This is a genomic window from Synechococcus sp. A15-44 (assembly GCF_014280115.1).
GTDB lineage: Bacteria > Cyanobacteriota > Cyanobacteriia > PCC-6307 > Cyanobiaceae > Parasynechococcus.
Window position 1 is genome coordinate 657367 of the sequence record NZ_CP047938.1, and the last position, 54036, is coordinate 711402.

Here is a 54036-nt window from a genome sequence, read left to right on the forward strand (position 1 = left end):
CATCCTGATCAATGGTTTGGCCTGGCGCGACCTTCTGATCTGGTTGAGACATCCTCCCCAGGGGGTTGCGGTGGTGCCGCTGTTTGTGCGGAGCAACCTGCTCAAGTACCTGCCGGGAGGGATCTGGCATCTGGTGGAGCGGGTCCGGGTGCTGCGTCCGGCGATTGGCGGCGGCCCTGCCCTGGCTGGGGTGATCCTTGATCCACTCCTGATCGTGGCGGCGTCCGTTCTTGTTGTGGTTGCTGGTGGATGGCAGCAGGGCCTTGCCCTGCTGGCTCCATGGCCCGCGCTGTTGATGATGTCCCGCTGGCGCGAGCCCCTTCTGCGTCGACTGGAGCGTTCCAAGGCAGCTCAATTGCAGTCGGTTGGCAGTGGGGCACTGGAAAGTGAGGGAAGCGGCCGCGGCGGTTATCCCTGGCGTCCCCTCAGCCTTCAGCTGCTGTTTGTGGTCTGCCGCTTTGCCGGGTTCTGGTGCAGCGTGCAGGCCTTCGGCATTCAAAGTCCGGCACCGTTCACCTGGCTTGCGGCCTTTGGTCTGGCCTACGCCGTTGGGCTGGTGGTGCCTGGAGCCCCCGGGGGGCTCGGGGTGTTTGAGGCCACCCTGCTGCTGCGTTTGGGTGCTGCCGTACCAGAGGCACAGTTGCTCGCGGTGGTTCTCAGCTACCGACTCCTCTCCACCCTGGCTGATGTTGTTGCCAGCGGGGTCCTGGTGGCCGATCGGATTCTGGGCCAACGTTTGAAATGCCACCGCTGACCCCCGTGCTGTTGTGTTGCTGAGTCGTCGCCGGATGCTGCAGTTGGTGCTTGGCACCGGTCTTACGGCAGCGGCCCTGCCCTTGAGCGCCGCCAGGGGAGCTGTTCAACGGGTTGGGCTGATCAGCGATCTCAACAGCAGCTATGGCTCCACCCGCTACATCCCTGCCGTGGATCAGGGGCTGGATCAGCTCATTGACCTGCAGCCGGATCTGGTGGTGTGTGCTGGCGACATGGTCGCGGGTCAGATGCGAGGCCTCACGGGTCAGCAGCTGGATGCCATGTGGCGGGGCTTTGAGACGTCGGTTCTGCAGCGGCTTCAGGCGGCGGACATTTCACTGCTGCCAGCGATCGGGAACCATGACGGTTCACCGGGGTTCCCCGCGGATCGTGCCGCTGTGGGTCGGTTCTGGACCCCGATCCGTTCACGGATGGGATTGGCGTTTGTGGATGCCTCGCAGTTCCCGTTTCGCTACTCGGTGCTGCAGGACGAGATCTTCTGGCTGGTCTGGGATGCCAGCTCAGCCCGTGTTCCTGAGGATCAGCTGATCTGGGCACAACAGCAGTTGGCCAGCACCGAAGCACAAAAGGCTCGTGCTCGGTTTGTGGTGGGTCATCTCCCCCTGGCTGGGGTTGGTCTGGGCAAGGATCGCCCCGGTGAGGTGTTGGAACGGGGAGGTGCACTTCAGGCCTTGATGGATGCCGCCGGCGTGCAGGCCTACATCAGTGGTCATCACCACACCTGGTTCTCTAGCCGTCGTGGACAGCTCGATCTGATCCAGCTCGGCGCCTTGGGCAGCGGCCCCCGGCGCCTGTTGCGTGGTGAAGCGCCAGCACAGCAGAGCTTCACCTTGTTGGAGATCGATGGGGGCAGGGGCACCCTGCGGGAGACCACCTACGCCGTGTCCACGGGACGGCCGATCTCCTGGTCCACACTCCCGCTCCGTCTCAACACCCGTGCTGGCTTGCTCCAGCGCAACGCATCAGAGCGTTTGCTGCGGAGGTGACGAGCCCTCTCGACTGGAGGCGTGATCCAGGGTTGGCACCAAGGCCATGGCGGCGACCAGCCCCAGAACGAGGATCATCAGGGCCGGCAACATCGCTTCGGCCAGCCGTTCATCGCCGGCGTACTGGAACACGCGCACCGAGAGCGTGTCGAAGTCAAAAGGCCGCAGGGCGAAGGTGAGAGGAAGCTCTTTCACCGTGTCGACAAACACCAGCAGCAGTCCGACGGTGATCGGTCCGCGCAAGAGGGGGAGATGCACGCGTTGGAGCACGCGCTGCCACGGTGATCCCATCCCCGTCGCCGCCTCATCGAGGCTCGGGCTGATCCGTTCCAGGGCTGCGTCCAGGCCTCCTTTCGCCACCGCCAGAAATCGATCGCTGTAGCCCCACAGCAGCAGGAGCAAGGGGGCGACCTGCCAGGGGGCGCCCGTGAGCAACAGGGCCAGAGCCAGGACGGTGCCGGGGATGGCGTAGCCCGTTCCGGCCAGGAAGGTGAGGCTTTTCAGCCATGGGGCGCTGGACCAGCGTTTGGCGATGGCCAGCACCAGTGCTGCCGTTACCGCCAAAACAGCAGCGACCAGAGCCAGCAAAAGACTGCGGCCGCTCAGGCTGATCAGATCGTCGTTCCAGCTGGTTTGGAGCTGATCCAAGTTGCTGGCGGCCCACAGCAGTGGGGTGCCCAGGCTCACGATCGGAGGGATCACGGCGAGCAGTTGCGCCACCCCAGCGCGGAATCCATGCAGGTGCCAAGCGGTTGCATCCCCGCCGGCCACGCCATCGCTCCAGCGCCGACTGCGCCTGCGCAGGCTGCGTTCACACACCACCAACGTCAACACGATCACCAGCGTGATCAAGGCCAAACTGATGGCGCCTGCGGGATCGCCGTTGGACTGCCAGGTTTCCAGGATGCCCGCGGAGAGACTTGGGATGCCGAGCAGCTGCACGGCACCCAGCTCATTGACCACTTCCATGCCCATGAGAGCGACGCCGGCTCCGATCGCGGGCAGTGCAATGGGCAAGGCCACACGCCGGAAGGCTGACCAGGGACCAACCCCCAGGCTCCGGCATGCCTCCAGCTGACGCTGACCGCTGACGGAGAAACTTTCCGTGCTCAGCAGGAACACATAGGGGTAGGTCGTCAGGGCCATCACAGCAATGCCCCACCCCATGCCGTGAATGGTCCAGCTGTGGCGACTGCCCAGATCAACGAGGATCGCCGAGAGGAGATAGGCCGGCGTTGCCAGGGGAATCAGCTGGGCGATGCGCAGCCACTGCCGACCAGTAAAACGGCAGTTGCACAGCAGCCAACCGTTTGCAGTGCCAAGCAAGGTGCCCAGCGTTGCTGTTCCGAGCAGCAGCTGGATGGTGCCAACGATCTGGCGCATGCCATCGGGGCCAAGATCACTGAAGCCGCTGTGCAAAGACGTCAGGGCCTCCCTCACCAGCGTCAACACCGGCCAGATCGCAACCAGGCCAGTGATGGAGGCGATCAGGATCAGGGCCAGCCGGGTTGGGCTTGGAACAACACTCCGGTTGGGCAGCAACTTCACTTCAGCGATGGGCCGGACACCGTTGTCGCGACGTGGTGTTGCGACATTGCCATGGAACGAGTCTGGCGATGAACGATGGGGATCTGATCGAGGACGTGCAAACCGCACACCGGCTTCGATCATTTGTCACACTCATAAGCTCGGTCGGTTCCCAAGCTTCATCTGATCTGTGGAACAGCTGCTCCCGATGGAGCCAACGGTTGCTTTAAACGGGGTCTGGCACAGCTACGGCGACGCCTCTGACGGCTGGACCCTGAAGGGGGTGGATCTTCAGGTGGCGCCAGGGGAGCTGCTGGGCCTGCTGGGCCCCTCCGGCTGTGGCAAGACCACCCTGCTCCGCTTGATTGCCGGCTTCGAACGCCCCCGGCGCGGCACAGTGCAGCTGGATCAGCGCATGGTGGCTGGAGATGGGATCTGGATGGAACCGGAACGTCGGGGCGTTGGCATGGTGTTCCAGGATTACGCCCTGTTCCCTCACCTGAACGCTTGGCAGAACGCCAGTTTCGGTTTGCCCCGGCGGAATCCCAACCGTGAGCGCGTGGCCTGGTTGTTTGCGTTGCTGGGGCTGAAGGGGCTCGAGCAGCGCTACCCGCACCAGCTCTCCGGTGGCCAGCGGCAGCGGCTGGCTTTGGCACGCGCTCTGGCCCCAGCGCCCAGGGTGGTTCTGCTTGATGAGCCTTTTTCAAGCCTGGATGTGGAGGTGAGGCTCCGCCTGCGCAGTGAGCTCTCCTCCGTACTGGATGCCTGCGGTGCGAGCGGCGTGATCGTCACCCATGACCCCGGAGAAGCTTTGGCGATTTGCGATCGCGTTGCCGTCATGCGGGACGGCGTGCTGCATCAATGTGCATCGCCCCCCGAGATCGTGAGGTCACCGGCGACGCCTTTTGTTGGATCCTTTGTGCTTCAGCGCAATTTGATTCCAGTGCAGGCCCATGGCCAAGGCCAGTTGTCTTGTCTTCTGGGAGATCTGGATGCATCGGCCCCATGGGTCCAGGCGGACCGCGAAGCCTCCGGTGACTGTTGTGTGCTCGTGGATCCGCACGACATCACTGTCGTCGCCGATGCCGAAGGAGAGGCCAGCGTGCTTGGCCGTGAATTTCTGGGGGATGCATGGGAGTACCGAATCCGTGTCGCGGATGTGCTGGTGCGGGCCCACTGTCCGATCGAACAGGAGCATCCTCCCCACACCCGTTGTCGCCTCAGCTTCAGGGATGGGGCCAGAGTCACGCTGCTTCCGCTTGGCCAGGCGTTGGCATAAAAAATCCCCCGCCGCAGCGGAGGATTGGGGAAATGATTGATGGTTTCAGCGTTGGTGATGACGCACCGGGATGGGCACAAGCACCGGCTGGCGTAAGCCGCCACCGCCGTTGTCATCATCGGAATCAGCCAGAAGCCACAGCAGCAGGCTGGCGAGAACAAAAACCGTTCCAAGCAGCAGTGGTTCGACCATTGAGGTTTCTCCCATGGCATGCACAATAAGCACCATTCCTGGGTTCTGCTGAATCAGCTGAAACCTTTTCCTGCATCCGGTGCCACACAGGCCTTGAGTTGCTTCCGCAGTTTGTTGTGGTCGATGTTGCGGCCGATCAGCACCAATTGATTCCTGCGATCACCGGTCCAGTCGGTGTCGTCGATGGAAAAGCGTTTGCCTGCCAGATGGAACACATGACGGCGTTCGCTTTCGTTGAACCAGAGGATTCCTTTGGCCCTGAATACCTCCTGGGGCATCTGGTTGTCGAGGAAGTTCTGGAACTTGCGCAATGCGAAGGGCCCATCACTCTGGAACGACATGGAGGTGAAGCCCTCGATGTCCTGATGGTCACCGTGCTCATGGCTGTGGTGATGATGTCCGTGGTCATGACCGTCCCCATGGCTGTTGCCGTGACCGTGATCGTTTCCATGGCTGTGATCGTGTTCATGGTCATGGCTGCAGTGGCCATGGTCGTGGTCGCAGTCGCTGTGATCCAGGCTCGGATCGTCGGCGAGAGAAATTACCTTGTCGGATTCGAACAGTCCAACGCTGAGCAACAGGGCCAGGGGCACGTCTCCTTTCACCGACCGCAGGATCCGCGCATCGTTCTTGACGGCTCTGAGTTGCTGTTCGACGGCCTCAAGCCGCTCCTCGGAGACGAGGTCGCACTTGTTCAGCAACAGAATGTCGCCGTAAATCACCTGGGCCCGGCCAACTTCCGTGTCCAGAACGACGTCATCGAAGTTTTCTGCATCGATCAACGTGATGATCGAATCCAGGCGGGTTTGGTCCCGCAGCTCACTGCCGAGGAAGGTCATGGCCACCGGCAGGGGATCGGCCAGACCGGTGGTTTCGACGACGATGTAATCGAGCGGTTCCGGGCGTTCAATCACCCGTTCCACCGCCTCCATCAGCTCGCCGTTGATCGAGCAGCAGATGCAACCGTTGCTCAGCTCCACCATGTCTTCATCGGTGGTGACGACCAGATCGTTGTCGATCCCGATTTCACCAAACTCATTCACCAGCACCGCGGTCTTCACCCCCTGCTGATTGCTCAGGATGTGATTCAGCAGCGTGGTTTTTCCCGCTCCGAGGAAGCCGCTGAGAATGGTGACCGGGACGCCGGGACTGGCTGGTGCGGTGGTCATGCGCAAGGACCCACTCGACTCATGCTGGCAGCAGAGCGTCAATGGCGCTGGCCAGCTCCACATCCAGGCTGCTGAGGCCGCCGAGATCGTGGGTGGTCAGGTCGATTGAAACGCGGTTGTAGACGTTGCTCCAGTTCGGATGGTGATTTTTGGATTCGGCCAGCAAGGCCACCTGTGCCATGAATCCAAAGGCCTCCACGAAGCTGTTGAACTGCAGATCGCGGTGCAGCCTGTCTCCGTTCACAACCCAATTGGGCAGGGTTGTGCTGAGTGCCGACTTCTGGGCGGCATCGAGAGGTTCAACTGGCATGGAAGCCCTGAATTACCCCTCCATCGTGGCTGGAGCCGGTTGTCAGTCGCTCAGGTCATGCAATAGATCAATCATCAGATCGGTGTCGGTATCGACGCCGTCGTCGGTTTCCCAGGCGTTGGGGTTGTGGCGGGCCTGAATGGCTTGATTGATCCGTTCGCCATTGCGCAGGCTCAGCAGGGTTTGCGGCGTGGCTGAAGTGGTCTGCGTGGTGCTTTCCGGTGTGGGGCGGCTGGAGGATTCACCGAATAGGTGGCAGGCGATCGTTCTGGTGTGAGCAGCGCTGCGGTGCTCCCAGAGGTAAACGGCTTGCCAGGTGCCCAGCAGCAGTTGCCCCCTGCTGACGCTCAGGTTCAGGGTTTGGCTGGTGAGCGCAGTTCGGATGTGGGCCGGCATGTCATCAGCTCCTTCGTCGTCATGGAGATAACGGCGGTGTTCTGGAACGGCATCGGCCATCCATGCATCCAGGTCCTGCAGCACCCGTGGATCGGCGTTCTCGTTGATGGTGAGGCTGGCGCTGGTGTGGAGGCAGGTGAGATGCAGAACGCCCTGGTCCAGACCCGTGCTGCGGATCCAGGTGTTCAACCGCCCGTCCAGTCGGGTGAATCCTCTTCCCGGGGTTGCCACTGTCATCTGATGCAGGATCTGCTGCACGCCCACCGCTCTCCAGCGTTCTTTCCTTACTTTGCGTTCTGCAGCACCGTCTGAGTCCATGGCCAGCCCATCTGCCCCCGATCTGACCTTGCTGTTTGACGGAGGTTGTCCGTTGTGTGTGCGCGAAGTTCGGTTTCTGCAGCGGCGTGACCGTCAGGCCCGGCTGGCTTTTGTCGACATTGATGCCTCTGATTACGACGCAGCGGCCCATGCCGGCATCAGTTACCGGGTGGCCATGGGCCGCATTCACGCCATCACAGGCTCCGGGGAGGTCCTGCAGGATGTGGCCGTCTTCCGTGAGGCGTATCGCCTGATTGGTCTGGGGTGGCTTTACGCACCGACCCGCTGGCCTTTGATCGGCAGCGTGGTCGATTGGGTCTATGGGATTTGGGCCGCCCGGCGGCTTCAGATCACCGGGCGCGCCGACCTTGAGACCCTGTGCCAAGGCCGCTGTGAGCTGAACTGACCGGTTCTTACCGAACGGTCTGCGGTTGTCGGTAGATCAGCTTGAGCGGCCAGAGAGCCATGGGCAGGGCGATCCCCAGGGCCAGCTGCAGCATCAATCGGCGCATGGGTCCAGAACGTCTGAACCGCTTCACCATGGCCTGCATCGCTGCTTCGATGCCACTCCAGGTGTCGTTAGGGTGATGGAAAAGGGGGCGAGATGGCTTCTGCCGCAACGGCTTGGGGGCAGCTGGGCGCCCATCTGAGAGAGACGCAGCTGCTCGGCTCGATTCAGAGCACCCTGTATTGGGACCAGAACACCCGCATGCCTTCTGCCGGGGCGTCCTGGCGAGGTGAGCAGCTCACGCTGCTGGCGACCCAGCTTCATGCTCGTCAGAGCTCTGCGGCCTATGCGGAACTGCTGGCCGCAGCGCGTCAGCATTGGAATTCCGCTGAGCGATGCCCTGAGCAGGGCCGCAATCTGGATCTGCTGGAACAGGACCTGCAGCGGCAGCAGTCCCTCGATCCAGCCCTCGTCGCCGCCTTGGCCAAGGCCAAGGCCGAGGGTTACAACCGGTGGCAGCAGGCTCGATCGGTCTCTGATTTCAGCCTCTTCGCACCGGCGCTTCAGACCCTGATTGATTTGCGTCAGGAGCAGGCCAAACAGCTGGATGAGCCGCGCTCCTGTTGGGAGACCCTGGCGCAACCCTTCGAACCGGATCTGCGTCTGGAGCGTCTCGAGGCCTTGTTTGCTCCGTTACGACAACGGTTGCCGCAATTGGTTGCTCAGGCATCCACCCGGCCACGCCCACGATCAGCGGACTGGGATCTCGAGGAGTCCAGCCAGCAAGATCTCTGTGATGAGCTGCTCGGTGCCTGGGGCCGTAATCCCGCCATCACCTGCATGGCACGTTCGCCTCACCCCTTCTCGATCACGTTGGGACCGGCCGATTACCGCATTACCACGCGTGTGGTGCCTGGCCAGCCCTTGTCGTGCTTCCTGGCTACGGCCCATGAATGGGGCCATTCCCTCTACGAACAGGGGTTGCCGGACCAGAGCCACCAATGGTTCGCCTGGCCATTAGGCCAGGCCACCTCGATGGCGGTGCATGAAAGTCAGTCGCTGTTCTGGGAGAACCGTGTTGCCCGGAGCCGTCCGTTCGCAGAGCAGTGGTGGAAGCGTTTTGCGCAGGTGGGGGCTCCCTTCAGCGGAACCCAGGACATGTGGCAGGCGATGAATCCCATGGCGCCTGGTTTGAACCGGGTGGAGGCTGATGAACTCAGCTATGGCTTGCACATCCTGATCCGCACGGATCTCGAGATTGCTCTGCTGGAGCAGGGTTTGGCGGTGAACGATCTCCCAGACGAATGGAACCGGCGCTATCAGGAACTCCTGGGGGTGCGGCCGATGAACGATGCCGAGGGATGCCTTCAAGATGTGCACTGGAGTGAAGGCCTGTTTGGCTATTTCCCCTCGTATCTGTTAGGGCACTTGATCAGTGCACAGTTGAGCGAAGCGATGGCGGAGGCCATCGGGTCTCCGGAGGAGCATGTGGAGCGCGGCGATGTCACGCCCTTGCTGGCTTGGCTGCGTGAGCACGTTCACCCGCTCGGACGCAGTGTGAATGCCGATCAACTGGTGGAAAGGGTCACCGGTCGGCCCCTGAGCACCGATGCCTTCCTCGACTATTTGGAGAACAAGCTTGATCGGCTGCAACCGGCCCCCTAGCCGCGTGCAACTCGACGGGCAGAGGCGGCCCGTAGGATGCGCCGCGCCGTCCATCGCCGTTTATGGCCAACCTCGATCAGGCACCCAGCCGCAGCATGCCCAACCTGCTGCACGTGCTGCCGGCCTTCGCTGATGAAGCCGAACTTCGTCTCAACACGATCGTGGAGCTCAACTCCAACACGATCAACAAGTACGAGCTGATCACCGAAACCGGTCATCTCAAGCTGGACCGCGTTGGTTACTCCTCGCTGGCTTACCCCTTCGCTTACGGATGCATTCCCCGCACCTGGGATGAAGATGGCGATCCCCTCGACATCGAAATCGTTGGTGTCACCGAGCCACTGATTCCCGGTTCGATTGTGGAAGCCCGCATCATCGGCGTGATGACCTTCGACGACGGTGGTGAAGTCGACGACAAGGTGATCGCTGTGCTTGCCGACGACAAGCGCATGGATCACATCAAGAGCTGGGAAGATCTCGGTGAGCACTGGAAGAAAGAGACCACTTACTACTGGGAGCACTACAAAGATCTGAAGAAGCCTGGCACCTGCTCGGTGAACGGTTTCTTCGGTACTGAAAAGGCCGTTGAGATCATCAAGAGCTGCGAGGCTCGATACATGGCTGAGATCGACCCCAAGTTGGTCGACTGAACACGTCGGCGATCGACTGCTGATCAGGCGGGGGAGATCCCCCGCCTTTTTTCATGGCTCAGCGTTGGAACATGTTCACCAGGACAGCGCGGCGCGCCTGGGGGTGTTGGGGGTGGCCGCAGTGAGCACCGCGCTGCGAGGAGAGAACCATGTCGCCTGCCTTGGCAAACAGAGCAATGGCCTCAGCACTTTGCAGCTGACTGAATTCAAACGGCCCAAGCCCGTTTTGTTTGTTGAAGCGGGCGTTGCGCCACCAGAGCCGCCGTCGACGTTGGGACCTGGGCACGAAGCAATAGGGCCCATCGGCCAGTGATTGCACATCACTGAGGTACAGGAAAGATTTGAACTTCAGTGAGCGTCCATCGCAGTGGTAGCTACGCGTGTCTTGCACGCCTCGGTTGAGATAGAGGTTGCGGCATTTCACCCGCATTCGATTGAAGCTGCTCAACAAGAGCAACCGCTGAATCACCGATTCCTGCAGGCATGCCTGGATGTTGCTGTTGAGACTGCCCGAGAGGCGCTCGGGATGGAAGATGTCGATCATTCCCGCATCGCTACCGCTGCGTCCATCGGGGCGCTTAACCCGGTAGTTGATGACCGACCGATCGGCGTCGCGGAACTGGTTGTAGCCCTTCAGCACACGCTGATCAGGAAGATTGAGATAGGCCAGGGATGCAAGGCGGGCGTGCTCGCCTGATTCGATTTCCTCGAGCAGTCGGCCGACATCGCTGTTGATCGACGCGATCAGCTCAGCAGGCGCTGCCTCCCGTAGACAGATGATCCCCTGCCGGCGCAGCGTCAAGGCCGCAGTCAGGAAGGTTCTGCGGTTGCTGATCAGGTCGCCGAAGCGAAAGCTGATGGATTCAACCTCCTGGCTGAGGGCCTTGCCTTCGAGCAGGGTTGGCCGCGCGGTTGCGATCGCCGTGGAGGTCAACAGGGAGAGGAGAAATTTGGAGAAGGGTACCGCTGGATCGCTCGTCTCGTTCTTGAGACCGAAGAGATCCTGAAGAGTTCAGCCTCAAAGCCATTGCTGCTGTTTTTTCTCGCAGCAATGAATACGTTGAGACTAGTGGGTCTTGCGCGTCTCATGAAGTGGTCATTGATGCCGGCGCTGTCGGCTGGCCTGTTGGCGGGGTCTGTTGCTCCATGCCTTGCTGCTGAGCCTGTTGAGCTGGCCTTGCGGCAACCCGCTCATGCGTCGCGCATCGTGCTTGACCTCAGCAAGCGACAGATCACCCTCATGAGGGGCGAGCATCAGCTTGGGGCCTGGCCTGTGGCGATCGGAGATCCCAAAACCCCCACCCCAAAAGGGGAATTCGCCATCCTCAACAAGAAGGTCAATCCGATCTATGTGACCCACAAGTCGGGTCAGCGGCGGGAGCTGCGCGGACCGAGCAGCCCGATTGGTGATCGCTACATGGCTTTTCACCGCAATGGCCGCGGCGAGTTTGGGATCCATGGAACGGCTTGGCCGCACTGGGTTCAGATTCGTGCGGCCGTCAGCCTGGGCTGCGTGCGCATGCTCAACAGCCACATCCGGCAGCTGTTTGATGCTGTGGATGTGGGAACGCGTCTGGAAATTCGCAGTTGATCAGGCTTCCGGGCGGACGGTGTCGAAGATCTCTTTGAGGATCTCGCCAGCACCCTGACCTTTGAGGGTGTTGGCGAGAGAGATGCCGATGGCTTCGGCGTCGCTTGCTGCGCCACTGGCCTGGTCCCGGATCAGGCGTTTGCCGTCAAGGCTGGCCACCATCCCGGTGAGGACCAGTTGATCACCTTCGAAGCGGGTGTTCACGCCGATGGGTACCTGGCAGCCACCTTCCAGTTCCCGCAGGAAAGCGCGTTCGGCCAGGCAGCGCTGGGAGGTGGGGGTGTGCTCCAGAACTTTGATCGCCTCAAGCACTTCGTGCTTGCCTTCCACGCATTCAATCCCCAGGGCGCCCTGACCAACGGCGTGCAGAGAGATGTCACCGGGGATCAGCTGGTGGATCCGATCTCCGAAGCCAAGCCGGCCAAGGCCTGCCGCAGCCAGGATCAGGCAGTCGTAATCGCCGCTGTCCAATTTCTCCAGCCGGGTGATCACGTTCCCCCGAACGTCCTTGAAGATCAGGTGGGGGTAGTGGTGACGCAGCTGAGCCAGACGGCGCAGGGAGCTCGTTCCGACCACCGATCCTTCGGGAAGGGTGTCGAGTTTGTAGGGCTTGTTTTTGGCATTCACCACCAGCGCATCGGCCGGGTCTTCCCGCTCGGTGATGCAACCGAGCATCAGCCCCTCAGGAAGATTGGTGGGCAGGTCTTTCAGGGAGTGGACGGCGATGTCCGCCCGATCCACCAGCATCTGGGCTTCCAGTTCCTTGGTGAACAGGCCTTTGTCGCCGATCTTGGCCAAGGCAACGTCCAGGATCTTGTCGCCCTGGGTGGCCATGGCTTCCACAGTGATTTTCAGGCCGGGATGGGCCTTTTCCAGTTCAGCTTTGACCCAGTTGGTCTGCACCATGGCCAGCTGGCTGCGTCGTGAGGCGATGCGCAGTTCGGTGAGGGCCATGGAAAGGGCGAATCAGCCGCCCAGCCTACGCTTTTGGGTTTGAATTCCCTGGTGGGATTCCAGGAGGTTGTGAAGCTTCGAAAGGGAAGATGTCTTTATGAAGAACGCTTAACATTCATAGGCAACGCAGGACAACCATGCCCGGACCCGTCGTCAATGGCGTTCGTCAGGCGGGAGCGATTGGCTCGGCAGCCCCGGAGCCTCAAGAGCAGGTGATCATGCTCCCCTTGGTGGCCGAAGGGAACATTCGTCTGATCCTGTTGTGCAGTGGCGATGTCTTGATGGCGCGGCTTCGCCACACGACAGATCGCGATGGAGACCATGCTTACCAACTGCTGCGGCCTCGTCTGGTGCGTTCCGTCGTGGAATCGGGGCAGGGTGGCCTGGTGAACAGTTGGCAGCTTCAGCCTTATCTGGTGGGGCTGACGTCGCAGCACAATCTGGTGCTGTTCAAGGGAGCAGTGGCTTCCGTTCTTGAGCCAGATGCCCGCTTGCTGCAGGCTTATGCGCTGGAAACACGCCAGGAGTGCCCCCTTGAAGAAACGCCGGTGGAGCGCCTGAAACGTGCTTTTCAGGAATTTACGGAGACTTTTGAGGCTGCACAGGACAGTCGTCACACTGATCTTTGATTTTGACCAAAGGAAAACCCCAGTCTCAGACCGGGGTTTGATCTCTTCCGTGTGAGGAGGGCGTCTCAATTCCCTCACGCTCGTTATAGGAGCCCAGCGGGGGATTGAGCTAGGGCGAATGTACTTATGTATTACTCCCGAGACTGTTGTGAGCAGCCTCGGGTCTAGATCCCTACTTGATGTATTCCTTGAGCACCCCATTGCGGTTGGGGTGGCGCAATTTGCGCAGGGCCTTGGCTTCGATCTGACGGATCCGTTCACGGGTCACGTCAAAAATCTGGCCAATTTCCTCGAGAGTCTTCATCCGCCCGTCGTCCAAGCCATAGCGCAGGCGCAGCACATCGCGTTCGCGGGGGCTGAGGGTGGCCAACACACCTTCCAGGTCTTCACGAAGCAGGTTCTTGGCAACGTCCTGCTCGGGATTTTCGATGTCGGCTTCGATGAAATCGCCCAGGCGGGAATCCTCTTCCTTGCCAATGGGGGTCTCCAGGGAGATCGGCAGCTGTGCGCTCTTGGCGATGAAGCGCAGTTTTTCGATGGTCATTTCCATCGATTCCGCGATTTCCTCTTCCGTTGGCTTGCGGCCGAATTCCTGGGAGAGAACCTTGGTGGTCTTCTTGATCCTGGAGATCGTTTCGTAGAGGTGCACCGGCAGGCGGATGGTGCGGCTTTGGTCGGCGATGGCGCGTGTGATGGCCTGGCGAATCCACCAGGTGGCGTAGGTGGAGAACTTGTAGCCCTTTTCGTGGTCGAACTTCTCGGCTGCACGAATCAGGCCAAGGCTTCCTTCCTGAATCAGGTCTTGGAAGCTCAGGCCCCGATTCATGTACTTCTTGGCAATCGAGACCACCAGGCGCAAGTTGGATTGCACCATCTTTTCCTTGGCCCGTCGGCCCAGCATCAAGCGCCGGCGGAAGCGGATGAGCGGCATTTCCACCAGGGCAGCCCACTCTTTGTTGTCGGGTTCCCGGCCGTTGTCGCTTTCAAATTGAGCGGCCAGTTCCTCCAGATAGAGAAGATCGGCAATTTTGCGGGCCAGTTCGATCTCTTCGTCGGGACGCAGCAGGCGGATCCGACCAATTTCCTGGAGATAAACCCGGATGGAGTCTTCGGTGTAAATGCCTTTGGGGCCGATCTTGATGCTGGCCAGGGCTTTTGCCTTGGCTTCCTTCTCAGCAGCTGCTGTTTTGGCTTTCTCCTCGGCGGTTGGCTTCGCTGCTGCTGCTTTGGCTGTTGATGCCTTGGTGGCGGTCTTCTTGGCGGTGGCTGCCTTCTTGGTTGTGGTGGCCTTTTTCGTTGTGGTTTTGGCCTTGGTGGTTTTCGCTGCAGCCTTTTTGGTGGTTCCCGAGGCCTTGGCTTGATCTGCAGCGGCGAGCAGTTCGTCGGCTGCGGCGCTCAGGTCCTTGGCGCTTGCCTTGCTGGTTCGTCGGCGTGCAGGAGTTTTCTTGGCCTCTTTGTCGGAACTCTTGGCGACTTCCTTCACCTTGCCGTCAGCATTGGCCAGAAGAACGATGTCCGGCTTGGCAGCTTTGGTGGCAGCAGGAGTCATGGTGTTAGTCGAAGTCGGATAAAGGGGAGATGCAACAGCAGCAACAACGCACCAACGGCTATGGCCGGAACCTGGAACTTCCGTTCAAGCAAAAAAAAACGACACAGCTGACGCTGAGACGGAGTTCATGGGCTGATGGTGGTGTCCGCGAGTCGACGAAACGCTTGGACTGATTGTGTCTGTGCTGTCCGGGGTGGTCTCAGACCGGTCAAAGTGGCAAGGAACAAGGCCTTGACTTCAGACTCTGTGTCTTCCCTCTGGATCGAGCGCAGGGTTGGCAGAAACTGTCCAACATGTCCACGTTAATGAAGTCTTCCGAAGTTTGCAAGGTCCTGTCGCATTCGCGGCGATGCGTTGAGGTCTGGCTGGAGGCTGGGCGGGAAGGACGCTCCTTCAGTTACGCCGCAGATCCCAGCATGGGATTGATGCCGGGAGATCTGGTGCGGGTGCGCCTCCGGGGTCGGGCCATGCATGGACTGGTGGTGGCGGAGCGGGAGTGGGCTGAGCAGGATCCTCAGGAGCTGCAACCGGTGGAATCGCTCCTGCAGCGAGCTGCTGTCGATTCGGATTGGTACAGCTGGCTGGAGCGGGTGGCGGACCGTTGCCATCTCAGTGTCTTCCGCACCTTGAAGGCGGCTTTGCCATCGGGCTGGATTGGTCAGGCCGGCCAGCGTTCCCTGGCCGGCGGGCGTCAGATGTGGTGGATCCAGGCCCAGGTCCCCCCTGATGCAGCAAACCCACCCACCCCTCGCCAGCGGGAGCTTCTGGCTTGGTTGGAGGGCCAGGGCGATGGCGCTTGGCAACGGGACCTGGTGGCCAGTGGGTTTGGGGCGCAATTGCTGCCGCCGCTGATCCAGCAGGGCTTCCTGGTGCGTGAGCAGCGTCGTTGTGAGGACATGGGCTCATCAGCTGGTTCTGGCCCCCAGGAGCTTCCCCAGGCCTTGACCGCTGAGCAGAAGGACGTGGTGAAGGCTTATCAAAGGCTTTCTCCGGGGAGAGGACTGCTGCTCTGGGGAATCACCGGCTCCGGCAAGACCGAGGTGTACCTCCAACTGGCTGCCCAAGAGCTGGAGCGGGGTCGGCATGTGCTGCTGCTCACCCCCGAGATCGGATTGATCCCCCAACTCGTTGACCGTTGCCGCAAACGCTTCGGCTCGCGCGTCGTGGAGTACCACAGCGGTTGTGGTGATGCCGAACGGGTTCGAACCTGGCGTCGCTGTCTTGCTGCCGAACAGCCGTTGGTGGTGGTGGGAACCCGCTCCGCGGTGTTCGTGCCGTTGAAGCCGCTGGGGCTGGTCGTTCTGGATGAGGAGCACGACAGCTCTTACAAGCAAGACGCACCCATGCCCTGCTATCACGCCAGGGACCTGGCTTTGGACCGGGTTGTGATGCAACAGGCACGGCTTGTGCTGGGCAGCGCCACGCCGTCGCTCGAGAGCTGGATTCAAACAGGGCCCGAAGGTGCCTTGACCCTTGTGCGCCTGACCCAGCGGATTTCCCGGCAGTCCCTACCGCCTGTGCATGTGGTCGACATGCGCCATGAGCTGGCCGAAGGACACAAGCGTCTGGTCAGTCGCGCCTTGATGGATCGTCTTGCGGCGCTGCCGGAGCAGGGCGAACAGGCTGTGGTTTTGGTGCCGCGCCGGGGATACAGCCCCTTTTTGAGCTGCCGCAGCTGCGGCGAGGTGGTGATGTGCCCCCACTGCGATGTGGCGCTCACCGTTCACCGCAGCAAGGCCGGACGTCAGTGGCTGCGTTGCCACTGGTGTGACCATCGTGAGGACCTGGAGAACCGTTGCAGTCACTGTGGTTCCACGGCCTTCAAGCCGTTTGGGGCCGGGACGCAGAAGGTGTTGGAACTGCTTTCTCGGGAGCTCGAAGGCCTTCGTTTGCTCCGCTTTGACCGTGATTCCACCGGGGGGCGGGATGGCCATCGACGCCTGTTGGACCGTTTTGCGGCCGGAGAAGCCGACGTCTTGATCGGCACGCAGATGCTGGCCAAGGGCATGGATCTGCCGCGGGTCACCCTGGCGGCAGTGCTCGCGGCGGATGGGCTTCTGCACCGCCCCGATCTCCGCGCAGGAGAGCAGGCCCTGCAGTTGCTGTTGCAGTTGGCGGGCCGTGCCGGGAGAGGTGAGCGACCGGGGCAGGTGTTGGTGCAGACCTACACCCCAGAGCACCCGGTGATTCAACACCTGGTGGATGGTCGCTATGAAGCGTTCCTCTCCCAGGAGGTGGCGCTCCGTAAGGAAGCTGGTCTGGTGCCCTTCAGTCGCGCTTGTCTGCTGCGACTGTCTGGAGATTCCCCCAGCAAAACAGCAACGGCGGCAGCGGTGCTGGCGGAGCGGATCCGGCCGATTTGTCAGCTCCAGAACTGGTGGTTGTTGGGTCCCGCTCCGGCACCTGTGGCCCGGGTTGCTGGCCGAAGCCGATGGCAGCTGTTGCTTCACGGTCCGGCGGGCTCCCCGCTTCCGCTGCCTCCGGGACAGGCCCTCTGGGATGGCTTGCCCAAGGGTGTGGCGCTCACTGTGGATCCCGATCCGCAGCAGCTTTGATCAGGAAGGCAGTTCCGGGAAGCCAAAGCCCAGCTTCCGACGCACCACCTGCAGCACCATACTGCTGATCAGCAGCATCAGGATCACCACGCCCCCCAGGCCAAGCGGATTCCAGCGCCAGCCCTGCCAGCTGACTTCGGTGGTGGTGCCGGAAAGAGCCGTGCGCTCCACCTGCCCGTGGTTCAGGCTCAGATGAACGTCGAGCCCAGGGATCTCGGGCAGATCGCTGAGGTCCACCATCAGCTGCACGTGCTGCTGCACCCCCAGCAGCCAGTTGCGTTCTTCGAGCTTGAGCGTCGGTGGCGGGAGTGAGACTCCAGCCGCGCGACCAGCCACGGCAACCACGGCCGCTATCTGTTGCGCCAGCTCGTGCGATGAGGCAACACGGCTGCTGATCTGTTGGCGTCCTGGGCCTGTTTGTTCGATCCTCAGCCCGGGCACCTCCCGTTGCAGGTCTCGCTCGAATTGCTCCTGCCAGGGCAGCGGGCGTTGCTGGGTGCTCCTCACGTCCCAGGTGAGGGCCAGTCGATCCGGGCCGCGAAGGTCGAGATCAGCCTCGATGCGGACGCAACCACTCAGCAACAGCGTGATCCCCAGCAGAACCGCCATCACCAGCACGGCGAAACCCGCCGCAGGTGAACGCGTCGGCCCCGTGGGTGGTGGTGGCGGGGGTTCGGGACGCTGCGACCGCCGCCGCCGCATGGTGGAGGTCTGCCCGCTGCCGGAGCCATTCAGCTCCAGTTGCGGCATGCGCATCGACCAGCGTTCCGGACGATCCAGGCTTGGGGCTTCAAGAACCCCGAGCAGTTGTTTGGCCTGCTGGCGCAACTTGGGATCGCGGCAGCGACTCAGCATCCTGCAGGTGGCGATGGCTTTCGCGTCCTGCCCCTGGCCCATCCAGGCGGTGATCATCAGGAGCCGAAGGCCCGGCCCCTCCGGGCTGTTGAGCGGGTGTTGCTCCGCCAGGGGAAGAAGCAGCTCCAGGCCCTGGCCGTAGTCCCCGCGCTCCAGGGCTGCCTCCGCTTCAGAGAGGTCCAGTGCTGCGTCCTGCTCGCTCACCCTCTAGCCGCGTCCCACCACCATGGTGCCGATGCCGGCGTCGGTGAAGACTTCGAGCAGGAGGGCATGGGGAACCCGGCCATCAATGATGTGGGCGGCTGACACGCCCTGGGCCAGGGCGCGGATGCAACATTCCGTTTTGGGCGTCATGCCCCCTGCGACCACGCCGTCCTCGATCAGCTGTCGCGCCTCTGAGAGGCGCAGTTTGCGGATCAGCGAGTCGGGGTCATCGCGATCTTCAAGGATGCCGGGGGTGTCGGTTAGCAGGATCAGTTTTTCGGCTTCCAGGGCCGCCGCCAGCTCTCCCGCCACCGTGTCGGCATTGATGTTGTGGGCTCGCCCGTCATCGGGGGTTGCGGCAACGCTGGAAATGACGGGCACATACCCCTTCTCCAGCAGCGGTTCGAGCACATCGGGATTGACGCGGGCAACATCCCCCACCAGCCCATGGCTGCCATTCCCCCAGGGGCGTGCCTCCACAAGACTTCCGTCACTTCCGCTCAGACCAACAGCACGGGTGCCGAGCTGATTGAGGCCATTCACGATCTGCTTGTTGACGCGGCCCACCAGCACCATCTCCACCACGTCCATGGTGTCGGCGTCGGTGACGCGCAGTCCGTCGCGGAATTCGGCGGGAATTTCCAGACGCTGAAGCCACTGGTTGATTTCGGGCCCGCCGCCATGCACCACCACGGGTTGGACGCCGACGCAGGCCAGCAGAGCCAGGTCGCGAAAGACAGCCGCCCGCAGCTCGGCATGGGCCATGGCGGCCCCGCCGTACTTGATCACGATGCGCCGACCGGCGAAGCGCTGGATGTAGGGGAGGGCTTCGCTGAGCACCGACACCCTGAGGGCGTCATCGTTGTTCTGGGTGGATTGGGCCATGGCTTAGGCCTCACCTGCCGGAAGCAGAACAACGTCCAGCCGTTGTTCATCCAGTTTCTTGAGTTCCGCTCGCATCCCCTTGGCGAAGAAACGCCCCAGCCGCTCCTGCCGCTCTTGCCAGCGTTCGAGGGGAACGGCTCCCAGCAGGAAACGCATCCGTAGGCCATAGCCACTGTCGGAATGCAGCTCTTCGATCTCTTCCAACTGCGGTGGGGTGTCTTCATCCCAGAGTTTGAGCGCTTCCAGCGACGACTCCAGGTGGGCCTTCTGGCCGTAGCGCCAGCGCGTCACATCGCCGAGCAATTTGCCCAGTTCTGGGGCTGCAGCTTCGCGTTCCTTTTGAAACGTCTTCACCGGTGTCACCCGGATGGCGGGTGGCAGCTCCGACGATTTCAGGGCCAGCCCCCCCAACAAGATCGGGATTCCGTAGAAAATCGTGGGCAGGCTGAGGTTGGCGCTTCCGGTGGCGTAAGCGGTGGCACCGACCACGGTCAGCACGCCTCCGGCGATGGTGACGAGGCTGCCGGGGGAGAAGAAATCCTTCATGAAGGCCTTGGCTTGATCGTCATTTTGACCTCTAGTCCATCAGGATGGAGATCCACTACCCCGAGCCAGATGCCAGATCCATCGTCGACCGGGATCGATGATCTGCTCCAGCAGCTCGACCGTGATCGCAGCTGGTTGCTGCAGCAGATCGATGGGGGCCGCTGGCCCGAGCTGCGGCTGGATCTTGCCGCCCTTGAACGGGAGCTCGGGCAACTGATCACCCGAGCTTCAGAGCTGCAGGACGAAGCGGGCCGTTAATCGCCGACGACCCATGATTGTCCTCTGATTCAGAAGGGGATGTCGTCGGTGTCGGGCACCAGGGGCGCCGCATTCCAGCTGGCCGGTTCGGGCTCTTTTGCCACCTTGGTCGGTGCAGCAGCGGGGGCCTGGCGGCTGGGGGCCGGGGCTGAGGGGTTGCCGGAAGGAGCTGCACCCGTGGCTGCCGCGCCGATGGGATGAAGCCGAGCCAGGGTGAATTCAGCCCGTTTTTCCTTCATGCCATCGCCCCGGGGCATGGTGTTCATCCGCAGCCGGCCTTCGATCAGCAGCCGCTGCCCGGTCTGCACACGGTTCTGCAGTTCCTGGGCCAGGTTGCCCCAGCCCACCACTTTCAATTCACCTGGCGGATCACCCTCCCGAAGGGGGTCAAAGCGCACGGCCATCTCCGCAATGGGAGTCTGGTTGTCCTGGGTGTATCGAACCGTCGGTGCGTCGATCACCTCCACTTCGAGCACGCAATGGTTCATGGCTTGAGCTGGTGTCGGCGCACATCCTGATGCAAGGCCCCGCGAATGACCAGCGTCGTGTCCTGCTGCTGGCTGGAACCGGTGATGGGCCGCGCTTGGTGAAGGAGCTCTCCCGCCGCCATTGGCGTGTGAGCGTGAGTGTGGTGACGGCAACTGCAGCGAAGGCCTACGCGGGATTGCCGGTGGAGCGCATCTCAATTGGTGCCCTGCAGGGCGTTGGCGGAATCAAGGCAGCTCTGCATCAGGCCGGCCCTTTCCGTTGGGTGGTGGATGCCACGCATCCCTTTGCGGCTCGAATCAGCCATGACCTGGTCACGGCCTGTGCGGATCTCGGCCAACCGTTGCTGCGTTATGAGCGTCGCCTTGAACCGCTGGGGGCGGCCTCTCTCCTGGCTGATGCCGATGCGTTGGCGGCCCAACCGCTCCAGGGCCAACGCCTGCTGCTGGCCATTGGAGGTCGTCATCTTCCGGCCTTGACTGCTGCTGTGCGCCGCGCCGGAGCCATCCCCTATGGCCGTGCGCTTCCGTCCCCCGATGGATTGCGCGCCGCCTTGCGGGCAGGTCTGCCCCCGGATCACCTGGCCGTGGTGCGCCCTCTGCAAGGGGAGGTGCCGGGGGCGATCGAGCGGTCTCTTTGCCGTCGCTGGGGCATTGGCGTGGTGCTCTGCCGCCAGTCCGGTGGTGTAACGGAACAGCTCTGGCATCAACTCACCACAGATCTGGGGCTGAGCTTGCTGCTGTTGCGGCGTCCCTCCCCCCCCGACGGAATGGAATGCGTCGAGGATGTCAGCAGCCTGATGGATCGGCTTGAGCGTGATTGAAGCGAGTGGGCTCGTGCTGGCCCTCACCACGGAAGCGAACGCTGAGCGCGCCCAACAGTTGGCAGAGGCCTTGCTGGAGCGCCATCTCGTGGCCTGTGTGTCCATCCACCCCGTTCAGTCGTTCTATCGCTGGGAGGGGTCGCTGCAGGCGTCCCATGAGGTTCAGCTGCTGATGAAGACCTCAGCTCAGCGTGTGGACGCGCTGAGCTCGGCCGTCTCCGAGCTCCACAGCTACGACACCCCCGAGTGGTTGTGCTGGCCGGTGACGGCATCATCGGCCTATGGGGCCTGGGCCATCGCTGAGCTCAGTTCAGATGCGTCTCCGCCAGCTGCTTGAGGGAGGCCTGGGAGCGGGCCCCCAATTGGGTCACAATCTGGCCGGCGCAGAGGGCTCCGAGCTCACCACAGCGCTCCAGTGACTCGCCCTGGGTGAAGCCATGCAGAAATCCCCCGGCATAGAGGTCGCCTGCTCCCGTGGTGTCCACCAGATCTCCCAGGCCGAAGATGCCGATATCCCAGCACTGGTCTCCACTCAGCACGACGGACCCCTGGGCACCACGGGTGATCGCAATCACTGAGCAGCAGCCGCGCACCCGCTCGAGGGCCTGGTCGAAATCGTCGGTCTCGTAGAGCGACTGAATTTCAACGTCATTGGCGAACAGCACGTCGACGTGACCATTCACCAGCTCGAGAAAACTGGCTCTGTGCCGATCCACACAGAAGCCATCGGACAGGGACAGAGCCACCTTGCCACCTGCTTCACGGCAGGCTTCGGCGGCGGCGATGAAGGCCCGTTTGGCGGCTGGACTGTCCCAGAGGTAGCCCTCCAGGTAAAGCACCTTGGCCTGCTTGACCATGGAGAGGTCGAGATCCTCGGGTTCTAGTTGGGTGGACGCCCCCAGGAAGGTGCACATGGTGCGCTCGGCATCGGGCGTGACGTAAATCAGGCAGCGCGCTGTTGTGGCTCCACTGGTGGCTGCTGGGGTCTCAAAGCGTGCCCCAACGGCCCGGATGTCGTGGCTGAAAATGCTGCCGAGCTGGTCATCCCGGACGCGGCCGATGAAACCGGCGCGTCCGCCGAGCTGCGCGATGCCCACCATCGTGTTGGCGACCGATCCACCGGAGGTCTCGAGGCCCGTTCCACTGGCTTTGTAGAGAGCTTCGGCCTGTTGTTCATCGATCAGCGCCATGCCCCCTTTCTGGAGGCCGTGTTCAGCGATGAAAGCGTCGTCCGTCTGCACCAGAACATCAACGATGGCGTTGCCGATGCCAACGACATCGAGACTGCAATCGCTGGGGAAACGGGTCTCTGATGACATCGGGGCGTGGAAAGCAGCCCCGAAGTATGAACGTCAGCGTCTCAGGCGCTCAACAGGGCTCGCTTGGGACCATGGATCGGATCTTCGACAACGATGGTCTGATCACGGCTGGCCCCAAGGGAGACAATGGCGATCGGCACTTCCATCAGATCGGCGAGGAAGCGCAGGTAATCCATGGCTGGCTTGGGGAGATCCTCAAGGCTGCGGCATTCCTCGGTGGAGCACTGCCAGCCAGGCAGTGTTTCGAAGATGGGTTTGCACTGGGCGAAGTCATCGGCACTGCTGGGGAAGTGCTCGATTCGCTCGCCATTGAGTTCATAGGCCACGCAGACCTGAATTTCGTCCAGTTCGTCCAGCACATCCAGCTTGGTCACGGCCAGACAGTCCAAGCCGTTGACCTGCACGGCGTAGCGACCGATCACGCCGTCAAACCAGCCACAGCGCCTCTGGCGGCCCGTGGTGGTACCGAATTCGCCACCCCGTTCCGTGAGCTGGTCATTCAGGCTTCCGCTCAGCTCAGTGGGGAAGGGGCCTTCACCCACGCGGGTGGTGTAGGCCTTGGCAACGCCGATGACGCGGTCAATCAGGGTTGGGCCCACGCCTGCACCGATGCAGGCCCCGCCGGAAACGGGGTTGGAGGACGTGACGTAGGGGTAGGTGCCGTGGTCCAGGTCCAGCAGCGTGCCCTGGGCACCTTCGAACAGGATGTTCTTGCGATCTCGCGCTGCCTGATGAATCGTCTGGGTGCACTCCACCACGTGGGGAGCGAGGCGCTTGCCGTATCCCAGATATTCCTGGATGACGTCTTCGGCGTTCAGGGGCTCAACGCCGTAAATGGTTTGAAGAAGTTCGTTCTTCTCCTGCAGTGGGCCTTCAAGGCGATCCCGCAGCCGCTGTTCGTCCAGCAGGTCGATCACACGGATGCCGCTGCGCTGCGACTTGTCGGCGTAGGTGGGGCCGATTCCACGGCCTGTGGTTCCGATCCGTCGTGCTCCCCTCTGCTTCTCCATGGCCTGGTCGAGCAGGCGGTGGTAGGGCATCGTCACGTGGGCTGTGGATGCCAGACGAAGCCCGGAAATATCAATGTCGTTGGCGATGAGCATGTCCAGCTCACCGAGCATCACCTTGGGATCCACCACCGTGCCGGATCCGATCAGACAGATCGTGTCGGGATAGAGGATTCCAGAGGGAATCAGGTGCAGCTTGAGCACACGATCGTCAACAACGATCGTGTGGCCTGCATTCACACCACCCTGATAGCGGACCACCACATCGGCGGAGCGGCTCAGGAGATCGGTGATCTTTCCTTTTCCCTCGTCACCCCACTGCGCTCCGATGACGACAACGTTGGCCAAGAACACGGCGGCCCGAAGCCGCAGATCTGCACAATCCGCGAGTATCTCAGATCTCGGGTGGACTCGTCAAAACCGAGCTGGTTTCGGGGGGCTCAGCTGCCCCGGACTACTGATTTCTCAGCCTTGTTGAGTTCCTTGGCGATGCGGTCATGCAGCGCTTCCGGCAGGGGGCGATTGGCGTAGGAGGCGTAATGACCAGCCAGCGAATTCAGCGCGGTCTGCATCGTGGTGAAGGAGCTGAGTCCGTTCACACGGGGCTGGGGCCGATAACGGGACATGTAGTCGTTGATCAGGGCCCGGGCGTCGGCTTCAGCTTCAGCGTGGGTGGGATCGTCCTGAGGCAGGTCGATCACCGTCAGCAGAGTGCGGGAGACCGCCACGGTGTCTTCCACGTAGTCGCCGCTCAGACGAGCTTCAGCGTCCCCACTGCAGGCCGTCAGAAGGAGGCATAACCCGAGGCCGAGGGCTACGGCGGCCCTGCTGAGGGAGCGAAGCAGGCGTGTCAGTGCGGAGAGCATGAAACCCTTCAGTGTCATTCGACTTTAGGGGTGGAGTCCCTTGATCAGGCAGGTCACAGCCTCAGCGTGGGGAAGCTTTTGCACCTCGCGGCTGCTGCGGCACACCAGTTCAACGGTGCCCTCGCTGGCGTCGCGTCCCACCACGATCCGCCAAGGGATGCCGATCAGATCCGCGTCTTTGAACTTGACGCCGGCGCGTTCCTTGCGGTCGTCGATCAGCACATCCACCCCAGCGTTCTGAAGCTCCGAGTAGAGCGCTTCCCCCAGCTGCGCCTGGGTGTCGTCCTGAATGTTGGCCACGACCACGATCGCCTCGAAGGGTGCGATGGCCGTCGGCCAGCAGATGCCGCTGTCATCGTGATGCTGCTCGACGGCAGCCTGCGCCAATCGCGAAACGCCGATGCCGTAGCAACCCATCCAGAACGGTTCGGTCTTGCCGTTCTCGTTGGTGAAGCGGCTCTCCATGGCCTCGGAATATTTCCGGCCCAACTGAAAAATGTGGCCGACTTCGATGCCTCTTTTTTCCGTCAGTCGTGATTCAGGGTTGTGTTGGCAGACGTCGCCGGCTCGTGCATTACGCAGATCCAGGCTGGTCGGCTTTTGCCCGATGGCCGTCCAGCTGGTGTTGAAACGGTGCAGATCGGGTGTGTTGGCACCACAGATGAAGCTGCCGAGTTCGCTGGCGGTTTCATCAGCCAGACGCAGGAATGTTGGCTCCCAGGTCTTGGCTCCCTGCAAGACGTCATCGGAGAGGTCAGGCCCGATCGATCCAAAGGGGAGCGGATCAATCTGCTGAAGGTTGTTGTCCTCTGGTGTGATCGGGCGGCAATCGAGAACACCCTTGTTGAGGGTTCGGCTGACCGCGTTCACGACCTTGGTGGGATTGAGCTCTTGGTCACCACGGAGGCTCACCAACAGCGGTTGGAGGGTCTCATCGTCCAGGGTCGCCACGAACAGCAGCACCTTCACCACCTGGCTCGGATCCCAGCCTTTGGCGTCGCAGAGGCTTTCGATGCTGCCCAAGCCAGGGGTTGGAATCGATTCCTCCGGGCCGTCGGGAAGAGGAGATGCGGCGGATGGGATCGAAACAGCCTTTTCTTGGTTGGCGGCGTATTGGCCGTCATCGCTGATCAGGATCAGGTCTTCCCCGGCATCCGCCGTCACCATGAACTCCTGGGAGGCGGCGCCGCCGATCGCGCCGCTATCGGCATCGACAGGGACGGCATCCAGGCCACAACGTTCAAAGATGCGGCGGTAGGCCTGATCCATCACGCCATAGGTCTCGCGAAGATCCGCTTCGCTGGCATGGAAGGAGTACGCGTCCTTCATGATGAATTCGCGGCCTCGCATCAGTCCGAAGCGGGGACGGATCTCGTCGCGAAATTTGGTCTGGATTTGATAGAGGTTCACCGGGAGCTGCCGGTATGACCTCAGCAGCTCCCCTGCCAGGCTGGTGATCACTTCTTCATGGGTCGGACCAAGCCCCAGTTCTCTGCCCTGGCGGTCTTCGAGGTGGAACATGATCCCCTCGCCAGCGGTGTAGCCCTGCCAACGCCCGCTCTTCTGCCAGAGCTCAGCAGGGTGCAGCTGCGGCAGCAGGGTTTCCTGGGCGCCGGCGCGGTTCATCTCCTCGCGCACCACGGCGGTGATCTTTTGCAGCACCCTCCACATCAAGGGGAGGTACGCGTAGATCCCTGATCCCACGCGACGGATATACCCGGCCCTGAGAAGCAACTGATGCGAGGTGATCTCCGCTTCGGCGGGAACATCCCGAAGCGTCACCAGCAGCAGGCGGGAGACGCGCATCAATCGCAACAAAATGGGATTTGGAAGTTATCACCGCTTCGGAGGCATGCCGATCGCGGAAGTGTCTGTTTTGCTGGAATTCCCCTGGGCGCCCTGAGTCTCGACTGCTACCGTCCAGCTCAATCCAGCCTGTCCAAGGCCCGTCTCATGTTTCCTCGGTCCGTTGAATCTGTGGCGACAAGCGTTCAACAAGCGACCGAACTTTCCATGGATCCGGCCCATGCGTCAGCTCAAGCCGAGGCCCTGGTGGGGATCGACGACGTTCAGAAATCCCTGAACCGCTCTCGTGCTTCGGTGTATCGCTACACCAACACAGACCCACGCAACCTCAACCCTCCGTTCAACCCCCGCAAGCTGAACCCGGAGTACCGCAGCGATCAGAAAGATCCGCTGATGTTCCACCCCAATGAGGTGGCGCGCTTCGCCAAAGATGTTCTCCGCATCAAAGAAGTCACTGTTGAGGTGCTGAACTCTCCATCAACGGCGACGCAGCAAATCCTGGGATCGATCTTTGAGGAGCTTCGGCTGATCCGTACCCATCTCGAGGCGAGTGGGGCATCCACTTCTGATCTGAGCGCACGACTCGACCAGCAGGACCGGCCCGCTGCTTAATGATCGGTGCGTCCTGCTTTTTGCAGTGACAGAATGAGTTCAACAGTGTTGTGATCGGAAGAGGGAGCTTTTCAAGCCCCCCGTTTTATGGCCTCAGATGTTCCCCACCCGTCTCACGACGACGCCATCACGTCTTCGGAGGCGGATGAGCCGTTCAGTCGTCGCGCCTCGTTGACGGCCATCAAAGGACTGCTGATTGCTGTTGTCAGTTTCAGTGCTCCCCTTGTGGCTGTGATCACGGACCGAACCTTCCCTTCTCCGCGACTGATCCCCACCGCCTCGGATCGGCATGGATCTCCATCAGCTTCCCCCGTCACCTTCGCCAGGCTTGGTGAATCTCATCGTTGAGATTCCGGCAGGAAGCAGAAACAAATACGAGTACTCCGCCGAAGCCGGCGTGATGGTTCTGGATCGGGTGATGCACTCCTCGGTGCGTTACCCCTTTGATTACGGCTTCATCCCCAACACGCTGGCGGAGGATGGATCTCCCCTCGACGCCATGGTGATCATGGCTGAACCCACGTTCGCTGGTTGCCTGATTAAGGCTCGCCCCATCGGCGTGTTGGACCTCCACGACAAGGATGTTTATGACGGGAAGATTCTCTGTGTCCCGGACGCAGACCCCCGTCAGGACGAGATCCGCAGCATTCGTCAGATCGCTGCCTCCCAGCTGGAGGATGTCGCGGAATTCTTCAGGACTTACCGCACGTTGCAGGGCAGCGTCGTATCGATTGATGGATGGCGCGACCTCGATGCGGTTCAGCCATTGCTTGATTCCTGCATCAATGCAGCCGATTGATTTCAGGCAAGAGCCCCTTGATCAGGCCTGATGCTTGTAAGTTGGTGCGCACTGAGATTTGCGGAACCCGTGCCCACCATCCGATTCGAGCAGGAAGGCCAGCAGGTTGGCTGCATCGAGGGCGCAAATCTGCGTAAGGCTGCACTTGATGCGGGCGTCAATCCCTACAAGAGCCTCAATAACCTCAACAACTGCAGTGGCGTTGGTCAGTGCGGCACCTGCGTGATGGAGGTGGTTGAAGGGCAAGCCAACCTGTCCCCCCGCAGCGATGTTGAAGAGGTCTATCTGGCCGATCGTCCTGCCAACTTCCGCCTGAGCTGCCGCACCACAGTTTTTGGTGATGTCACCGTTCGCACCCGCCCCGCTGAAGGTGTGGGCCGCGGCTCCAACAGCCTCGTTGGTGCGATCAAATCCCTGTTCGGCCGCTGAGCCTTGGCCGGAACCCTTCAAGTTTACAGCTACAACCGCTGCAGCACCTGTCGAAAGGCATTGGCCTGGCTCACTGAGCGAGGCATTGCCCATGAGGTGCACGACATCACCCTGACTCCACCGTCGAAGGAGATGTTGGTGGCCGCTCACCAATCCCTCGGTGACAGGAAACTGCTGTTCAACACCAGCGGCCAGAGCTATCGCGCCATGGGCGCGGCAGTAGTGAAGGCTCTGTCGGATGACGAGGCTCTCGAGGCTTTGGCTGCTGATGGAAAGTTGATCAAACGACCGTTCGTGGAGGTAAATTCCTACACCTACCTCACCGGCTTCAAGCCTGATCTTTGGGAGTCGGCCTTCCAGGGTTGAAGTTCAAGCCATCCAATTCGCTGATCAGGGCGTCCACATCGCCTTGGTCGCGGATCTGACGGAAGCTTGAGCGTTTGATCTCTTCCAAAAGGGCGACCAGCAGATCCTGGCTGCGGCTCAGCACAGGCCCCTGTTCCAGGGTGTGGGCCAGCTCCTCCCAGAGCCGATCCAAGGCCTCGGATCCAAGCGATTCCAGAACAGGGTCCCGCTGACCGATGCGGTTTCCGGCTCCCTTGGACAGGTCGAGCACGGAGGTCACCATGCTTTCTGCCAGCTGGCGGCTGAATTCCGATTCGGCGTTTTGCAGTCCAGGCAGTCGCCGCAGGGCATCCGGCACCACGTTCCGGTCCAAGCTCTGCTGCATCAGATGGCTGATCACGGCTTGCAGTTGCGGTCGCATGGCCGGGCCAATGCGGGTGAGCAGAAGGGGAAGCCACAACCGCAGCAGCTCGATCACCTCCCGCTCATCGTTCAGATCACTGCTCTGGTAGCTGCAGAGTCCGCGAACCCTCTCCGGCAGCTGTGGTGATCGAATCAGTTGCTGCAGGGCATCGACCACCCTGACGGCGATCACTTCAAACAGCTCCAAAGCCAACAGGGCCACCACGCCGCGGCTGATCACGGCACGCAGCGGTTCGAGTTGCAGGAGGCCCGCTCCGCAAAGCCGTTCTGTGACCGGAACCACCCGGAGCCAGCGCGCAAACGGCAGCAGCAGGGGCAGGTCGATCCAGCGGCGTAACAGGGCATCGCGCCAGCGGATCGCTGGATAGCGCTGTTTCAGGCGCCAGGCACGCAGAAGAATGTCGAGCAGAAACAGCAGTTGAAATGGCGTGTCGATGCGCCAGCTCAAATCGCTAGGGCGCCCATTTTCATCGATGCTTCGCCAGTAGTTGCTCTCCACCAGCGGCAGGATCTGCTGGCTCCAGAACTGACGCTCCTGGCTCCAGGGGGAGCGTTCCAGATGTTCGGGGCTCAGGAGAAGGTTGGCGGAGTCACGGGCTGATTCCAGGCCGGTGCGAGCGCGCAGTCGGTTCTTGAATTTTTCAAGGGCGCCGGCTTGGCCTGAACTGATGAACGGATTGCTGTCCATCAGCGCTGTGGTGAGCACCACCTGGTGCTGCAGCAGATCGTTGCTTTCCGCCGTACGCGGGCCGTTTTGCTGCAGGGCCCGATCCAGGGCGGTGAAGGCCTTGAGGTAAGCCTCGGTGTCGCGATGGGGTTCGATGCCCTTGAGGGGATCCAGCCACGGGGTGATGTCCGGCAGCCAGGGCAGGGGAACCACCAGGGGAAGCGATGGCACCGGATAAAGATTGCGTTGCAGCCAGAAGTTGCGCAGGGGGATGTAGGTGAGGTCGATGGAGACCCAGGTGAGATTGACTGCGGCAATGACAGCAATGGCCTGGTCCCACCGGCGCCAGCTGAACAGGCCGTGTTGGGGCTTGAGGGCTTGCCAGCGTGGACGGATCATGGGGCCTGCAGGCTCCCCCTATCGTGGGTCGAAAGATTGAGCCTGCCCACATTGAACACGGAGAGAGAACCTTCCGATGTGAAGGGCAGAGTGAGCGCGATCTGGGAGTTCTGGGCCCCTTTTCTGTTCACGGTTTCGCTGTATCTCCTGCTCCGGCAGTTCGCCTTTGAAGCCCGCTACATCCCTTCGGGATCAATGCTGCCGGGGCTTCAGGTGGGCGACAAGTTGATCGTCGAGAAGCTGTCCTACCGCTCCCGACCTCCTCAGCGGGGGGAGATCGTTGTGTTCAATTCCCCCAGTGCCTTTGATCCCGTTTGGAAATTGGAGGGGGGGCAGCCCAATCCACTGAAGTGCGGCTTCGTTACCTTCCCGGGCATCAGCTGGGTTGTGGATCGTGTGCTGTTGCAGCGCTATCCCGAATGTGAGGCCTGGATCAAACGGGTGGTGGGTGTTCCTGGTGATGTCGTGGAGGTGAACAGCCGCGGTGCCGTAAGCATCAACGGCACGGCCTTCAACGAGCCTTACGTCACCAATTTCTGCTCCGATCGCGACGGAATGATTGGCTGCAAGGGCCTCTATGCCGTGGTCCCCGAAGGCAACGTTGTTGTTCTGGGCGACAACCGCCGCAACAGCCAGGACGCCCGTCGTTGGCCAGGCGGCCCGTTTTTGCCAGACGATCAGATCATTGGCCGTGCCGTCTTCCGCTTCTGGCCCCCTTCGCGCATCGGTTCGCTCAGCAATTGAGGCCACAGGCCACAACGCGTCCCTGAAGCTCGCGGCCCAGCCAGGGAATGTTGGCGGCACGCGGTGCGCCGGGGGTGTTGCTGCTGATGGTCCAGCGTTGATCGGGATCGAACAGCAGCCAGCGCCGGCTGCCCTGCTCAAGCTGTTCAGGCGGCTGGTCGATCAGAGCCGAAGGCCCAAAGCTGAGGGCCTGCCAAAGATCTTCCGTGGTCCAGCGGCCCGGCCGCACCAGGGCATTCCACAGCGCAGCAACCACCACATTGTGGCCGCTGAGGCCTGCGGGGCGCTGGTCGCCCGGCAACAGCATGTCTTCCGCATCCAGAGGAACAGCATGCACAGCCACGGCAGTGATCGTTCGCTGCTGAACGGCCTGGATCAACTGCTCGCGATCGTCCGGGCCACCGAGGGAGGGGCAGACGCGCCAGCCCTGATCGCTGCTGGCCAGCATGCTGCGGTCGGTCAGCAGATGCCACCAGCTCACGCTGCTCAAGGGAGGGGGCTCGCAGGCTGAAAGCTGGTTCACCGCCGCTGCCGTGGAGAGGTTCATCAGCCGCAGTTGTCGTTCCGGATGGCGTTGATGCAGCAGCAGCAACTGGCTGAGGGGAAGGGTCTCGCTGGTGGTCGGATCCGCTGGCCACCCGGCTCGCAGCGTCTCCACCCCTTCCCTCACCAGGCCTTCCCCCTGCAGAGCGGGATCCCGGGGTGCCACCAGCACCGGGCATCCCCCCATCTCTCCGAGCAGCAGTCCCCGTTCCAGCAACGGGGTTGGAACCATGGCATCGTCATCGGCAAGGCCGATGGCACCGTGTTCGAGCAGATCACCATGGGGGGCCAGTTCCTCGGCCTTGCCGCCGCGGCTGAAGCTTCCCCAAAGGTGGAGGCGAACCGTTGCCGCCTGATCCTGATCGATGCTGAAACCCTGAAGCCGTTCCGGGCCATCACGCCAACTGCTGCTGCGGGGGAGCAGAGCAATCTGTCCGTAGCCTGCTGCTGCGGCGCAGTGCCGCAAGCTCACAGCTGTCTCGTGATCCCCACTGAAGGGGGTTTCAAGGACGGAATGGGGATCGACCAGGCAGGGGGCCACCAGTTGCTCCGGTGCGGGAGTGGCGTTGAGGCCAAGGCCGAGGGCCAGCTGTCGGGCCTCGTCGTCAAAGCCGACCAGCACACCCCGATCGATCAGAACTGCGCCCTGCTGCACTGCGTGTCCGGGGCCACGCAGGACGCGCACCGGATCCAGCAGCAAGGTGTCGTTCATGACGTCAGAGAGCGCCTGCTGCCGTGCGGTCAATCACGCTTCCGAAGTGGGAGGTGAGGTTGAGACAGGTCACCACTGCAGGCTGGCCTGGATCGGCAGCAATGTCGACCACCGTGACGCCACCATTGCCCTGTTTGACCGCCCAGATGTCGGCCGGAGTCAGTCCCAGCAGGTCGCACAGAATCGTCTTGTTCACGGCGTCGTGGGCCACCACCAGCACCGTTTCATCGGCCTTCAGCTGACCAGCGATCTCTCCCCAGCTCCGGACGGAACGGGCCCAGACGTCCTGGATGGTCTCGCCCTCGGGCATCTGCACGGTTTCAGGAGCCCGCTTCCAGGTGTCCAGCAGCTCCGACCAGCCGTCTTTGATCTCGGATTCGAGTTTGCCTTCCCACAGCCCGTGACCGATCTCCACCAGGCCGTCGATCTGGGTCAGGGACACGTCGGGGTGTGCCTCGAGAATGATCTGCGCCGTTTCGGTTGGGCGTGACAGGGTGCTGCTCCAGGCCCGATCGATGGGGATGTCTTTGAGGAAATCGCGGGCGGCCGCGGCTTGACGGCGACCGTTCTCATTCAGCGGAATATCGATCTGCCCTTGGAAGCGGCCGGCTTTGTTCCAGTCGGTTTCGCCGTGGCGCACCAAAATCAGCCTGGCGTTTTTGCCTTTCTCCGGCAGCGGTTGCAGGTGTGTGGTGCTGTTCAGGCATTCGATCTGCACCTGGGGGCCGTTGTCTCCCGGCCGGATGTTGAAGACCGAAAGGGAGGTGTTGTCGACGCGGAGACGCCGGAAGCCGTGGTCGGGTTCCCCCAGCAGCACCAGCATCAGGCAGCGCAGGATGGCGTTGTGGGCCACCACCAGCACCGTGTCGTTGCCATCGATGGGATGGCGCTTCAGTAGGTTGGAGATGAAGCCCCGCGCCTGTTCCATCAGCTCAGGAAGGGGCTTGTATGTCGAGCCATCCCGCCGTTGGAGCTCCAGCTCCATGGGGCGGTGCTTCCAGGTGCTGTAGGTCTCTGCTGATCCCTCCATGAGGTCGGTGATGGTCTGACCCGACCAGGGCTCCAGATCCACTTCCAGCAGTCCGTCATCAAAGACTGGATCTGGGGCCTGGCCGCCTTGGGTCTCCAGCAGGCTCGCCGTCGTCGCAGCCGCCCGCTGCAAAGGAGAGCTGTAGACGGCCTGAATGCTCACGTCCTGAAGCGAGCGGCCCAGGGCCCGGGCCTGCTCATGCCCCTCCTCGCTGAGGTTCGAGAGATCATCGCGGCCCTGGATCCGCCGTTCCTTGTTGAAACTGCTGAGACCGTGGCGGACCAGAAGAAGACGAAGGGGCACGGTTCAGCGTCAGGGCGCGGCCATCGTATGGAAGCGGCCTTTCGGGGGGACAATCGTGGGCAGTTGACGCCCGCTGGTGCCCAGTTCCCCACAACCGGTTTCCCCGCGCTGGAAGGGACTTCTGGCGGCCTTGTCCCTCGCTTTGGCCGGTTTCATCTGGTTGTCGGGCTTGATGGACAGCCTCTCGCGACCTTCGGTGGCACCGGCCCTGAGCCTTCAGCAGCAGGAGCTGACGCTTCTTGCTGAACCAGCGGTGCCGCCCCCGTTGCGGGGCGCTCTCCTGGGGGAGTCGCCGCGGGATGCGCTGCTCAAGGCCCTGGAGGGCATCAGCCCAGAGGAGCGCAATGAGCGGCAGCAACAGATGCTTCTGCTGTTGCAGGGCCAAGGTTCCGCATCAGCGGAGCTCGATCGCCAAGGCGACGACCCGTTGCTCCAGCAGTTGCATTGCGAAGCGGGCGCCTCTGACCCGACGCTCTGCATCGATGCTGCAGCCGCGGGGCAAGCGGCGTTCCGTTTGGCCGTCAGCACGGTGCTGCCCCTGGTGACGGCCCTGCTCGGTGGACTGTTGCTGCTTGGTCAGGCCTGGCGTCTGCTGCGAGGTCGGCTGATGGCCTGGCCCGATGTTCAGGGGCCGGAGCTGACCCTGGTTGATATGGCCCTGCTGGTGGCCGGTGGCTTTGTGGTGATCAGTGCCGTTGGCGTTCCGCTGGTGGCGTTTCCGTTGGTGGGTGCACTGACGGCGGGGCTGGGCAGCCCTCGTCGTGAAGCCGTGAGTGTGGTGATCAACTACGGCGTGATGGCTCTGCCGAGCCTGCTGATCCTCTGGCGGCAACTGCGGTCGCTGCCCAGGGAGAGGGCACCGCTGGGGGGATGGATGCAGTGGCGTGTGCGTCCGCTGCTTTCAGCTCTGCGGGATGCCCTGGCGAGCTGGTTGATGGTGACGCCGGTGGTGATGCTCACAGGGTGGTTGCTCATGCGCCTGGTCGGTGATCCCGGGGGCAGCAATCCGCTGTTGGAGTTGGTGCTTGGCAGCCGTGATCCGCTTGCCCTGGCCTTGCTTGCGCTCACTGCGGTTGTGCTGGCTCCGCTGTTTGAGGAGACGATCTTCCGCGGTGCCTTGCTGCCGGTGTTGGCGACCCGGCTCGGTCCCCTCCCGGGGGTCCTGCTCAGTGGCCTGTTGTTTGCCATGGCCCACATCAGTGTTGGCGAGTTGGCGCCGCTCACGGTTTTGGGGGTTGGGCTTGGTTTGGTGCGGCTGCGCAGCGGACGCCTGTGGCCCTCGGTGCTGATGCATGGGCTGTGGAACGCCGTGACGTTCCTGAACCTGCTGCTGCTCTGAGCCTTGCCCGGCCTTGCTGCAGGTGGTTCACTGGCCTATTCGCCTGTGATCCCGGTGGTTGCCGCTCCGGAACAGCGTGCATCGACCACGGCTTTCGAGCTGATTCAAGGGTCACTGTCCTCCGGACGCATTGCACGACGCTCCCCTCTCCTTGGAGGGCTCCATCGCCTGATGGACGGCACGCTGCTGGGATTGATTGCTGCGGTTGCCGTTCTGGCTGGTCTCACGCTGCACTGGCAGCATCGCTGGACCCTGTCCTTCCGTTTGCTGGAGGCAACACGCACCCAGGCGCATCGATTGACGGAATCAACCGCTGTGATGGAACAGCATCTGTTGCTGCGTTCGCAGCAGCCCAACCGCCTGGTGCCAACACAGGTGGCCAATCTGGTGCATCTTGATCGCCCCGATCCGGGCGCGTTGCAAACCTCCGCCTCCTCGCCCATGACATCGCTCCGCGCCCTGGGGAATCAGCCCATTCGGGCCGGCTACTGATGACGCGGGCGTCGGGGCGTCGACCCATCCGTTCGCGCCGCTCCCGCGCGCGGGTTGTTTCCCTGACCCAGGTTCCCCCCAAGCGGCTTTGGATCATCTTCTGGATCCTGGCGGCAGGTTTGCTGGGGCTGGTGGGTCGCATGGCCTGGCTGCAGTTGGTGCAGGCTCCCGACCTGGAACAGCGGGCCCGTCAGCTGCAAACCCAGCGCACCCAACCCTTGGGGCAACGCCGTCCGATCGTCGATCGCACCGGCCGTTTGGTCGCGATGGATGAAAAGCGGTTCCGGCTCTGGGCCCATCCCCGCTACTTCAACATGCCGGGAGATGCCCCCAACCTTGTCCGCCCTGCCGAAGATGTGGCGGCGGTGCTGGCCGATCCCTTGGCTCGTCCTGCGCCTGCGCTGCTGAAGGCCATGGGAACCCAGGCCTCGGGGATCAAATTGGCTGAGGAGCTGGATCCGGAAACGGCCGATCGCATCCGGGCCCTTGGAATCAGCGGCCTGGATCTGGAGGCCTATCCCCAGCGGGTGTACCCCCAGGCGTCGTTGTTCGCCAACGTGGTGGGCTTCCTTAATGCGGAGCGGAAACCTCAAGCGGGTCTTGAGCAGAGCCGTGATGGTGATCTTGCCCGCCATGAGCAGACCCGATACCTCCGCCGTGGAGCCGATGGCACACCGTTGCCGGCCAACCTCGCTCCTGGAGCCTTCTATGGCGATGATTTACGGCTTCAGTTAACGCTGGATTCCAGGCTTCAGCAGGTGGCCTTAACCGCTTTGGCTGAGCAGGTCGCCAAGTGGAAGGCACAGAAAGGTGCCGCGATCGTGATGGATGCCACCAATGGTGAGCTGTTGGTGCTCGCATCGACACCCACCTACGACCCCAACCGCTACTGGGATTTCCCCGCCGGGCGGTTTCGCGAATGGTCTGTTCAGGATCTCTACGAGCCGGGCTCCACGTTCAAGCCGATCAATTTGGCGTTGGCACTTCAGGACGGTGCTATTCAGCCAACCGATCGAGTGAACGACATCGGGCAACTCACCATCGGAGGTTGGCCGATTTACAACCACGACAAGCGGGCCAATGGCCTTGTGGATTTCGCCACTGTGCTTCAGGTGTCAAGCAACGTCGGCATGGTTCAGGCCATGCGTCGTCTCGACGATGACGCTTACTGGAACTGGATGGAGCGTATCGGCATCAATCAGCGTCCCGACACCGACCTTCCTGGCGCGGTTGCAGGACAGCTCAAAAGCAAGGAGCAGTTCACCAGTCAGCCGATCGAGCCGGCGACGACGGCCTTTGGTCAGGGGTTTTCGCTCACACCGCTCAAGCTGGTGCAGCTGCACGGGATGCTGGCCAACGGTGGCAAGTTGGTCAGTCCCCACATCACCCGTGGCTTCCGCTCGGGTGATGCTTTGGCACCGGCGGCGGCACCCAGTGGGCAGCAGTTGCTGAACCCGGAGGTCACGCGCACGGTGCTCCAGTGGATGGAATCTGTGGTGGATCAGGGCAGTGGCAAGGGTGTGAAAACGCCCGGCTACCGAATTGGTGGCAAAACAGGAACGGCGCAGAAGGCCCTGAATGGGATCTATCTCCCAGGAGCCAAGATCTGCAGCTTTGTGGCGACCTTGCCGATTGAGGATCCCCGTTATGTGGTGTTTGTGGTGGTAGATGAGCCCCAAGGTGAACACGCCTATGGCTCCACAGTGGCCGTTCCTGTCGCCAAACAGATCATTGATGCCTTGCTGGTTGTGGAGCGCATCGCCCCCTCAAAACCTGCTGAATTGAACAAGCTTTTGAACAGCTGACGCATCAAAAAGCGCGGCTACGTTACGGGTATTGAGCCGTCGTACATCATGGCCAGCCTGCTCGATCAGCTTTCACAAATGACCGTGGTCGTTGCCGACACGGGTGATCTGGAGGCGATCCGCAAGTTCACCCCTCGGGATGCCACCACCAACCCGTCGTTGATCCTGGCTGCTGCACAGATTCCGGCCTATCAGAGCCTGATTGATGAGGCTTTGCGCTCATCGCGCAAGTTGATGGGCAGCGACGCAGCGGTGGAAGACGTGGTGCGGGAAGCGCTCGATGAGATCAGTGTGATCTTCGGCAAGGAGATCCTGAAGATTGTTCCCCGTCGTGTGTCAACCGAGGTGGATGCTCGCCTGAGTTTTGACACCGACGCCACGATTGAAAAAGGGCGCAAGCTGATTCGTCTGTACAACGATGCCGGCATCAGCAACGATCGGGTTCTGATCAAAATTGCTTCCACCTGGGAAGGCATCAAAGCTGCCGAGGTGCTTGAGAAAGAGGGGATTCACTGCAACCTCACCCTCCTGTTTGGTTTCGGTCAGGCCGTTGCCTGTGCCGAAGCCGGAGTCACTCTGATCTCCCCCTTCGTGGGGCGCATCCTGGATTGGTACAAGGCTGAAACCGGCCGCGACTCCTACCCCGGCCCTGAGGACCCGGGTGTGATTTCGGTGACCAAGATCTTCAACTACTACAAGACCCACAGCTACGGCACTGAGGTGATGGGCGCGAGCTTCCGCAACATCGATGAGATCACGGAGTTGGCCGGTTGTGATCTGCTCACGATTTCACCGAAGTTGTTGGATCAGCTCCGTGAGACGGATGCTGTGCTGACCCAGAAATTGGATGCCACCCATCCCACCGATGGCGAAGCCAAGATCCACGTCGATCGCGCCACCTTTGATGCACTGATGCAGGACGATCGGATGGCCACCGACAAACTCACCGAGGGGATTAAAGGCTTCAGCAAAGCCATTGAAACCCTGGAGCATCAACTCGCCCATCGTCTTGCGGAACTGGAGGGTGGCTCTGCCTTTCGCCATGCCGTTTCTGAGATCTTCATGCTCAACGACATGAACGGCGATGGTTCGATCACCCGAGATGAATGGCTCGGCAGTGATGCCATCTTTGACGCTCTGGATCAGGACCATGATGGTTTGATCTCCCAGGAGGATGTGCGCCAAGGCTTCGGGGCTGCTCTGGCTCTGACCTCCGTCTGATTCGCGCGTCACCCCCTGTCTATGCATGCGCTCGACACCATGCGTGCTTTGGCCAGCAAGGCCGAAGTAATCCGTTTAAAGCAGGGGGAGGTCCTGTTTCGTACGGGAGAAACCGGCACCTGCATGTATGGCCTGCTGGAAGGATCGGTGCAGCTCACCTGGATCGATTCGGCAGGCCATGAGGGGCATGAAGACATCCCCGTGGGCCATGTGTTCGGTGGGGGGGCCTTGGTGATGGAGGACCATCAGCGCTTGAGCACAGCCACGGCCATCAGTGATTGCCGTTTGATTGCCATGAATCGCGAGAAGTTCCTGTTCGCGGTTCAGGAGACGCCGATGTTTGCGGTGCAACTGCTCGCCTCTATCGATGCGCGTTTGCGGGACATCAAGTTGGCTGAGGGATGACCGGAGAGCCGATTTTTAAAGCGAAAACGGCATAATTCCGCAAGTTCAGGTCTGCCTTGGTGCACAGCCGTCCCCTGCGTCTGGCACTTCAACTGGGCTTGTTCCAGCTCAGCCTGGGAATCCTCGGCGTCCTGATCCTGGGACTGCTGAACCGCCTGTTGATTCAAGACATCCAGGTCCCGGCCGTGCTGGCAGCTGTTGCTGTTGGTGGTCAGCAGCTGATGGGGTTCACCCGCGCCTGGTTCGGCCATCGTTCCGATCGCATCCCCCCCAGCCGGCTGCGGCGCACCCCCTTCATCGTGATCAGCTCCCTGGCGATCGCCCTGTTGTTCGGCGTGGCTTGCCAGCTGGTGCTGCGCTTGGCCACCAGCATGGAGGCCTCCGGCGGTGAGCTCAATGGGCTGCTGATTGGCCTGCTGATCCTTGTGTTTGTGGCGATCGGCACGGCGATTGCCGCTGGTGGAACAGCCTTTTCGGCTTTGATCGCCGATCGCACCACGGAAGCCGAACGGCCGCGGGTGCTGTCGGTGGTGTGGGGGATGCGTCTGCTGGGGGTGTTGCTGGGCAGTGTTCTGGTGAATCAGGTCTTCGGCAGTGCCTGTGCGGCCGATGCCAGCCGCAGCGCTGTTCTGGCCGGACTTCAGCGGTTGTCGGTGGTGACGCCGGTGGTGTTGCTGGGGCTGGGGGTGGTGTCGGTGTTCGGTGTGGAACGCCGCATCACAGGCTTGATGGCGCCGGTGGGGGCGGAACCCCCCGATGTTCCCCAGCGGTTGGCCTTGCCCCAATTGCTCTTGAAACTGCGCACCATCCCCCAGGCGGGGCGTTTTCTCGGGGTGCTCTGCCTGTTCACCTTCAGCATGTTTCTCAACGATGCGGTGCTGGAGCCCTACGGCGCCGCCGTCTTTGGCATGAGTGTCTGCGCCACTACATCGCTGAATGTGTTGATTGCCCTGGGGTTCTTTGGCGGCTTGGGGCTCAGTGGCTTCTGCTTGATTGATCGGGTCGGCAACATCCGCACCGCCCGGGTGGGTGCGGTGCTGGCTGCGTTGGCTTTGCTGTTGATGCTGTGGGCTGGGGCGGAGCAGTCGATCCCCCTTTTGCGGGCTGCCGTTGGTTTGTTTGGTTTGTCGCTTGGGGTGTGCATAAATGCCTGCCTCTCCTTGATGTTCAGCTTTGTGCAGCCCGGCCGCACGGGCTTTCTCCTGGGCATCTGGGGTGCCGGCTATGCCTATTCCTGCGGCCTGGCCACCATCAGTGGCGGCGGGCTGCTCACCTTGTTCCGGGCCTGGAATGGCGGGGATCTTTTTGGTGCCTACGGCGGGGTGTTTGCCCTGCAGATGATCTGTTTCCTGGGAGCCGTGTTGATGACGCGGCGTCTGGATGTGGTGGGTTTTCGTGAAACGGTGAAAACCCGCTTCAGCGATGTGATCGAGATGGCTGTTGATTGAACCTTGGTTGGAGCATCGGATCCACTAGAAACAGATCTCTTGTTGGGCTGTGAATGACAGCGCTGCAGATCGTCTGGTTCAAGCGTGATCTGCGGATTGTTGATCACCGGCCCTTGCTGGCTGCTGCGGAACGTGGCCCTGTGTTGCCGTTGTATGTGGTGGAGCCGGAATTGTGGCAGCAGCCCGATGCCTCGGAGCGGCAGTGGTTGTTTTGTCGTGAGTCGCTTGTGGAGTTACGCCAGGCCCTGACGGATCTGGGCCAGCCGTTGGTTGTTCGCAGTGGTGATGTCGTGCAGGTGCTGGAGCGGGCCCGGCGCCAGTTCGGCATCGATGGGCTGTGGAGCCATGAGGAAACCGGCAACGGCTGGTCCTACCAGCGCGACAAACGCGTGGGGGGCTGGGCCCGTAAGCACGGCATCGCCTGGACGGAAATCCCGCAGTTTGGGGTCACGCGCCGGATGCGCAGCCGCAATGGCTGGGCCAAGCGCTGGGAGGCTCAGATGGCGGAGACCATCACGCCAGCGCTGGCCGCGTTGCAACCGCTGGAGCGTATTGCTCCCGGCGTGATCCCGGCGCGGCCTTGTTCAGATCTGCCGTCGGATGCGTGTCCGCAGCGGCAGACCGGTGGTCGCTCGATCGGTCTGGGGGAATTGCGCGATTTTCTGCAGCACCGGGCCCCGCGCTATCCACGGGCGATGTCGAGTCCCAACACCGCCTTCACCGGTTGTTCTCGGCTTTCGGCATACCTCACCTGGGGTTGCCTCTCGATGCGGGAGGTGCTGCAGACCAGTCGCAACCACAGTGGCCGTGGTGTCAGCAGCTTTGAATCACGCCTGCACTGGCATTGCCACTTCATCCAGAAGCTGGAGGATCAGCCGGCGATTGAATTCAGCGATTTCCATCCCTTCATGCGGGGCATTCGCTCAGCGGATGCCGAGCGTTTGACGGCCTGGAGCGAAGGCCGCACCGGTGTTCCCTTTGTGGATGCCTGCATGCGCGCTTTGCAGGCCCATGGCTGGATCAACTTCCGCATGCGGGCGATGTTGATGTCCTTCGCCAGCTACAACCTCTGGCTTCCCTGGAGGGACAGTGGTCTGCATCTGGCCCGTCAGTTTGTTGATTACGAACCGGGGATCCACTGGAGCCAGTGCCAGATGCAGTCGGGCAGCACATCGATCAACACAATTCGGATTTACAACCCGATCAAGCAGGGCATGGACCACGATCCCCAGGGGTTGTTCATCCGTCAGTGGTGCCCTGAACTCATGGATGTGCCCTCGATTCACATCCATGAGCCCTGGATGCTGGGTGGTGGCATGCCGGCACCGATCGTTGATGTCACCGCATCGATGCAGGAGGCCAAAGATCGCATCTGGGAGATTCGTCGATCAGCCGGTTTTGATCGCCATGCCGATGCGATTCAGCGCAAGCATGGCTCTCGCAAGGCGGGCTTAAAGCCAACAACCACTCGCCGCCGGCGCAAACCTCAGCAATCCGACAACGGCAGCCAGCAGCTCAGCCTCGGTCTTTAGTTGCGCTGGAGCAGCAGCCGTTTGATCACCCGTTGGGCGATGTCGCCATAGCCCATCTCCCCGGAGAGAATCTGTGCGATCCGCCGTGGTGCGGTGGGCCGCTTGATCCCCAGCTGATACCCCACACCGGGGAAGCGATAGAACACCTGGGCAATGCGCCGACCCCAGGCCATCGACTCCCCCCAGCGCTCCCGCATCGTGCGGCTGTAGCCCCGCAGATCCCGGCTGTCGCCTCGAAGCCATTGGCTCAGATGTCCAGCTGCTTCGCAGCCACTCATCAGGGCGGGCCGTAGACCTTCCGCCAGAAATGGGTCGCAAAGTGATGCCGCATCGCCCACCACCACGATGCCGTTGCCATCCAGACGGTGATGGCCGTTCCACACCCGCAGTTGCCCACGCTGACGGATGCCGGCATCGGCGGCGAAGCCCAGATCCGGCAACAGTTGAGCCAGCACCTGCTCTGGGTCGGCATCCTGCTTGCCGATGAAGCTGCCCACACCGATATTCACACCACCTGCGAGGGGAAAGGCCCAGGCGAAGCCCTGTTTCACCAGGCCGAATTCAAAACGGGTGGTGCCATCGCTGAGCTTGCCTTGACCCTCGAGTCGCACCGACATGGTGGTGGCCATCTGGGGTTGTTTGGCTCCCAGGCCGAGCCGTTGGGGCCAAGGGGACCCCGAACCGTCGGCGATCACCACGGCCCGCCCCTGCCAATGGCGTCCATCGGTTGCCGTGACGTGCCATACGTCTCTATGGCGCCGGATGTCATTGGCTTCAACGCCTGTAAGGCGTTCCGCCCCCGCCTGAATGGCCTGATCTGAGAGCAGTTGATCGAGCGTTTCGCGGCGCACGATCCAGAACGGTGCATCCCCTGGCAATTCGGCCACCACCGGATCCTCCAGGCACCAACTGAAATCCACGCGGCGGATCACCTGTTCCACAGCGGGCTCCAAAGAAAAGGGGAACCACTGCTGAACTGAGGCCGCCATGCCACCACCGCAGGGCTTGATTCGCGGCTCGGTGTCGCGCTCAAGCATCAGAACGTCATGGCCCGCCGATGCAAGATGCACGGCCGCTGCACCGCCAGCGGCCCCGGACCCGATGATCAGAACGTCGCGGGTCCGATCTGATTCGTTGCTCACACCTTGAGGATGTCGGCTTCCTTGGTGGCCAGGTGTTGTTCCAGTTCGGCGATGAATTTGTCGAGCGTTTTCTGAATGCTGTCTTGTTCGTCGCGGCTCTGGTCTTCGGAGAACTCGCCTTCCTTCTCCTGCTTCTTGATCTTGTCGATGGCGTCGCGGCGCAGGTTGCGAAGGGCCACCTTGCCTTCTTCGGCGTACTTCGAAGCCAGCTTGCAGAACTCCTTGCGGCGCTCCTCGGTGAGGGGCGGCACGTTGATGCGGATGATCTTGCCGTCGTTGTTGGGTGTGAAGCCCAGCTCACTCATGGCGATGGCCTTCTCGATCGAGGCCAGGGCGCTGATGTCGAACGGTTGGATCTGGATGGTCTGGGAGTCTGGGGTCGACAGGGTCGCCAGCGACTTCAGCGGTGTGTCAGCGCCGTAGTACTCCACACTGATGCGATCCAGCAGGGAGGAATTGGCCCGGCCGGTACGGATCGTGTTGAAGTTGCGCTGGGTGGCCTCCACCGACTTGCGCATGCTGGCTTCGAGGTCCTGGGTCGACATGGTTGCTGAGGGAAGAGGCGTGCGAACTGGGTTGGCGTTGTTTAGGAGGGGTCGCCGATGCGGGACCCGATCGGGTCCCCGGCCACGGCTCTGCCGATGTTGCCAGGTTCAAACAGGTTGAAGACAACAATCGGGATGTTGTTGTCTTTGCAAAGGGCGATGGCGGTGCTGTCCATCACGCCCAGCTCGCCGCTGAGCACGTCTTGATAGCTGAGCTGCGCGTGCTTCACCGCGTCGGCGTGCTTGGCCGGGTCTTTGTCGTAGACCCCATCCACCTTGGTGGCTTTGAACACCACATCGGCATTGATTTCGGCGGCCCGCAGGGCAGCGGTGGTGTCGGTGGTGAAGAAAGGGTTGCCGCAACCGGCGCCGAACACCACCACCCGGTTTTTCTCCAGATGCCGGATCGCCTTGCGACGGATATACGGCTCCGCCACTTCCTGCATGGCGATGGCGGTTTGCACCCGGGTGGGAACACCAGCCCTCTCGAGCCCGTCCTGGAGGGTGATGGCGTTCATCACCGTGGCCAACATGCCGACATAGTCAGCTGTGGCTCTCTCCATGCCCGCTGCAGACCCCTTCAGCCCGCGGAAGATGTTGCCGCCGCCCACGACGATCGCCAGCTGGGTGCCATTGGCCACCACCTTGGCCACATCGGAAGCAATCGACTGAACAATGGCGGGATCGATGCCATAGCCCTGAGATCCCATCAGAGCTTCGCCGCTGAGTTTCAGCAGGACGCGTGTGTAGGTCATCTACGGTCCAGATCCTTTCGACAGTAGCAAGCACTGGCACAAGCCTCTGATCGCCGCTTGGATGGGGAAACCGCGGCTGTTTGATGCCAGAGACCGATGCCACCCAAAGCGGTGTGATGGCCCGTCTCACGCTTTCAGCCTTGGAACGGGCCAGTCAGGATCCCGACTGCTGGCGTGAACCGGTGGTGCATCGCGCTCTGTTGGTGAGTGGGCTTTCGGTGCTCACCGCGGCCACCCGTCATCTTCAGGATGATCTCGAGGCGGCTGAAGCGGCCTGAGACCGACTGGTTCAACCCTTAAAACTCGATGCCCGCCTGGGCCTTCACCCCCTGTTCGCGGAAGGGGTGGTGCACCAGGGTCATCTCCGTCACCAGATCGGCTCGCTCCACAAGCTCGGCTGGTGCCCCCCTGCCGGTGACCGCAACGTGGGTGAGCTCCGGTCGCTCGTTCAATCCGGCGATCACCGTATGGGCCTCGATGTAGCCCAGTTTCAAGGCCACGTTCAGTTCGTCCAGCAGCACCAATTTCACGCTGGCATCGCGCAGATAGCCCAGGGCCGTCTGCCAGGCCGCCTCCACCAGTTGCTGATCCCGCTCTCGGTTCTGGGTTTCCCAGGTGAAGCCTTCCCCCAGGGCATGCCAACTCACCTGATCACCGAATGCTTGCAGTGCCCGTGCTTCGCCGGGCTCCCAGCCCCCCTTGATGAACTGAACAATCGCCACCCGCTCGCCATGGCCAAGGGTGCGCAGCACCAGCCCAAGCCCGGCGGTGGTTTTTCCCTTGCCCTGGCCGGTGAACACCAGCACCAGCCCCTTCTCCTTACTTCGTTCCTCCACCCTTTGCTTCTGCACCTGCTGGCGCCGCTCCATCCGTTTGCGGTAACCGGCATCGTCGGTTTCTGGAGCGAGCTTGCCCCCCATGCCCAGTTCCGCGGCGGATTGATCGAGGTCGTTGGTGCTCATGGGGTGAGGGGGTGATGGTTCTATCGAGGCCGAGTGGCCGTGATGCGTTGCAGGGCCCGACCCGCCAGCAGTTCCTGGCTCACGCTGCTGAACCCGAGTTGTTCCAGCTCGGTGGGGAGGTCGTCCTCCAGCATGGCGGTGGCGGTGTCGGTTTCAAACAGGGCACAAAACAGTTGCTGGGGGAGCCTCAGCAAAGGCCCGGCTGGATGCAGATCCACAAGCACCAACCAGCCGCCCGGTTCCAGCAGTCGCAGGGCACTGCGCAGCACCCGTTTCCGATCGCTGCGGGGGAATTCGTGCAGGGCCACGCTCAGCTGGATGGCGCTGAAGCTGGCATCGGCCAGGGGCGGATCTTCGGCCGGCCCTTCCACCCGCTTCAGGTTTGGGTGGCGTTGGGCGGCCAAATCCAGGGCGCGGGGGGAGACATCGAGCCCCGTCACGGCATAGCCCGCCGCCAACCAGGGGGCCGCTGCTTCGCCACTGCCGCAGCAGAGATCCAGCACCGATGCGCCGGGCTTGAGATGGGGCTGCACCGCCTCGAGCCCGAGGCCCCGCAGGCGCTTTACCCCGCCAACACTCAGCGACGACACCGCTGTGACTGTGTCGTAAATCCAGCGGTAGCGGTAGGCCAGCGGCCTCAGAAATGAGGTCATCGTTGATGTGAAAAAAAGCAGACAGGGTGTTGTCAGGCCGGTTGCCGGGCCAGGGCTGCATCCACCGCCTGCTGCTGATCACGCCGGGTGATCCAGTGGTGATAGGTGCGGGTGTGGATCGTCACCGAGTGGCCCATCATCCTGGCGGCGACGGTGTCCGGCAGGCCGACATGAATGGTGCGCACCGCCCAGGCGTGGCGCAGGTCGTAGGGGGTGATCGGCAGGTCGTAGCGGCGGAACTGCTCACTTACGCGTCGTCCCACCTGCTGCAGGGTGGTTCGCCGCAGATCGGTCTGGATGGCTGGCAGAGCGGCCGGATTCTCCGCCAGCTCCTGTAACCCGAAGTGCTCGACCCAGTCGGGGTGGAACGGCCAGCTTTGGTGCTCACCGGTTTTGGTGGTGGGCAGCACTCGCAACACCTGATCTCCGCCCGCTGCCAGGGAGGAGCAATCGCAGAAGAACACCTCGTGGTTGCGCAGGCCGTAGGTGGCCATCAGGGCAAAGGCCAGGCGCCACTGTGGGTTGGGGATGCGGCCTGCGGCCTCGAGGATCTGCGGATCGGTGGGCAGCTGGCGGAACCGGGCCCGGTGCAGGCCATAGCCGCCGGCCTCCTGGCGCCAGTCCTCCGGTAAGGGCAGCTCCAGGTGCCGGGCCAGGGCGGCCAGGGCTGTGGCGCATTGCTGCCGGCTGCGGCTGCCGTCGTCGTAACTGGTCAGCGTCTGCATCAGCAGCGCTGGCTCCAGCGGCTGATCACCGCACTGACGCGCCAGTCGCCGGAGGTAGGGCAAATAGGCACTGGTCCAGGTGGTGCGACTGCTCGCCGGAGAACGGCGTCGGCGCGGGTCGGCAAAAAAGGCTGCTTCGAAGCCCTCGATGGCGGCCTGGATCCCGATCGAACGCCCTCTGGCCGTGGCGGCAGAGGAGGAGGCCGACCAGAGCATCCAATCAAAACTGCGCTGCTCCAGTTGCAACTGCACCAGGGCAGCGGTGCTGAGGGCCTGATTCAGTCCTGCTGCATCGGCCATCAGCCCCAGGCTGATCCGTTGCAGGCCCTTCCGGCTCGGATCCCCGCGCAACGGCAGAGACCCGCGCAGGTTCAGCCGCCGACCTCGCTGTTCGATGCGCAGGCCTGACCCCTGTGCCGCCAGCTGCGCATTGGCGGACTCCAGCGCACTTTTGAGCTCCATATTTGAGCTCCATAAATGTGTCGTTGGAACCAAGGATCGCGTCCGTGGCAGCTACGCTCAACCCCCGAAAACCGTTCTGATCGGTATGTCTCGCGTCGGTGTCGTCCTGCTGAACCTGGGTGGCCCGGAGCGGATCCAGGACGTTGGCCCGTTTCTTTACAACCTGTTCGCCGATCCGGAGATCATTCGGCTTCCCAGTCCGGCGCTGCAGAAGCCGCTGGCTTGGTTGATCAGCACCCTGCGCAGTGGCAAGTCGCAGGAGGCCTATCGCTCCATCGGTGGCGGATCACCGCTGCGGCGCATCACCGAGCAGCAGGCCCGTGAACTCCAGAGCTTGCTGCGTCAGCGCGGCATCGATGCCACCAGCTACGTGGCCATGCGCTACTGGCATCCGTTCACCGAATCCGCTGTGGCGGACATCAAGGCCGATGGCATGGATGAGGTGGTGGTGCTCCCCCTCTACCCCCATTTCTCGATCAGCACCAGTGGATCCAGTTTCCGTGAGCTGCAGCGCCTGCGTCAGGCAGATCCGGCCTTTGAGAAGTTGCCGATTCGCTGCATCCGCAGCTGGTTTGATCACCCTGGCTATGTGAAGGCCATGGCCGAGCTGATCGCGGCAGAGGTCCGCAACAGCGACGACCCCACGAAGGCCCATGTCTTCTTCAGTGCCCACGGTGTGCCGAAGAGCTACGTCGAAGAGGCGGGCGACCCCTATCAAAAAGAGATCGAAACCTGCACCGGTTTGATCATGAAGGAGTTGGCCGTTCAGTTGGGCCACGAGAACCCCTTCACCCTGGCTTACCAAAGCCGTGTAGGTCCGGTGGAGTGGCTCAAGCCTTACACCGAGGAGGCCCTTGAGGAATTGGGGCAAGCCAAGACCAACGATCTGGTGGTGGTGCCGATCAGCTTCGTCAGCGAACACATCGAGACGCTTGAGGAAATCGACATCGAATACCGGGAGTTGGCCACCGAAGCCGGTGTGGTGAATTTCCGTCGGGTGCGTGCTCTCGACACCTATGCCCCCTTCATCGAGGGATTGGCGGATCTCGTGGCCACCAGCTTGCAGGGCCCTGAGGTGAGCCTTGATGCGGCGGCGGAGCTGCCCAACAAGGTGAAGCTCTATCCCCAGGAGAAGTGGGAATGGGGCTGGAACAACAGTTCCGAGGTCTGGAACGGCCGTCTGGCCATGGTTGGTTTTTCAGCCTTTTTGCTCGAGCTGATCAGTGGTCAAGGGCCGCTGCATGCCCTCGGCCTGCTCTGACCAAGCCAGGGGAGCTGCGGGCCCTTAACCTTGAGGGTCATTGACCCGTCGCTTCTGTGACTCTCACCTCAGCGTCTTCGGCCGTCACTGGGCAGCAGGCCGGTCACGGTGGCCAGAGAATGTCTGGGGCGACAGCACTGATGGATGCGTTGCGGCGCCATGGCGTCGACACGATTTTCGGCTACCCCGGCGGCGCGATTCTCCCGATCTACGACGCACTCCACATCGCCGAGAGCGAGGGCTGGGTGAAGCACATCCTGGTGCGGCATGAGCAGGCCGGCGCCCACGCGGCCGATGCCTATGCGCGTGCCACCGGCAAGGTGGGCGTTTGTTTCGGCACGTCGGGGCCGGGTGCCACCAACCTGGTGACCGGCATCGCGACCGCCCAGATGGATTCGGTGCCCATGGTGGTGATCACCGGTCAGGTGCCGCGTCCGGCGATTGGCACCGATGCCTTCCAGGAGACCGACATCTTCGGCATCACCCTGCCGATCGTGAAACATTCCTGGGTGGTGCGCGATCCGGCTGACCTCGCCTCCATCGTTGCTCAGGCCTTCCTGATTGCAGCCAGTGGTCGTCCGGGCCCCGTGCTGATCGACATCCCGAAGGATGTTGGCCAGGAGATGTTCGATTACGTGCCGGTTGAGCCCGGCTCGATTGTTCCCAAAGGCTTCCGCAAGCCTCAGCCCCCCCGGGATGAACCGATCCTGTCGGCGCTTGAGCTGATCGCCGAGGCGGAGCGTCCGCTGCTCTATGTGGGCGGTGGTGCGATCTCAGCCGGTGCTCACGACAGCCTGCGGGTGATCGCTGAGCGCTATCAGATTCCTGTCACCACCACCTTGATGGGGAAGGGTGCCTTCGATGAAAACGACCCTCTCTCGGTGGGCATGCTCGGCATGCACGGCACGGCCTATGCCAACTTCGCCGTCACCGAATGCGATCTGCTGATCGCTGTTGGCGCCCGTTTTGACGATCGGGTGACCGGAAAGCTCGACACCTTCGCCCCCCGGGCCCGGGTGATCCACTTTGAGATTGACCCGGCCGAAATCGGCAAGACCCGTCGCCCCGATGTGGCGGTGCTGGGTGATCTGGGCCTGAGCGTGGCGCGCTTGGTGGAGCTGAGCCTGCAGCAGCAGGTGCAACCCCGCACTTCTCCTTGGTTGGCGCGCATCGCCGAGTGGAAAGAGACCTATCCCCTCACCGTGCCTCCCACCGAAGGCCCCCTCTTCCCCCAGGAGGTGCTGCTCGCCGTTCGCGAGCTGGCACCGAATGCCATCGTCACCACGGACGTGGGTCAGCACCAGATGTGGGCGGCCCAGTACCTGCGCAATGGGCCCCGGAGCTGGATCAGCAGTGCCGGTCTTGGCACCATGGGCTTCGGCATGCCGGCCGCCATGGGCGCCCAGGTGGCGTGCCCCGATCGTCAGGTGGTGTGCATCGCGGGTGACGCCAGCATCCTGATGAACATTCAGGAGTTGGGAACCCTGGCGGCCTATGGCCTTCCGGTGAAGGCGGTGATCGTCAACAACCACTGGCAGGGCATGGTGCGTCAGTGGCAGGAGAGCTTCTACGAGGAGCGTTATTCCGCCTCCGACATGCTCAATGGCATGCCGGACTTCGTGGCTCTCGCCCGCTCCTTCGGTGTGGACGGCGTGCACATCCGCGAGCGGGACTCGTTGAAGCGTGATCTCGAGGCGGCGCTCAAGGCCCCTGGCCCGATGTTGATCGACATCCACGTGCGTCGTGGTGAGAACTGCTATCCGATGGTTCCCCCGGGCAAAAGCAATGCTGAAATGGTGGGCCTTCCGGCTCCCATGCCGGTTCTCAACGCCCCGACCTCTTGATTCGTCTTGTCTTAATCGGCGTTCTGCTGCTGCTTTGGGCCGTACCGGTGCAGGCTGCAGAGGTGCTTCAGGTGCGTAGCAGTTCCCTGCTGCAGGTGGGAGACCACAACCGCACCTACACCGTTGCCCTGGCCTGTTCCGCCGTTGATGCAAGCCAGGAGGCCGAGGCCACCGCATGGCTGCGTCAGGAACTGCCGCGCCGTCGCAAGGTCAATCTGCGGCCGGTCGGCTCCAGCGAGGGGCAGCTGATGGCCCGGGTGACACCGATCGGTGCTGAGCGTGACCTGAGCACCGGGTTGATTGCCGCTGGTTTGGCTAGCAACAGCTGTGGGGGCGATGGCTGATAACCGCATTGCCCGGGGCATTGTCTTGGTGCCCTGTCTGCTGCTGGGGGGTGCCTTTCTGGCCACAGCGGCCTGGGGGCAGGGCGCCGCAGCTGAAAACCGCACCCTGGCCATCGGCATCGGTGCTGGCTTGCTTTTGGCAGGTTGGTTGTCCCAGTTGGGTGGCGGCTCAGACGGTGGGCCTGAATCCTCTGTGACAAAACCGGACGAGTCCGACTCCTCTCCCTAATTTGCGGGGATCGGGTTGCTTCCCTCCGATCCCATGTCGAAGCCTGAGTGGCGACGTTGGCCTTGGCTGTCGTGGTGTGTTGTTGCAGCCACGCTCATCGGCTGCCAGTCGATCGTGGCCAGTGGCGTCAGCCGCCCAAGGCTGGCGGTGCTGCTGCCGATGGGGCACCGCGATGCTGAATTGCGGCACAACTTCCTCCAGGGCTTTCGTCTGGGGCAGGCGTCGGTGGAGGCCTGTGGAGAGCCCTTCCCGCAAGTTGCCTGGCATGGGACCAACTTCGGCGATGCTCCCGATCCGCAGCTGATGCCATCGACGGAGCTCAAGCTGCTGGTGGCTCCCCCGTCTGCGGATCTGCGGGCCTTTGCCGCCTTCGCTGACGAGCGGGATCTCACCGTTCTGCTTCCCTATCAGCGTGGACAGTCGTTGGACACCCTGCGCGGGCTGGAAGGCCGTGAACGGCTCTGGCCGCTGGTTGCTTCCCGCCAGGAGGATCTCAAGGCGATGGTGGAGGCGGCGATGGAGGCTGGCTGGGGACGGGCGATGGTGGTCGAAGACCCTTCTGCCCTTGAGTCCACCAGCTCCAAGGCCTTTGTGGAGCTGTTCAAGGCCGCTGGCGGCATTGTTGAGAGCTACGAAGCACAGCCCATCCAGCGGGTGGATCCCAGCAACAACGGGCGTCTGCAACGGTTCAAGGACGACATGGCCTGGTCTTGGGTGCCCACCGTTGTGGTGGCTGATGCTCCGAACGGTCCCCTCTCCCGAGAGCTGCGGGCTGAGCAGCAGCAGGGGCGCTTCGGCGGTGGTGCACCGCAGGCGCCGAACTGGATTTGGCTCACCGAGGCGGAAGACCTGCAGGACGCGCCCGCGGTGCCCTGGCAACAGCTTGGGTTGCAGCACCCAGCCCGTGGGGCAGCCTGGGCTGAGTTTCAACAGGACTTCCAGCAGTCCACCGGCAAGGCTCCATCGTTGCTCGCGGGGGCGGGCTTTGATGCAGCTCGGCTGTTGGCCTTGGCCGATGCAGCACCCTTGCCGTTGTCCGCTGACGGGGGCATCGATGCGATGGGTTGGTTGGACCCTGATCAGAAGGAGGTTGTTCCGATTTGCCAGGCCTTTGATCAGCGTCGCCGCGGGGAGCGTCTTCGACTGAAGGCGGTGGCCAGTGATTCTCGCTTTCGTGCTGGCCTGGCACCATCGGGCCAGGCCATGGCCGGTCTGATCGAATGAGGTCTGAGGACACGACCTCGAGATGCTGCGCCTGAGTGAACTGAAGCTGCCCCTCGACCATGGGGAGGAAGCGCTGCAGGAGGCGGTGCTCAAGCGTTTGAGGATTCCGCCGGATCGTCTTCTGGGTCAGACCCTGGTGAAGCGCAGTGTTGATGCGCGGCGTCGCGACCGGATTCAGCTGATTTACAGCGTGGATGTGCAGGTGAAGGGTGAAGCCGCCCTGTTACGGCGCATCGGCAACAAAGGCAGGGTGCGTCTGGCTCCAGACACCCGCTACCGGTCTGTGGGTCATGCCCCCGATGGCTTCCCCTTGGATGCGGCCGATCGGCCTGTGGTGGTGGGGGCAGGCCCCTGCGGTTATTTCGCTGCTCTGCTGTTGGCACAGATGGGGTTCCGACCGCTGTTGCTGGAACGGGGTCAGGCCGTGAAGCAACGCACCGCTGACACCTTTGGCTTCTGGCGGGGCACCAGCCCCTTCAACCCGGAATCCAATGCCCAATTCGGTGAGGGCGGAGCCGGCACCTTCTCCGACGGCAAGCTCTACAGCCAGGTGAGCGATCCCGAGCACTACGGCCGCAAGGTGCTGGAGGAGCTGGTGGCCTGTGGTGCCAGCGAGGAGATTCTCACGCTGCACCGCCCCCACATCGGCACCTTCAAGCTCGCCACCGTGGTGCGTGGCCTGCGGGCACGGATTGAAGCCCTAGGCGGTGAGGTGCGTTTCAACAGTCGCGTCACACGCCTTCAGCTCAGCGACAGCAGCGCTGGGAAGCCCCATCAACTCGATGGCGTGGTGCTGGCCGATGGAACGGAGATTCCCTGCCGCCATCTGGTGCTGGCTCCCGGTCATTCCGCGCGCGACTGCTTCGAAATGCTGGAGCAGATCGGTGTGCAGCTGCAGCGCAAACCGTTTTCCGTGGGCGTGCGGATTGAGCATCCGCAGCACCTGATCGATGCAGCCCGCTGGGGGGAGGCGGCGGGCCATCCGCGTCTCGGGGCCGCCGAGTACAAGCTGGTTCACCATGCTGAAAACGGCCGCTGCGTCTACAGCTTCTGCATGTGTCCCGGAGGATTTGTGGTGGGTGCCACCTCGGAGGAAGGCCGGGTGGTGACCAATGGCATGAGCCAGCACTCCCGCAACGAGCGCAACGCCAACAGCGGTTTGGTTGTGGCTCTGGACGCCGATGACCTGGCACCGTTTGAACGCTTCCCCGGAGATCCGCTGGCGGGGATTGCTCTGCAACGGGAGCTGGAGGAGCGCGCCTTCAGGCTTGGAGGGAGCAGTTACGCCGCACCGGCGCAGCGGTTGGAGGATTTCCTGGCTGCCTGTCCCTCCACACGTCTGGGTGGCATCGCCGCGTCGTATCAGCCGGGTGTGCAGCCCGCCGATCTGGATGACCTGCTCCCTGCTGCCATCGTTGAGGCCTTGCGGGAGGCGTTGCCGGCCTTTGCCCGCAAGCTGAAGGGGTATGACCACCCCGATGCGGTGCTCACCGGCGTGGAAACCCGCACGTCATCGCCCGTGCGGATTCCCAGGGATGAAGCGTTGGAATCGCTCAATGTGAAGGGGCTGGTGCCCGCGGGTGAAGGGGCGGGCTATGCCGGCGGCATCCTCTCGGCCGGAATCGATGGCATTCGAGCTGCTGAAGCCTTGGCCATTCAGATCCTGAGGACCAAGCCTGTTTAAGTTTCAGCTGCAGACGGGGGCTTGCGCCACGATTCCGCTCCACTGAACGGCTTTCACCTGATCCCGTCGCCAGGAATGGAACAGCTCGGGTTCACTGACGGTGCACAGCGGGCAGTGGGCGATCCGTTCGCTGAGGATTCCTGCGCCCTGGAGCTGCACTCTGGCGGCCGTTCGAATGTCCAGGCGATGCCGCCCCGGCTGCTCATCCGGTAGCAGGGCCCCTGCATCGGATAAGGAAGCCTCGTTGGGGACCGCGGCGCTGACGGCCTCCACCACCTCGTCGCCCACCTGGTAACAGGGGCCGCTGACAGCCGGACCCAGGGCAACGACCAGATCCTCCCGCCGCGCACCCCGCTCCACCAATTGATCCAGGGCCGTGATCAGGATTCCAGCCGCCACCCCACGCCAACCGGCATGACAGGCCGCGGCATGCCCGGTGCCGGGATCCGCGATCAGAACCGGGGTGCAGTCAGCGCCGCACACCCAGAGGCTCTGGCCTCCGCGATCACTCACCAGGCCATCGGCTTCAGGCCAGGGATCCTGAAGGGCGTCGCTGGCGTTGAGGACGATCCCACTGTGAATCTGCTGCGGCCGGTGGACGCTGATGCCGGCGCTGACGTACCCCGCCAGTTCATCAGGTCCACGGCCGTGCCAGAGCCGGGTGAAAAAGCCGTGCTCGAACCCCTGCTCGTGAAGCAGATCGCTCTGGAGGTAATAGCCCCCGTAACAACCGATCCAGGTCCAGCCTTTCAACGTGTTGAAGCGGCTGTCTGGTCGATCAAACGGCCCGTCTTTCATCAGCCCTGCCGTCAGGCCATTGGGATGTCCCGCAGCATCCAGAAACCACCGAAGGTCTGTTCTTCGGGGCTGGACTGGATGGCGATGAATTGGAGGCCGCGCACCTGCTGCTG

60 protein-coding genes (2 of these 60 cut by a window edge) are annotated in these 54036 nt (G+C 62.3%); 32 read left to right on the top strand and 28 right to left on the bottom strand.

The genetic code is table 11. The features are described 5' to 3' along the window. Both SynA1544_RS03625 and SynA1544_RS03630 read left to right on the top strand, forming a co-directional pair. On the top strand, positions 1-754 hold the 3' portion of the coding sequence (locus SynA1544_RS03625; protein WP_186514862.1) for a lysylphosphatidylglycerol synthase domain-containing protein. The gene continues 161 nt to the left of window position 1, outside the view; 754 of the gene's 915 nt are visible here — the last part of the coding sequence; its start codon lies beyond the left edge, outside the window; its stop codon occupies positions 752-754. Between the two features lie 34 nt (positions 755-788). Then, complete coding sequence (locus tag SynA1544_RS03630; RefSeq protein WP_186514863.1) at positions 789-1760, top strand: metallophosphoesterase; 972 nt, start codon at positions 789-791, stop codon at positions 1758-1760. Here the strand turns inward: SynA1544_RS03630 and SynA1544_RS03635 are convergent. Next, on the bottom strand, positions 1737-3431 hold the full coding sequence (locus SynA1544_RS03635) for an iron ABC transporter permease (protein WP_255477705.1): 1695 nt from the start codon (positions 3429-3431) through the stop codon (positions 1737-1739). The two genes, SynA1544_RS03630 and SynA1544_RS03635, sit on opposite strands and share 24 nt — an antisense overlap. 64 nt (positions 3432-3495) lie before the next feature. Between SynA1544_RS03635 and SynA1544_RS03640 the strand changes: the two genes are divergently transcribed. Continuing rightward, positions 3496-4566 (top strand): ABC transporter ATP-binding protein, encoded by a 1071-nt coding sequence (locus SynA1544_RS03640; protein WP_186515434.1) that lies wholly within the window; start codon positions 3496-3498, stop codon positions 4564-4566. Between the two features lie 45 nt (positions 4567-4611). Here the strand turns inward: SynA1544_RS03640 and SynA1544_RS03645 are convergent, their stop codons facing one another. Genes SynA1544_RS03645 through SynA1544_RS03660 form a run of 4 tightly spaced genes read right to left on the bottom strand, consistent with a single transcriptional unit; the run spans position 4612 to position 6897 of the window. Beyond that, a complete protein-coding gene (locus SynA1544_RS03645) occupies positions 4612-4794 on the bottom strand; it encodes a hypothetical protein (RefSeq protein WP_186514864.1) in 183 nt (60 codons plus the stop codon). A 17-nt stretch (positions 4795-4811) separates the two neighbouring features. After that, a complete protein-coding gene (locus SynA1544_RS03650) occupies positions 4812-5927 on the bottom strand; it encodes a GTP-binding protein (RefSeq protein ID WP_186514865.1) in 1116 nt (371 codons plus the stop codon). Positions 5928-5946: 19 nt separating this feature from the next. Continuing rightward, positions 5947-6237 (bottom strand): 4a-hydroxytetrahydrobiopterin dehydratase, encoded by a 291-nt coding sequence (locus tag SynA1544_RS03655; RefSeq protein ID WP_115161708.1) that lies wholly within the window; start codon positions 6235-6237, stop codon positions 5947-5949. A gap of 42 nt (positions 6238-6279) precedes the next feature. Next, complete coding sequence (locus SynA1544_RS03660) at positions 6280-6897, bottom strand: secondary thiamine-phosphate synthase enzyme YjbQ (RefSeq protein WP_186515435.1); 618 nt, start codon at positions 6895-6897, stop codon at positions 6280-6282. A 52-nt stretch (positions 6898-6949) separates the two neighbouring features. On the opposite strand from SynA1544_RS03660, the gene SynA1544_RS03665 reads away from it, so the two are divergent. Beyond that, positions 6950-7357, top strand: a complete 408-nt coding sequence (locus SynA1544_RS03665) for a thiol-disulfide oxidoreductase DCC family protein (RefSeq protein ID WP_186514866.1) — start codon at positions 6950-6952, stop codon at positions 7355-7357. A 7-nt stretch (positions 7358-7364) separates the two neighbouring features. Here the strand turns inward: SynA1544_RS03665 and SynA1544_RS14635 are convergent, their stop codons facing one another. Further along, positions 7365-7493, bottom strand: a complete 129-nt coding sequence (locus SynA1544_RS14635) for a hypothetical protein (RefSeq protein WP_255477706.1) — start codon at positions 7491-7493, stop codon at positions 7365-7367. Positions 7494-7555: 62 nt separating this feature from the next. Here SynA1544_RS14635 and SynA1544_RS03670 point away from each other — a divergent pair, with 62 nt between their 5' ends. Both SynA1544_RS03670 and SynA1544_RS03675 read left to right on the top strand, forming a co-directional pair. Next, positions 7556-9064 (top strand): carboxypeptidase M32, encoded by a 1509-nt coding sequence (locus tag SynA1544_RS03670; protein ID WP_186514867.1) that lies wholly within the window; start codon positions 7556-7558, stop codon positions 9062-9064. A 62-nt stretch (positions 9065-9126) separates the two neighbouring features. Beyond that, complete coding sequence (locus SynA1544_RS03675; RefSeq protein WP_114987983.1) at positions 9127-9714, top strand: inorganic diphosphatase; 588 nt, start codon at positions 9127-9129, stop codon at positions 9712-9714. A gap of 58 nt (positions 9715-9772) precedes the next feature. Here the strand turns inward: SynA1544_RS03675 and SynA1544_RS03680 are convergent, their stop codons facing one another. After that, on the bottom strand, positions 9773-10648 hold the full coding sequence (locus SynA1544_RS03680) for a phytanoyl-CoA dioxygenase family protein (protein WP_255477707.1): 876 nt from the start codon (positions 10646-10648) through the stop codon (positions 9773-9775). A gap of 153 nt (positions 10649-10801) precedes the next feature. Between SynA1544_RS03680 and SynA1544_RS03685 the strand changes: the two genes are divergently transcribed. After that, on the top strand, positions 10802-11305 hold the full coding sequence (locus tag SynA1544_RS03685; protein WP_255477708.1) for a L,D-transpeptidase: 504 nt from the start codon (positions 10802-10804) through the stop codon (positions 11303-11305). Here the strand turns inward: SynA1544_RS03685 and hemC are convergent, their stop codons facing one another. Next, positions 11306-12259 (bottom strand): hydroxymethylbilane synthase, encoded by a 954-nt coding sequence (hemC, locus tag SynA1544_RS03690; protein ID WP_186514869.1) that lies wholly within the window; start codon positions 12257-12259, stop codon positions 11306-11308. It lies immediately after the preceding gene. Positions 12260-12396: 137 nt separating this feature from the next. Between hemC and SynA1544_RS03695 the strand changes: the two genes are divergently transcribed. Continuing rightward, on the top strand, positions 12397-12888 hold the full coding sequence (locus SynA1544_RS03695; RefSeq protein WP_186514870.1) for a hypothetical protein: 492 nt from the start codon (positions 12397-12399) through the stop codon (positions 12886-12888). 172 nt (positions 12889-13060) lie between these two features. Here SynA1544_RS03695 and rpoD read toward each other — a convergent pair whose 3' ends face one another. Then, positions 13061-14437: an RNA polymerase sigma factor RpoD gene (gene rpoD, locus SynA1544_RS03700; protein WP_186514871.1), complete on the bottom strand. Its 1377-nt coding sequence runs from the start codon at positions 14435-14437 to the stop codon at positions 13061-13063. 305 nt (positions 14438-14742) lie between these two features. On the opposite strand from rpoD, the gene priA reads away from it, so the two are divergent. Continuing rightward, entirely contained in the window at positions 14743-16992 is a 2250-nt protein-coding gene (gene priA, locus SynA1544_RS03705) for a primosomal protein N' (RefSeq protein WP_186514872.1), read from the top strand. Here the strand turns inward: priA and SynA1544_RS03710 are convergent, their stop codons facing one another. The 3 genes from SynA1544_RS03710 to SynA1544_RS03720 are packed head-to-tail and all read right to left on the bottom strand — an operon-like array spanning position 16993 to position 19482. Next, positions 16993-18051: a DUF3153 domain-containing protein gene (locus tag SynA1544_RS03710; protein WP_186514873.1), complete on the bottom strand. Its 1059-nt coding sequence runs from the start codon at positions 18049-18051 to the stop codon at positions 16993-16995. Between the two features lie 3 nt (positions 18052-18054). Further along, positions 18055-18936, bottom strand: a complete 882-nt coding sequence (gene argB / locus SynA1544_RS03715; RefSeq protein WP_114987976.1) for an acetylglutamate kinase — start codon at positions 18934-18936, stop codon at positions 18055-18057. A gap of 3 nt (positions 18937-18939) precedes the next feature. Next, positions 18940-19482 carry a DUF2854 domain-containing protein gene (locus tag SynA1544_RS03720; protein WP_186514874.1) on the bottom strand — a complete coding sequence of 181 codons (543 nt, stop codon included), beginning with the start codon at positions 19480-19482 and terminating at the stop codon, positions 18940-18942. 69 nt (positions 19483-19551) lie between these two features. Between SynA1544_RS03720 and SynA1544_RS03725 the strand changes: the two genes are divergently transcribed. Beyond that, the gene (locus SynA1544_RS03725) at positions 19552-19740 is read left to right on the top strand and encodes a hypothetical protein (RefSeq protein WP_115132126.1); all 189 of its coding nucleotides are present in this window, start codon (positions 19552-19554) and stop codon (positions 19738-19740) included. Positions 19741-19769: 29 nt separating this feature from the next. Here SynA1544_RS03725 and SynA1544_RS03730 read toward each other — a convergent pair whose 3' ends face one another. Further along, entirely contained in the window at positions 19770-20228 is a 459-nt protein-coding gene (locus tag SynA1544_RS03730; RefSeq protein ID WP_025362150.1) for a single-stranded DNA-binding protein, read from the bottom strand. Between the two features lie 29 nt (positions 20229-20257). On the opposite strand from SynA1544_RS03730, the gene SynA1544_RS03735 reads away from it, so the two are divergent. Further along, on the top strand, positions 20258-21049 hold the full coding sequence (locus SynA1544_RS03735) for a precorrin-6A/cobalt-precorrin-6A reductase (protein WP_186515437.1): 792 nt from the start codon (positions 20258-20260) through the stop codon (positions 21047-21049). After that, positions 21042-21386 (top strand): divalent-cation tolerance protein CutA, encoded by a 345-nt coding sequence (cutA, locus tag SynA1544_RS03740; protein ID WP_186515438.1) that lies wholly within the window; start codon positions 21042-21044, stop codon positions 21384-21386. Before SynA1544_RS03735 ends, cutA begins: the two co-directional genes overlap by 8 nt. Here cutA and SynA1544_RS03745 read toward each other — a convergent pair. From SynA1544_RS03745 to SynA1544_RS03760, 4 genes are all read right to left on the bottom strand, one after another. After that, positions 21355-22368 carry an adenosine kinase gene (locus SynA1544_RS03745; RefSeq protein WP_186514875.1) on the bottom strand — a complete coding sequence of 338 codons (1014 nt, stop codon included), beginning with the start codon at positions 22366-22368 and terminating at the stop codon, positions 21355-21357. The genes cutA and SynA1544_RS03745 overlap by 32 nt on opposite strands. A gap of 41 nt (positions 22369-22409) precedes the next feature. Continuing rightward, positions 22410-23729: an adenylosuccinate synthase gene (locus tag SynA1544_RS03750; RefSeq protein ID WP_170950485.1), complete on the bottom strand. Its 1320-nt coding sequence runs from the start codon at positions 23727-23729 to the stop codon at positions 22410-22412. 86 nt (positions 23730-23815) lie between these two features. Then, a complete protein-coding gene (gene psb27, locus SynA1544_RS03755; protein ID WP_115009487.1) occupies positions 23816-24241 on the bottom strand; it encodes a photosystem II protein Psb27 in 426 nt (141 codons plus the stop codon). A gap of 24 nt (positions 24242-24265) precedes the next feature. Next, positions 24266-26047 (bottom strand): proline--tRNA ligase, encoded by a 1782-nt coding sequence (locus tag SynA1544_RS03760; RefSeq protein ID WP_186514876.1) that lies wholly within the window; start codon positions 26045-26047, stop codon positions 24266-24268. Positions 26048-26194: 147 nt separating this feature from the next. Between SynA1544_RS03760 and SynA1544_RS03765 the strand changes: the two genes are divergently transcribed. The 5 genes from SynA1544_RS03765 (at position 26195) to SynA1544_RS03785 (ending at position 28253) form a co-directional block, all read left to right on the top strand. Next, complete coding sequence (locus SynA1544_RS03765) at positions 26195-26659, top strand: resolvase (protein WP_186514877.1); 465 nt, start codon at positions 26195-26197, stop codon at positions 26657-26659. A gap of 87 nt (positions 26660-26746) precedes the next feature. Beyond that, entirely contained in the window at positions 26747-27007 is a 261-nt protein-coding gene (locus SynA1544_RS03770; RefSeq protein ID WP_186514878.1) for a hypothetical protein, read from the top strand. Next, on the top strand, positions 26949-27458 hold the full coding sequence (locus SynA1544_RS03775; protein ID WP_115132120.1) for an inorganic diphosphatase: 510 nt from the start codon (positions 26949-26951) through the stop codon (positions 27456-27458). The genes SynA1544_RS03770 and SynA1544_RS03775 overlap by 59 nt, the downstream gene beginning before the upstream one ends. A 69-nt stretch (positions 27459-27527) precedes the next feature. Further along, positions 27528-27887: a 2Fe-2S iron-sulfur cluster-binding protein gene (locus SynA1544_RS03780; protein ID WP_114987966.1), complete on the top strand. Its 360-nt coding sequence runs from the start codon at positions 27528-27530 to the stop codon at positions 27885-27887. Between the two features lie 3 nt (positions 27888-27890). After that, entirely contained in the window at positions 27891-28253 is a 363-nt protein-coding gene (locus SynA1544_RS03785) for an arsenate reductase family protein (RefSeq protein ID WP_186514879.1), read from the top strand. On the opposite strand, the gene SynA1544_RS03790 is transcribed toward SynA1544_RS03785, so the two are convergent. Then, positions 28216-29721: a hypothetical protein gene (locus tag SynA1544_RS03790; protein ID WP_186514880.1), complete on the bottom strand. Its 1506-nt coding sequence runs from the start codon at positions 29719-29721 to the stop codon at positions 28216-28218. The genes SynA1544_RS03785 and SynA1544_RS03790 overlap by 38 nt on opposite strands. Positions 29722-29799: 78 nt before the next feature. On the opposite strand from SynA1544_RS03790, the gene lepB reads away from it, so the two are divergent. Then, a complete protein-coding gene (gene lepB / locus SynA1544_RS03795) occupies positions 29800-30465 on the top strand; it encodes a signal peptidase I (protein WP_115009459.1) in 666 nt (221 codons plus the stop codon). Here the strand turns inward: lepB and SynA1544_RS03800 are convergent. Further along, on the bottom strand, positions 30455-31720 hold the full coding sequence (locus tag SynA1544_RS03800; protein ID WP_186514881.1) for a dihydroorotase: 1266 nt from the start codon (positions 31718-31720) through the stop codon (positions 30455-30457). The two genes, lepB and SynA1544_RS03800, sit on opposite strands and share 11 nt — an antisense overlap. Positions 31721-31724: 4 nt before the next feature. Continuing rightward, the gene (locus SynA1544_RS03805) at positions 31725-33053 is read right to left on the bottom strand and encodes a histidine phosphatase family protein (RefSeq protein ID WP_186514882.1); all 1329 of its coding nucleotides are present in this window, start codon (positions 33051-33053) and stop codon (positions 31725-31727) included. A 76-nt stretch (positions 33054-33129) separates the two neighbouring features. Here SynA1544_RS03805 and SynA1544_RS03810 point away from each other — a divergent pair, with 76 nt between their 5' ends. Genes SynA1544_RS03810 through SynA1544_RS03840 form a run of 7 tightly spaced genes read left to right on the top strand, consistent with a single transcriptional unit; the run spans position 33130 to position 41295 of the window. Further along, entirely contained in the window at positions 33130-34392 is a 1263-nt protein-coding gene (locus SynA1544_RS03810) for a CPBP family intramembrane glutamic endopeptidase (protein WP_186514883.1), read from the top strand. A 3-nt stretch (positions 34393-34395) separates the two neighbouring features. Then, a complete protein-coding gene (locus tag SynA1544_RS03815; protein WP_370594096.1) occupies positions 34396-34884 on the top strand; it encodes a hypothetical protein in 489 nt (162 codons plus the stop codon). Beyond that, the gene (locus tag SynA1544_RS03820; RefSeq protein ID WP_186514884.1) at positions 34884-36689 is read left to right on the top strand and encodes a penicillin-binding protein 2; all 1806 of its coding nucleotides are present in this window, start codon (positions 34884-34886) and stop codon (positions 36687-36689) included. The genes SynA1544_RS03815 and SynA1544_RS03820 overlap by 1 nt, the downstream gene beginning before the upstream one ends. A gap of 48 nt (positions 36690-36737) precedes the next feature. Beyond that, positions 36738-37910, top strand: coding sequence for a transaldolase (locus SynA1544_RS03825; RefSeq protein WP_186514885.1), 1173 nt, complete (start codon positions 36738-36740; stop codon positions 37908-37910). A 21-nt stretch (positions 37911-37931) separates the two neighbouring features. Further along, on the top strand, positions 37932-38315 hold the full coding sequence (locus SynA1544_RS03830) for a Crp/Fnr family transcriptional regulator (protein ID WP_186514886.1): 384 nt from the start codon (positions 37932-37934) through the stop codon (positions 38313-38315). 59 nt (positions 38316-38374) lie between these two features. Beyond that, a complete protein-coding gene (locus SynA1544_RS03835) occupies positions 38375-39763 on the top strand; it encodes an MFS transporter (RefSeq protein ID WP_186514887.1) in 1389 nt (462 codons plus the stop codon). Positions 39764-39816: 53 nt separating this feature from the next. Then, positions 39817-41295 (top strand): deoxyribodipyrimidine photo-lyase, encoded by a 1479-nt coding sequence (locus SynA1544_RS03840; protein ID WP_186514888.1) that lies wholly within the window; start codon positions 39817-39819, stop codon positions 41293-41295. Here the strand turns inward: SynA1544_RS03840 and SynA1544_RS03845 are convergent. Genes SynA1544_RS03845 through pyrH form a run of 3 tightly spaced genes read right to left on the bottom strand, consistent with a single transcriptional unit; the run spans position 41292 to position 43737 of the window. Next, positions 41292-42437, bottom strand: coding sequence for an NAD(P)/FAD-dependent oxidoreductase (locus SynA1544_RS03845; RefSeq protein WP_186514889.1), 1146 nt, complete (start codon positions 42435-42437; stop codon positions 41292-41294). The genes SynA1544_RS03840 and SynA1544_RS03845 overlap by 4 nt on opposite strands. Then, positions 42434-42982: a ribosome recycling factor gene (frr, locus tag SynA1544_RS03850; RefSeq protein WP_115132871.1), complete on the bottom strand. Its 549-nt coding sequence runs from the start codon at positions 42980-42982 to the stop codon at positions 42434-42436. The genes SynA1544_RS03845 and frr overlap by 4 nt, the downstream gene beginning before the upstream one ends. Before the next feature lie 41 nt (positions 42983-43023). After that, the gene (gene pyrH / locus SynA1544_RS03855) at positions 43024-43737 is read right to left on the bottom strand and encodes a UMP kinase (RefSeq protein ID WP_186514890.1); all 714 of its coding nucleotides are present in this window, start codon (positions 43735-43737) and stop codon (positions 43024-43026) included. An 83-nt stretch (positions 43738-43820) separates the two neighbouring features. On the opposite strand from pyrH, the gene SynA1544_RS03860 reads away from it, so the two are divergent. Beyond that, positions 43821-44015, top strand: a complete 195-nt coding sequence (locus SynA1544_RS03860) for a hypothetical protein (protein WP_114988539.1) — start codon at positions 43821-43823, stop codon at positions 44013-44015. An 18-nt stretch (positions 44016-44033) separates the two neighbouring features. Here SynA1544_RS03860 and cobO read toward each other — a convergent pair whose 3' ends face one another. Genes cobO through SynA1544_RS03875 form a run of 3 tightly spaced genes read right to left on the bottom strand, consistent with a single transcriptional unit; the run spans position 44034 to position 46539 of the window. Then, entirely contained in the window at positions 44034-44699 is a 666-nt protein-coding gene (gene cobO / locus SynA1544_RS03865; protein ID WP_186514891.1) for a cob(I)yrinic acid a,c-diamide adenosyltransferase, read from the bottom strand. 20 nt (positions 44700-44719) lie between these two features. Continuing rightward, positions 44720-45352 carry a class I SAM-dependent methyltransferase gene (locus tag SynA1544_RS03870; protein ID WP_186514892.1) on the bottom strand — a complete coding sequence of 211 codons (633 nt, stop codon included), beginning with the start codon at positions 45350-45352 and terminating at the stop codon, positions 44720-44722. 32 nt (positions 45353-45384) lie between these two features. Further along, the gene (locus tag SynA1544_RS03875; RefSeq protein WP_186514893.1) at positions 45385-46539 is read right to left on the bottom strand and encodes a site-specific integrase; all 1155 of its coding nucleotides are present in this window, start codon (positions 46537-46539) and stop codon (positions 45385-45387) included. An 85-nt stretch (positions 46540-46624) separates the two neighbouring features. Between SynA1544_RS03875 and hemH the strand changes: the two genes are divergently transcribed. The 6 genes from hemH to SynA1544_RS03905 are packed head-to-tail and all read left to right on the top strand — an operon-like array spanning position 46625 to position 53125. After that, positions 46625-47800, top strand: coding sequence for a ferrochelatase (hemH, locus tag SynA1544_RS03880; RefSeq protein ID WP_186514894.1), 1176 nt, complete (start codon positions 46625-46627; stop codon positions 47798-47800). A gap of 56 nt (positions 47801-47856) precedes the next feature. Further along, positions 47857-49644: a biosynthetic-type acetolactate synthase large subunit gene (ilvB, locus tag SynA1544_RS03885; protein ID WP_186514895.1), complete on the top strand. Its 1788-nt coding sequence runs from the start codon at positions 47857-47859 to the stop codon at positions 49642-49644. After that, a complete protein-coding gene (locus SynA1544_RS03890; protein WP_115008683.1) occupies positions 49641-49988 on the top strand; it encodes a nuclease in 348 nt (115 codons plus the stop codon). Before ilvB ends, SynA1544_RS03890 begins: the two co-directional genes overlap by 4 nt. Next, positions 49981-50217, top strand: coding sequence for a GIVxVP protein (locus SynA1544_RS03895; RefSeq protein WP_186514896.1), 237 nt, complete (start codon positions 49981-49983; stop codon positions 50215-50217). The genes SynA1544_RS03890 and SynA1544_RS03895 overlap by 8 nt, the downstream gene beginning before the upstream one ends. Before the next feature lie 33 nt (positions 50218-50250). Further along, on the top strand, positions 50251-51441 hold the full coding sequence (locus SynA1544_RS03900; protein ID WP_255477710.1) for an amino acid ABC transporter substrate-binding protein: 1191 nt from the start codon (positions 50251-50253) through the stop codon (positions 51439-51441). 22 nt (positions 51442-51463) lie between these two features. Further along, positions 51464-53125 (top strand): NAD(P)/FAD-dependent oxidoreductase, encoded by a 1662-nt coding sequence (locus SynA1544_RS03905; RefSeq protein ID WP_186514898.1) that lies wholly within the window; start codon positions 51464-51466, stop codon positions 53123-53125. 3 nt (positions 53126-53128) lie between these two features. Here the strand turns inward: SynA1544_RS03905 and pgeF are convergent, their stop codons facing one another. After that, positions 53129-53923 (bottom strand): peptidoglycan editing factor PgeF, encoded by a 795-nt coding sequence (pgeF, locus tag SynA1544_RS03910; protein ID WP_186514899.1) that lies wholly within the window; start codon positions 53921-53923, stop codon positions 53129-53131. An 11-nt stretch (positions 53924-53934) separates the two neighbouring features. Continuing rightward, positions 53935-54036, bottom strand: the 3' end of a protein-coding gene (locus SynA1544_RS03915) for a Tab2 family RNA-binding protein (protein WP_186514900.1). The gene runs 783 nt beyond the window's last position; the window shows 102 of its 885 coding nt (coding positions 784-885); its start codon lies off the right edge, out of view — the gene reads right to left on this strand; the stop codon is at positions 53935-53937.

Excerpts from the sequence above, each read along its gene's own strand:
- SynA1544_RS03900 (WP_255477710.1), top strand. The coding sequence starts at position 50,251 with ATGTCGAAGCCTGAGTGGCGACGTTGGCCTTGGCTGTCGTGGTGTGTT.
- pgeF (WP_186514899.1), bottom strand. The coding sequence starts at position 53,923 with ATGAAAGACGGGCCGTTTGATCGACCAGACAGCCGCTTCAACACGTTG.
- SynA1544_RS03875 (WP_186514893.1), bottom strand. The coding sequence starts at position 46,539 with ATGGAGCTCAAAAGTGCGCTGGAGTCCGCCAATGCGCAGCTGGCGGCA.
- SynA1544_RS03670 (WP_186514867.1), top strand. The coding sequence starts at position 7,556 with ATGGCTTCTGCCGCAACGGCTTGGGGGCAGCTGGGCGCCCATCTGAGA.
- SynA1544_RS03765 (WP_186514877.1), top strand. The coding sequence starts at position 26,195 with ATGTTTCCTCGGTCCGTTGAATCTGTGGCGACAAGCGTTCAACAAGCG.
- SynA1544_RS03760 (WP_186514876.1), bottom strand. The coding sequence starts at position 26,047 with ATGCGCGTCTCCCGCCTGCTGCTGGTGACGCTTCGGGATGTTCCCGCC.
- SynA1544_RS03820 (WP_186514884.1), top strand. The coding sequence starts at position 34,884 with ATGACGCGGGCGTCGGGGCGTCGACCCATCCGTTCGCGCCGCTCCCGC.
- SynA1544_RS03870 (WP_186514892.1), bottom strand. The coding sequence starts at position 45,352 with ATGACCTCATTTCTGAGGCCGCTGGCCTACCGCTACCGCTGGATTTAC.
- psb27 (WP_115009487.1), bottom strand. The coding sequence starts at position 24,241 with ATGCTCTCCGCACTGACACGCCTGCTTCGCTCCCTCAGCAGGGCCGCC.
- SynA1544_RS03630 (WP_186514863.1), top strand. The coding sequence starts at position 789 with ATGCTGCAGTTGGTGCTTGGCACCGGTCTTACGGCAGCGGCCCTGCCC.
- SynA1544_RS03635 (WP_255477705.1), bottom strand. The coding sequence starts at position 3,431 with ATGATCGAAGCCGGTGTGCGGTTTGCACGTCCTCGATCAGATCCCCAT.
- cobO (WP_186514891.1), bottom strand. The coding sequence starts at position 44,699 with ATGAGCACCAACGACCTCGATCAATCCGCCGCGGAACTGGGCATGGGG.
- priA (WP_186514872.1), top strand. The coding sequence starts at position 14,743 with ATGAAGTCTTCCGAAGTTTGCAAGGTCCTGTCGCATTCGCGGCGATGC.
- SynA1544_RS03840 (WP_186514888.1), top strand. The coding sequence starts at position 39,817 with ATGACAGCGCTGCAGATCGTCTGGTTCAAGCGTGATCTGCGGATTGTT.
- SynA1544_RS03745 (WP_186514875.1), bottom strand. The coding sequence starts at position 22,368 with ATGTCATCAGAGACCCGTTTCCCCAGCGATTGCAGTCTCGATGTCGTT.
- SynA1544_RS14635 (WP_255477706.1), bottom strand. The coding sequence starts at position 7,493 with ATGGTGAAGCGGTTCAGACGTTCTGGACCCATGCGCCGATTGATGCTG.
- SynA1544_RS03640 (WP_186515434.1), top strand. The coding sequence starts at position 3,496 with ATGGAGCCAACGGTTGCTTTAAACGGGGTCTGGCACAGCTACGGCGAC.
- SynA1544_RS03860 (WP_114988539.1), top strand. The coding sequence starts at position 43,821 with ATGCCAGAGACCGATGCCACCCAAAGCGGTGTGATGGCCCGTCTCACG.
- frr (WP_115132871.1), bottom strand. The coding sequence starts at position 42,982 with ATGTCGACCCAGGACCTCGAAGCCAGCATGCGCAAGTCGGTGGAGGCC.
- SynA1544_RS03830 (WP_186514886.1), top strand. The coding sequence starts at position 37,932 with ATGCATGCGCTCGACACCATGCGTGCTTTGGCCAGCAAGGCCGAAGTA.
- SynA1544_RS03790 (WP_186514880.1), bottom strand. The coding sequence starts at position 29,721 with ATGATCCGTCCACGCTGGCAAGCCCTCAAGCCCCAACACGGCCTGTTC.
- pyrH (WP_186514890.1), bottom strand. The coding sequence starts at position 43,737 with ATGACCTACACACGCGTCCTGCTGAAACTCAGCGGCGAAGCTCTGATG.
- SynA1544_RS03695 (WP_186514870.1), top strand. The coding sequence starts at position 12,397 with ATGCCCGGACCCGTCGTCAATGGCGTTCGTCAGGCGGGAGCGATTGGC.
- SynA1544_RS03895 (WP_186514896.1), top strand. The coding sequence starts at position 49,981 with ATGGCTGATAACCGCATTGCCCGGGGCATTGTCTTGGTGCCCTGTCTG.
- rpoD (WP_186514871.1), bottom strand. The coding sequence starts at position 14,437 with ATGACTCCTGCTGCCACCAAAGCTGCCAAGCCGGACATCGTTCTTCTG.
- SynA1544_RS03730 (WP_025362150.1), bottom strand. The coding sequence starts at position 20,228 with ATGAACCATTGCGTGCTCGAAGTGGAGGTGATCGACGCACCGACGGTT.
- SynA1544_RS03675 (WP_114987983.1), top strand. The coding sequence starts at position 9,127 with ATGGCCAACCTCGATCAGGCACCCAGCCGCAGCATGCCCAACCTGCTG.
- SynA1544_RS03770 (WP_186514878.1), top strand. The coding sequence starts at position 26,747 with ATGGCCTCAGATGTTCCCCACCCGTCTCACGACGACGCCATCACGTCT.
- SynA1544_RS03645 (WP_186514864.1), bottom strand. The coding sequence starts at position 4,794 with ATGGTGCTTATTGTGCATGCCATGGGAGAAACCTCAATGGTCGAACCA.
- SynA1544_RS03685 (WP_255477708.1), top strand. The coding sequence starts at position 10,802 with ATGAAGTGGTCATTGATGCCGGCGCTGTCGGCTGGCCTGTTGGCGGGG.
- SynA1544_RS03905 (WP_186514898.1), top strand. The coding sequence starts at position 51,464 with ATGCTGCGCCTGAGTGAACTGAAGCTGCCCCTCGACCATGGGGAGGAA.
- SynA1544_RS03800 (WP_186514881.1), bottom strand. The coding sequence starts at position 31,720 with ATGAACGACACCTTGCTGCTGGATCCGGTGCGCGTCCTGCGTGGCCCC.
- SynA1544_RS03725 (WP_115132126.1), top strand. The coding sequence starts at position 19,552 with ATGCCAGATCCATCGTCGACCGGGATCGATGATCTGCTCCAGCAGCTC.
- SynA1544_RS03775 (WP_115132120.1), top strand. The coding sequence starts at position 26,949 with ATGGATCTCCATCAGCTTCCCCCGTCACCTTCGCCAGGCTTGGTGAAT.
- hemH (WP_186514894.1), top strand. The coding sequence starts at position 46,625 with ATGTCTCGCGTCGGTGTCGTCCTGCTGAACCTGGGTGGCCCGGAGCGG.
- SynA1544_RS03825 (WP_186514885.1), top strand. The coding sequence starts at position 36,738 with ATGGCCAGCCTGCTCGATCAGCTTTCACAAATGACCGTGGTCGTTGCC.
- hemC (WP_186514869.1), bottom strand. The coding sequence starts at position 12,259 with ATGGCCCTCACCGAACTGCGCATCGCCTCACGACGCAGCCAGCTGGCC.
- SynA1544_RS03720 (WP_186514874.1), bottom strand. The coding sequence starts at position 19,482 with ATGAAGGATTTCTTCTCCCCCGGCAGCCTCGTCACCATCGCCGGAGGC.
- SynA1544_RS03655 (WP_115161708.1), bottom strand. The coding sequence starts at position 6,237 with ATGCCAGTTGAACCTCTCGATGCCGCCCAGAAGTCGGCACTCAGCACA.
- argB (WP_114987976.1), bottom strand. The coding sequence starts at position 18,936 with ATGGCCCAATCCACCCAGAACAACGATGACGCCCTCAGGGTGTCGGTG.
- SynA1544_RS03650 (WP_186514865.1), bottom strand. The coding sequence starts at position 5,927 with ATGACCACCGCACCAGCCAGTCCCGGCGTCCCGGTCACCATTCTCAGC.
- SynA1544_RS03735 (WP_186515437.1), top strand. The coding sequence starts at position 20,258 with ATGCAAGGCCCCGCGAATGACCAGCGTCGTGTCCTGCTGCTGGCTGGA.
- SynA1544_RS03665 (WP_186514866.1), top strand. The coding sequence starts at position 6,950 with ATGGCCAGCCCATCTGCCCCCGATCTGACCTTGCTGTTTGACGGAGGT.